General features: G+C 74.9%; 31 protein-coding genes and 3 pseudogenes (2 of these 34 only partly in view). 20 read left to right on the top strand and 14 right to left on the bottom strand.

Features of this window, described 5'->3' with window-relative positions:
* The 5 genes and pseudogenes from GEV43_RS34530 to GEV43_RS34515 form a co-directional block, all read right to left on the bottom strand.
* Positions 1-3,809, bottom strand: the 5' portion of a protein-coding gene (locus tag GEV43_RS34530; RefSeq protein WP_309240086.1) for an amino acid adenylation domain-containing protein. 247 nt of this gene lie to the left of the window's left edge; only the first 3,809 of its 4,056 coding nucleotides appear in the window; it begins with the start codon at positions 3,807-3,809; the stop codon falls past the left edge of the window.
* Positions 3,809-8,680 (bottom strand): annotated as a pseudogene (locus GEV43_RS56560) (condensation domain-containing protein); the annotation flags it as partial. The gene GEV43_RS34530 and the pseudogene GEV43_RS56560, both read right to left, overlap by 1 nt.
* Positions 8,583-11,552 (bottom strand): amino acid adenylation domain-containing protein, encoded by a 2,970-nt coding sequence (locus GEV43_RS51885; RefSeq protein ID WP_309240084.1) that lies wholly within the window; start codon positions 11,550-11,552, stop codon positions 8,583-8,585. The gene GEV43_RS51885 and the pseudogene GEV43_RS56560, both read right to left, overlap by 98 nt.
* Entirely contained in the window at positions 11,549-24,379 is a 12,831-nt protein-coding gene (locus GEV43_RS54230; RefSeq protein WP_160825006.1) for a non-ribosomal peptide synthetase, read from the bottom strand. Before GEV43_RS54230 ends, GEV43_RS51885 begins: the two co-directional genes overlap by 4 nt.
* A gap of 426 nt (positions 24,380-24,805) precedes the next feature.
* A complete protein-coding gene (locus GEV43_RS34515) occupies positions 24,806-26,356 on the bottom strand; it encodes an amino acid adenylation domain-containing protein (protein WP_160825005.1) in 1,551 nt (516 codons plus the stop codon).
* A gap of 143 nt (positions 26,357-26,499) precedes the next feature.
* Here GEV43_RS34515 and GEV43_RS51865 point away from each other — a divergent pair.
* From GEV43_RS51865 to GEV43_RS34495, 5 genes and pseudogenes are all read left to right on the top strand, one after another.
* A pseudogene (locus GEV43_RS51865) lies at positions 26,500-27,234 on the top strand (pyridoxal-phosphate dependent enzyme); the annotation flags it as partial.
* A 68-nt stretch (positions 27,235-27,302) separates the two neighbouring features.
* Positions 27,303-27,641 (top strand): hypothetical protein, encoded by a 339-nt coding sequence (locus GEV43_RS51860; protein WP_241684138.1) that lies wholly within the window; start codon positions 27,303-27,305, stop codon positions 27,639-27,641.
* 20 nt (positions 27,642-27,661) lie between these two features.
* Positions 27,662-28,687 carry a 2,3-diaminopropionate biosynthesis protein SbnB gene (gene sbnB / locus GEV43_RS34505; protein WP_160825004.1) on the top strand — a complete coding sequence of 342 codons (1,026 nt, stop codon included), beginning with the start codon at positions 27,662-27,664 and terminating at the stop codon, positions 28,685-28,687.
* Positions 28,688-28,763: 76 nt separating this feature from the next.
* On the top strand, positions 28,764-28,997 hold the full coding sequence (locus tag GEV43_RS34500; protein ID WP_160825003.1) for a hypothetical protein: 234 nt from the start codon (positions 28,764-28,766) through the stop codon (positions 28,995-28,997).
* A 243-nt stretch (positions 28,998-29,240) separates the two neighbouring features.
* Positions 29,241-30,245: an acyl-CoA dehydrogenase family protein gene (locus GEV43_RS34495; RefSeq protein ID WP_241684137.1), complete on the top strand. Its 1,005-nt coding sequence runs from the start codon at positions 29,241-29,243 to the stop codon at positions 30,243-30,245.
* A 48-nt stretch (positions 30,246-30,293) separates the two neighbouring features.
* Here GEV43_RS34495 and GEV43_RS34490 read toward each other — a convergent pair whose 3' ends face one another.
* A complete protein-coding gene (locus tag GEV43_RS34490) occupies positions 30,294-30,701 on the bottom strand; it encodes a DUF2000 domain-containing protein (RefSeq protein ID WP_160825002.1) in 408 nt (135 codons plus the stop codon).
* Between the two features lie 103 nt (positions 30,702-30,804).
* Here GEV43_RS34490 and GEV43_RS34485 point away from each other — a divergent pair, with 103 nt between their 5' ends.
* Entirely contained in the window at positions 30,805-31,638 is an 834-nt protein-coding gene (locus tag GEV43_RS34485; RefSeq protein WP_160825001.1) for an AraC family transcriptional regulator, read from the top strand.
* A gap of 5 nt (positions 31,639-31,643) precedes the next feature.
* A pseudogene (locus GEV43_RS34480) lies at positions 31,644-32,647 on the top strand (ADP-ribosylglycohydrolase family protein).
* Between the two features lie 39 nt (positions 32,648-32,686).
* Here the strand turns inward: GEV43_RS34480 and GEV43_RS55415 are convergent.
* Together GEV43_RS55415 and GEV43_RS34465 are read right to left on the bottom strand one after the other, a co-directional pair.
* The gene (locus GEV43_RS55415; protein WP_309240083.1) at positions 32,687-34,003 is read right to left on the bottom strand and encodes an enoyl-CoA hydratase; all 1,317 of its coding nucleotides are present in this window, start codon (positions 34,001-34,003) and stop codon (positions 32,687-32,689) included.
* A gap of 36 nt (positions 34,004-34,039) precedes the next feature.
* Entirely contained in the window at positions 34,040-34,684 is a 645-nt protein-coding gene (locus GEV43_RS34465) for a class II aldolase/adducin family protein (RefSeq protein WP_160825000.1), read from the bottom strand.
* Positions 34,685-34,756: 72 nt separating this feature from the next.
* Here GEV43_RS34465 and GEV43_RS34460 point away from each other — a divergent pair, with 72 nt between their 5' ends.
* Entirely contained in the window at positions 34,757-35,674 is a 918-nt protein-coding gene (locus GEV43_RS34460) for a carbohydrate kinase family protein (RefSeq protein WP_160824999.1), read from the top strand.
* Between the two features lie 27 nt (positions 35,675-35,701).
* Here the strand turns inward: GEV43_RS34460 and GEV43_RS34455 are convergent, their stop codons facing one another.
* Together GEV43_RS34455 and GEV43_RS34450 are read right to left on the bottom strand one after the other, a co-directional pair.
* Positions 35,702-37,252, bottom strand: coding sequence for an AMP-binding protein (locus tag GEV43_RS34455; protein ID WP_160824998.1), 1,551 nt, complete (start codon positions 37,250-37,252; stop codon positions 35,702-35,704).
* 72 nt (positions 37,253-37,324) lie between these two features.
* Positions 37,325-37,999: an ACT domain-containing protein gene (locus GEV43_RS34450; protein ID WP_160824997.1), complete on the bottom strand. Its 675-nt coding sequence runs from the start codon at positions 37,997-37,999 to the stop codon at positions 37,325-37,327.
* Positions 38,000-38,728: 729 nt separating this feature from the next.
* Here GEV43_RS34450 and GEV43_RS51845 point away from each other — a divergent pair.
* The 8 genes from GEV43_RS51845 (at position 38,729) to GEV43_RS34410 (ending at position 50,487) form a co-directional block, all read left to right on the top strand.
* Positions 38,729-39,097 carry a nucleotide exchange factor GrpE gene (locus GEV43_RS51845; RefSeq protein ID WP_309240082.1) on the top strand — a complete coding sequence of 123 codons (369 nt, stop codon included), beginning with the start codon at positions 38,729-38,731 and terminating at the stop codon, positions 39,095-39,097.
* A 67-nt stretch (positions 39,098-39,164) separates the two neighbouring features.
* Positions 39,165-40,748 carry an Hsp70 family protein gene (locus tag GEV43_RS34440; protein WP_160824996.1) on the top strand — a complete coding sequence of 528 codons (1,584 nt, stop codon included), beginning with the start codon at positions 39,165-39,167 and terminating at the stop codon, positions 40,746-40,748.
* Between the two features lie 25 nt (positions 40,749-40,773).
* Positions 40,774-43,506 carry a hypothetical protein gene (locus GEV43_RS34435; protein ID WP_160824995.1) on the top strand — a complete coding sequence of 911 codons (2,733 nt, stop codon included), beginning with the start codon at positions 40,774-40,776 and terminating at the stop codon, positions 43,504-43,506.
* 7 nt (positions 43,507-43,513) lie between these two features.
* Entirely contained in the window at positions 43,514-44,764 is a 1,251-nt protein-coding gene (locus GEV43_RS34430) for a GTPase (RefSeq protein WP_160824994.1), read from the top strand.
* 4 nt (positions 44,765-44,768) lie between these two features.
* Positions 44,769-47,300 (top strand): hypothetical protein, encoded by a 2,532-nt coding sequence (locus GEV43_RS34425; RefSeq protein ID WP_175250967.1) that lies wholly within the window; start codon positions 44,769-44,771, stop codon positions 47,298-47,300.
* The gene (locus GEV43_RS55410; protein WP_309240081.1) at positions 47,234-48,913 is read left to right on the top strand and encodes a hypothetical protein; all 1,680 of its coding nucleotides are present in this window, start codon (positions 47,234-47,236) and stop codon (positions 48,911-48,913) included. Before GEV43_RS34425 ends, GEV43_RS55410 begins: the two co-directional genes overlap by 67 nt.
* Before the next feature lie 198 nt (positions 48,914-49,111).
* Positions 49,112-49,750: a PASTA domain-containing protein gene (locus tag GEV43_RS34415; protein ID WP_160824993.1), complete on the top strand. Its 639-nt coding sequence runs from the start codon at positions 49,112-49,114 to the stop codon at positions 49,748-49,750.
* Positions 49,751-49,875: 125 nt separating this feature from the next.
* A complete protein-coding gene (locus GEV43_RS34410; RefSeq protein ID WP_160824992.1) occupies positions 49,876-50,487 on the top strand; it encodes a malonic semialdehyde reductase in 612 nt (203 codons plus the stop codon).
* 143 nt (positions 50,488-50,630) lie between these two features.
* Here GEV43_RS34410 and GEV43_RS34405 read toward each other — a convergent pair whose 3' ends face one another.
* On the bottom strand, positions 50,631-50,804 hold the full coding sequence (locus tag GEV43_RS34405; protein ID WP_160824991.1) for a hypothetical protein: 174 nt from the start codon (positions 50,802-50,804) through the stop codon (positions 50,631-50,633).
* Between GEV43_RS34405 and GEV43_RS34400 the strand changes: the two genes are divergently transcribed.
* The 3 genes from GEV43_RS34400 to GEV43_RS34390 all read left to right on the top strand — a co-directional run bounded on the left by GEV43_RS34400 (position 50,803) and on the right by GEV43_RS34390 (position 53,965).
* A complete protein-coding gene (locus tag GEV43_RS34400) occupies positions 50,803-51,933 on the top strand; it encodes a multidrug effflux MFS transporter (protein WP_241684135.1) in 1,131 nt (376 codons plus the stop codon). The genes GEV43_RS34405 and GEV43_RS34400 overlap by 2 nt on opposite strands.
* Positions 51,934-51,961: 28 nt before the next feature.
* Entirely contained in the window at positions 51,962-52,864 is a 903-nt protein-coding gene (locus GEV43_RS34395; RefSeq protein WP_160824990.1) for an LLM class flavin-dependent oxidoreductase, read from the top strand.
* A 99-nt stretch (positions 52,865-52,963) separates the two neighbouring features.
* Positions 52,964-53,965, top strand: a complete 1,002-nt coding sequence (locus GEV43_RS34390; protein ID WP_309240080.1) for a phosphotriesterase-related protein — start codon at positions 52,964-52,966, stop codon at positions 53,963-53,965.
* Here GEV43_RS34390 and GEV43_RS34385 read toward each other — a convergent pair.
* Both GEV43_RS34385 and GEV43_RS34380 read right to left on the bottom strand, forming a co-directional pair.
* Positions 53,944-55,401 (bottom strand): MDR family MFS transporter, encoded by a 1,458-nt coding sequence (locus GEV43_RS34385; RefSeq protein ID WP_160824989.1) that lies wholly within the window; start codon positions 55,399-55,401, stop codon positions 53,944-53,946. The genes GEV43_RS34390 and GEV43_RS34385 overlap by 22 nt on opposite strands.
* Positions 55,402-55,498: 97 nt before the next feature.
* Positions 55,499-56,089 carry a TetR/AcrR family transcriptional regulator gene (locus GEV43_RS34380; RefSeq protein WP_160824988.1) on the bottom strand — a complete coding sequence of 197 codons (591 nt, stop codon included), beginning with the start codon at positions 56,087-56,089 and terminating at the stop codon, positions 55,499-55,501.
* A gap of 153 nt (positions 56,090-56,242) precedes the next feature.
* On the opposite strand from GEV43_RS34380, the gene GEV43_RS34375 reads away from it, so the two are divergent.
* Entirely contained in the window at positions 56,243-57,337 is a 1,095-nt protein-coding gene (locus GEV43_RS34375) for a S1C family serine protease (RefSeq protein WP_160825993.1), read from the top strand.
* Between the two features lie 27 nt (positions 57,338-57,364).
* Here the strand turns inward: GEV43_RS34375 and GEV43_RS34370 are convergent, their stop codons facing one another.
* Positions 57,365-57,671 carry the 3' end of a cytochrome P450 gene (locus tag GEV43_RS34370; RefSeq protein WP_160824987.1) on the bottom strand. The gene runs 944 nt beyond the window's last position, so 307 of the gene's 1,251 nt are visible here — the last part of the coding sequence; its start codon lies beyond the right edge, outside the window — the gene reads right to left on this strand; it ends in the stop codon at positions 57,365-57,367.

Below are 57,671 nucleotides of genomic sequence, written 5' to 3'. Positions count from 1 at the left end.
AACGGGCCGGGCCGGTACCGCTCGGCGTGGACGAGGCCGTTCTCGTAGTTGCGGTAGACGTTGACGAGGTCGTCCTCGCCGAGGGTCGCGAGGGCGTCGCCGCGCTCGGCGAGCACGGCCATGATCTGCTCCAGGTCGGGGCTGCCGTCGGCGGCGACCATGCGGGCGTCCACGCCGATGGCCTCCAGCAGCTCGGGCAGCACCTCGCGCCGTTCGGTCTCCAGGTCCTGGCCGTGGTAGGCGTCGATGAGGGCGAGCAGCCCGACCTCCTCCCCGGCCGCCTGGAGCCGTACGGCCATCTCGTACGCGACGAGCCCGCCGAGGGACCACCCGGCGAGGTGGTACGGCCCGTGCGGCCGGACGGACCGGACCTGCGCCAGGTAGTCGTCCGCCATCTCCTCGACCGAGCCGGGCAGCTCGCCGCGGGTGAACGCGCGGGCCTGGAGGCCGTAGATCGGCTGGTCGGGGCCGAGGTGCCGCCGGAACTGGAGGTAGCCCCACGCGAGGCCGCCCGCCGGGTGGACGAGGAAGAGCGGCGGCCGGGACCCGGTCGCGCGGATCGGGAGCAGCACCTCGAACCCGAGCCGTTCCCCCTGGCGCCCGGGGTCCCCGGCGCGGGCGAGGGCCTCGGCGGTCTGGTGGGTGAACACGTCGCGGGGGGTCAGCTCGATCCCGGCGGCGCGGGCGCGTCCGGCGAGCCTGAGCGCGGCGATGCTGTCGCCGCCGAGGTCGAAGAAGCTGACGTCGGCGCCGGCCCGTTCGACGCCGAGCACGTCGGCGAACAGCCCGCACAGCAGCTCCTCCTCCGGGGTGCGGGGGTCGCGCCCGGCGGCGGCCCCGCCGTGGTCGGGGACGGGCAGCGCGCGCCGGTCGAGCTTGCCGTTCGGGCCGACGGGGAACGTCGGCAGCGCGACGAACGCGGCCGGGACCATGTACTCGGGGAGCCGCGCGGCGACGTGCGCGCGCAGCCCCTCGACGGAGGCGCCGGCCGCGGGAACGACGTAGGCGACGAGGCGCTTGTCGCCGGGGCGGTCCTCGCGGGCGACGACGGCGACGTTCGCGACGGCGGGGTGGGCGGCGACGGCGGCCTCGACCTCCCCGAGCTCGATGCGGAACCCGCGGACCTTCACCTGGAAGTCGGCGCGGTCCACGTATTCGAGGACGCCGCCGGGCCGCCACCGGACGAGGTCGCCGGTGCGGTACATCCGGTCGCCGGGCGCGCCGTACGGGTCGGCGACGTACCGTCCGGCGGTGAGGCCGGGGCGGCGCAGGTAGCCGCGGCCGAGCCCGGCGCCCGCGATGTACGCCTCGCCGACGACGCCGGGCGGGACGGGCCGCAGCCCCGCGTCGAGCACGTACACGCGCATGTCGTCGATGGGGCGGCCGAGGACGGCGGAGGTCTCGGCGGGGTCGGCGAGCGGGCCGCGCTGGCCGGTGACGGTCGTGTAGGTGGTGGCCTCGGTCGGCCCGTACACGTTGCCGACCTCGGTGTCCGGGCAGGCGGCGAGCACCTTGCGGATCGCGGCGGGCGCGCCGGCCTCGCCGCCGGTCAGCACCTCGCGCAGGCCCGCGAACGCGTGCGGGCGCTCGTCGGCGACGAGGTTGAACAGCGTGGTGGTCAGGAACAGGCCGGTGACGCCGTGCGCGGCGACGAGGCTCTCGAACGCCTCGCCGTCGAGGTGGCCGGGCGGGGCGACGACGGCGGTGCCGCCGTGCAGGATCGGCGTCCACATCTCGTAGATCGACGCGTCGAACGCGTGCGGCGAGTGGACCAGCACGCGGTCGTGGGCGCCGCCGCGCAGCCGCCCGTCGGTGGTGAGGTCGAGCGCGTCGCGGTGCCGGAGCATGACGCCCTTCGGGACGCCCGTGGACCCGGAGGTGAACAGGACGCAGGCGAGCTGCTCGGGGTGGACGGCGACGTCCGGCGCGGTCGCGGGCCGCAGCGCGGTCTCGGGGTCGTCGTCCACTGCGAGGATCTGCGTCGTTCCGGCGAGGGCGGCGGCCCGTTCCCGGGTGGCCGTGTCGACGAGCAGGACGGGCGCGTTGACCTCGGCGACGGCCCAGGCGAGCCGTTCGGGCGGGTAGCCGTGGTGGACGGGCGCGTACACGCCGCCGGCCTTGAGCACGGCGAGGCTCGCGACGATCACGTCGGCGGACCGTTCGAGGAGCATCGCGACGGGCGTCTCGTACCCGACGCCGAGGCCGGCGAGGCGGTGCGCGAGCCGGTTGGCGCGGGCGTCGAGGCCGGCGAAGGTGATGTCGCGGCCGTCGGCGGTGCGGACCGCGGGGGCGTCCGGGGTCTCGGCGAGCCGTTCGGCGAAGCGGGCGGTGATCGTGCCCGGGGGCCGGGACGTGACCGGGCCCTGCCATGCGCGCAGGACGAGGTCGCGTTCGCCGGCGTCGATGACGTCGATGCGGCCGAGCGGCAGGGACGGCCGTCCGGCGATGGCCTCCAGGACGCGGACGAGGCGGGCCGCGAGGCGTTCGGCGTCGGCGGCGCCGTACAGGTCGGCGCGGTGGTCCAGGCGCAGGGACAGGCGGCGGCCGGGGACGGCGGCGAGCGTGAGCGGGTAGTGCGTCGCGTCGTGCCCGTCCACGTCGTGCAGGGTGAGGCCGCCGAGGTCGGTCCCGGCGGCGTCCGGGTCGAACGGGTAGTTCTCCAGCACCGTCATGGTGTCGAACAGCGGCCCGGTCCCGGCGAGCCGCTGGATGTCGGCGAGGCCGAGGTGGTGGTGCGCCATCAGGTCGGCCTGCTCGCGCTGGAGCCGCGCCAGCGCGTCGGCGACGGTGTCGGCGGGGCGGACGCGGACGCGGACCGGGAGCGTGTTGATGAACAGGCCGATCATCTGCTCGACGCCGGGCAGCTCCGGGGGCCGCCCGGACACGGCCGCGCCGAACACCACGTCGGTGGCGCCCGTGAGGCGGCCGAGCAGCACGCCCCACGCGAGCTGGAGCACGGTGTTGAGCGTGACGCCCTGCGCGCGGGCGCGCGCGTTGAGCGCGGCGGTGAGCTCCTCGGTCAGCCGGAGCCGGACGCGGCCGGGGACCGGGTCGGCGGGCTCGCCCGCGCCGGGCGCGACGAGGGTGGGGCCGTCGAGGCCGTCCAGGTTGCGCCGCCAGGCGTCCTCGGCGGCGGCGCGGTCCTGCTTCGCGAGCCAGGCGAGGTAGTTCTTGTACGGGGCGACGCGGGGCATCCCGGTGTCGTCGCCGTTCGCGAGGTAGAGCGCGAACAGCTCCGTCTGGAGGACGGGCGTGGACCAGCCGTCCAGCAGGATGTGGTGGTTGGTGAACACCATCCGGTGCCGGTCCTCCGCCATCCTGATCAGGACGAACCGCAGCAGCGGCGGCCGGGCCATGTCGAACGGGCGGGCGCGCTCGCGGGCGGCGACGGCCTCCGCCTCGGCCTCGCGCGCCGCGCCGTCCGGCAGGCGCGTCAGGTCGACGTCCTCCCAGGGGAGCCTGACCTCGCGGTGCACGACCTGGACCGGGCTGCCCTCCTTGCGCTGCCGGAACCCGGCGCGCAGGTTCGCGTGCCTGCGCAGCAGCGCCGCGGCGGCGGCGCGGAGCGCGGCGGTGTCGAGGGGGCCGCGCAGGTCGAACACGATCTGCGCCGTGTAGACGTCGCGGGCCGTGCCAGGGCCCGCGCCGCGGCCCGCGTCGCCGTCCGTCGCGGTGCCGTACAGCGCGTGGAAGAACAGGCCCTGCTGCAACGGCGACAGCGGCAGGATGTCCTCAAGCTGCGACTTCTTGCGCTGCGGCGCGGGCGCGGGCTCGGGTCCCCGCGCTCCCGGTGGCTGCTGTGCCGTCACTCCAGCTCCCATTCGCCGTCGAGTTCGGCGGCCAGTTCGTCGATCTCGTCCTGGCCGACGTCCACCAGGGACAGGTCGGACGGCGTGAACCCGCCGACGGGCCCGTCCGCGCCGCCGTCCGCGACGTGCGCGACGAGACCGCGCAGCGCGTCCGTCCAGAGCCCGGCGAGGCCCGCGACCTCGCCGTCGCCGAACAGGCCGCCCGCCCACGTCCAGGTCGCGGTCAGCACCGGCCCGTCCGGCAGGTCGCGGGTGTGCGCGTTCACCTCGATCGCGTGGACGAGCGCGAGCCCGCCGTCCTGCCCGCCGCCGAGCGCCTCGTCGTCGGCGCGGCCGGCCGGGGCCCAGTCGGTCGCCTCGGGCGCACCCGAGCGTCCCAGGTAGTTGAACGCCACCTGCGGTCGCGGGCGGTCCGCGAGGCCCGCGGCGGTCGCCGGGTTCAGGTAGCGGAGCAGCCCGTACCCGATGCCGTTGTCGGGGATCTCGCGGAGCTGCTCCTTGACCCGCTTCAGCGCGGTCCCGACGGCCTGCCCGCCGTCGCGGACCTCGTCCCGGTCGACGCCGCCCGCGTCGAGGCGGACGGGGAAGATCGAGGTGAACCAGCCCGCCGTCCGCGCCAGGTCCACGCCCGCGACGATCTCCTCGCGGCCGTGCCCTTCGAGGTCGACGAGCACGCCGGTCTCGTCGCCGCCGCGCCAGTCGGCGACCGCGATCGCGAGCGCGGTGAGCAGCACGTCGTTGGCGCGGCCGTGGAACGCGGCGGGCACGTCGGTCAGCAGCGGCCCGGTCACGTCCGCGGGCAGCTCGACGGTGAGGTGCCGGGCCGTGCCGAACGTGTCGCTCTCCGGGTCGAGCGGCCGGGAGCCGAGCCGGGGGTCGGGCGCGGCGAGGACGTCGTGCCACAGCGCGGCCTCGGCGGCGCGGGCCGGGTCGGACGCCTCGGCGACGAGCCGCTGCGCCCACCGGCGGAACGAGGTCCCGACGGGTTCCAGCTCCCCGCCCGCCCAGGCCGTGACGAGGTCGGGCAGCAGGATCCGCCAGGACACGCCGTCCACGACGAGGTGGTGCAGGGTCAGCAGGAGCCGTCCGGACCGTTCGGGCCCGGCGTCGAACCACACGAGCCGCGCCATCGTCCCGGCGTCCGGGTCGAGCCCGCGCCGCGCCGCCTCCGCCTCGGCGGCGAGAACGGCGCGCAACGCGGCCCCGTCGTCCGCGTCCAGGCCCGCGACGTCCACGCGGCGGACGAGCGGCGCGGCGTCCACGGTGCCGGGCTCGGTGACCTCGAACCGCCACTCCCCCGCCGGACCCGAACGGTCCACGCGCAGGCGGAGCATGTCGTGCCGGTCGATCAGCGCCTGGAGCGCGGCGGCGAGCCGTTCGACGCCGAGCGCGGGCGGGACCTGGAGCAGCATCCGCTGGCTGTAGCCGTCGACCGGCCCGCGCAGCTCCTGGAACCAGTGCATGATCGGCGTCGCCGGGACGGCCCCGATCCCCGCCCCGGGCGGCTCCGCCTCGACCTCCTCGCCGTCGCCGACGGGCCGGGCGATCGCGGCCAGCTCTTGGACGGTCTGGTGCTGGAACACCTCGCGCGGCGAGATCACCAGCCCGGACTGGCGGGCACGGGAGACGAGCTGGATCGCGATGATCGAGTCCCCGCCCAGATCGAAGAACCCGTCATCGACCCCGACCCGCTCCAGCCCCAAAACCTCCGCGAACAACCCCGCCAGGATCTCCTCCTGCTCGGTACGGGGCTCGCGCGAGGAAACGGCGGCGGCGATGACCGGGTCCGGGAGCGCCTTGCGGTCCAGTTTTCCGTTCACCGTCAACGGCAACGCGTCCAGCGGAACGACCACCGCCGGAACCATGTAATCCGGCAGATCCTTACCGACGAACTTCCGCAACGCCTGCCCGTCGAACTCCTGCTCTTCCTTGGGAACGACGTAAGCGATCAGACGCTCGTCGCGGACGACCACCGCGACATCGGCCACGGCGGCGTGCCGAGCCAGCGCGGATTCAACCTCACCGAGCTCAATCCGGAAACCGCGCAACTGGACCTGCTGGTCCGAACGGCCCAGGTATTCCAGGCGGCCGTCCTTCAGCCAGCGCCCCAGATCGCCGGTGCGATACATGCGGGTGCCGGGCTTGCCGAACGGGTCCGCGACGAATCGTTCAGCCGACAGGGCCGGACGATTCAGATAACCGCGCGCCAGACCCGCTCCCGCAACGTACATCTCCCCCGCCACACCGGGCGGAACGGGCTGGAGGCGGTGGTCCAGCACGTACACCTTCAGGTCAGGGAGGCCCGTTCCGATGACGCTGCCCGGCGCGGTCGCCGCATAGTCGCGGTCCAGTGCGAGGTAGGAGACGTGGACGGTGGTCTCGGTGATCCCGTACATGTTGACCAGCACCGGAGCATCGTCGGCGTGCCGCTCGTACCAATCCCCAAGACGCCCCAACTCCAGCGCCTCACCACCGAACACCACCACCCGCAACGCCAGATCCGCGCCGCCACGACCCCGATCAGCCGCCATCAACTGATAAAACGCCGACGGCGTCTGATTCAACACCGTCACCCGCTCACCTTCGAGCAGATCCAGAAAATCCTCCGGCGAACGCGACGTCAAGAACGGCACCACCACCAGCCGCCCACCCGACAACAACGAACCCCACAACTCCCACACCGAAAAATCAAACGCAAACGAATGAAACAACGTCCACACATCACCCGGACCAAACGCGAACCACCGCTCAGTCGACGACAGCAGACGCACCACATTCTGATGCGGAACCACCACACCCTTCGGACGACCCGTCGAACCCGACGTATAAATCACATACGCCGGACTGTCCGGTGAGACCACGATCCCGAGATTCGTGTCCGGCAGGCCCTCGGGAACCTCCACCGAATCGAGCGTCAGCACCGGAGCCGCGTCCTCCACCATGTACGCCAGACGATCCGCCGGATAATCCGGATCCATCGGAACGTACGCCGCGCCCGCCTTCAGCACGCCGAGAATCGCCACGACCAGATCAGCGGAACGCGGCAGCTTCAACGCCACGAACTGCTCGGGCCGACCCCCTGCGCCACCAGGTGACGAGCGAGACGATTCGATCGGGCGTTCAACTCCCCATACGACAACGACACACCCTCGAACGACACCGCCACCGCGTCAGGACGCAACGCCGCCTGCGCCTCGAACAACGCCGGAATCGACGTCCTCTCCACCGGAACGGACGGGACGGACGGGCCGGGGCCGGTCGCCCATTTGCGGAGGATGGTCCGGCGTTCGGCGCGGTCGAGGATCTCGGCGGTGCCGATGGGGGCGTCGGGGGCGTCGGTGAGTTCGGCGACGAGGCGTTGGAAGCGGGCGGCGATGGAGCGGGCCGTGTCGGGGTCGAACAGGTCGAGGGCGTATTCGAGGCCGCCCTCGATCCCGGCGGGGGCGCCGTCGTCGTCGTGGCGTTCCTCCAGGTAGAGGGAGAGGTCGTACTTGGCGGCGCCGGAGCCGAGGGGTTCGGCGGCGCCGGTGAGGCCGTCCATCTCCAGGCGGGCGTCGGGGTTGTTCTGGAACGACAGGACGACCTGGAACAGCGGGTGCCGCGCCATCGAGCGGGGCGGGTTGAGGATCTCCACGAGGCGTTCGAACGGGACGTCCTGGTTGGCGTACGCGCCGAGGTCGGTCTCCTTCACCCGCGCGACCAGCTCCCGGAAGGAGGGGTCGCCGGAGGTGTCGGTCCGCAGTACGAGCATGTTGACGAACATGCCGACCAGGTCGTCCAGCGCCTCGTCCGTACGGCCCGCGATCGGCGACCCGATCGGCACGTCCGTGCCCGCGCCGAGACGCGTCAGCAGCGCCGCGAACGCGGCCTGCATGACCATGAAGAGGCTCGCGCCGCTCTCGCGGGCGAGGCCGAGGAGGGCGGCGTGCCGTTCGGCGTCGATCTCGAAGGCGAGGGTGTCGCCCCGGTAGGACGCCTCGGCGGGGCGCGGCCGGTCCGCGGGGAGCACCAGTTCCTCCGGCAGCCCGGCGAGCGTGTCCTTCCAGTACGCGATCTGCCGCGCGGCCAGACTGTCCGGGTCCTCCTCGGAACCGAGCAGGTCCCGCTGCCAGAGGGTGTAGTCGGCGTACTGGACGGGCAGCGGGGCCCAGTCGGGGGCGCGGCCCTCGGCGCGCGCGGCGTACGCGAGGAGCACGTCGCGGGCGAGCGGCGCCATCGACCAGCCGTCCCCGGCGATGTGGTGCAGGACGAGCAGCAGGACGCGGGTGTCGCCGCCGAGGTCGAACAGGCGGGCCCGCAGCGGCGGCTCGACGGACAGGTTGAAGCGCTGCCCCGCGGCGGCGGCGAGCGCGGCGGGCAGCAGCGCCTCGGTCGTGCCGGTGACGGTGAGGCGGGGGCGGGCGGTCGCGGGGTCCAGGACGAGCTGCCGGGCGGTGCCGGACCCGTCGGGGAAGACCGTGCGGAGCGACTCGTGCCGGGCGACGACGTCGCCGAGCGCGTCCTGGAGGGCGTCGTGGTCGAGCGCGCCGTTCAGCCGGAGGGCGATCGGCATGATGAACGCGGCGGACGCGCCGTCGAGCCGGTTGAGGAACCACAGGCGGCGCTGCGCGTACGACAGCGGGATCACGTCGGGGCGGGTCGCGGCCCGCTCCAGCGGCGGGCGGGCCGTTCCGGTGGAGGCGGCGACGCGCGCGGCGAGGCCCGCGACGGTCGGCGCCTCGAACAGGGCGCGGACGGGCACCTCCGCGCCGAGCGCGGTGCGGATGCGGCTGATCAGGCGGGTCGCGGTGAGGGAGTCGCCGCCGAGGTCGAAGAACCCGTCGTCCACGCCGACCCGGCCGGCGCCGAGGACCTCGGCGAACAGCCCGCACAGGATCTCCTCCTGCGGGGAGCGGGGCGCGCGGCTCGCGGTCGCGGCGGCGCCGGGGCGGGCAGCGCGGCGCGATCGAGCTTGCCGTTGACCGTGAGCGGCAGGGCGTCCAGCGCGGTGAGCGTCGGGACCATGTGGTCGGGGAGGCGCGCGGCGGCGTGCCGGCGCAGCGCCGCGAGGTCCACGGACGCGGGGACGACGTAGGCGGCGAGGCGGCGGTCGCCGGGGCGGTCCTCGCGGACGACGACGGCGGCGCGGGCGACGCCCTCGAACGCGGCGAGCACGTTCTCGATCTCGCCGGGCTCGACCCGGAACCCGCGGATCTTGACCTGGTCGTCCACCCGGCCGAGGTACTCGATCGCGCCGTCCGCGCGCCGCCGCGCGAGGTCGCCGGTGCGGTACATGCGGCCGCCGGGGGCGCCGAACGGGTCGGCGGTGAACCGTTCGGCGGTGAGGCCGGGCCGGCCGAGGTAGCCGCGCGCGAGCTGGACGCCCGCGAGGTACAGCTCGCCGGGGACGCCGGGCGGGACGGGCTGGAGCGCGGCGTCCAGCACGTAGGCCCGGGTGTTGCGGTAGGGGAGGCCGACGGCGGGGGCGGCGCTGTCCGCGACGACCTGGTTCATCGTGTCGATGGTCGACTCGGTCGGGCCGTAGAAGTTGCGGGTGGTGAGGTGCGGGAGGGCGCGCAGCTCGTCCCAGAGCGCGTCGCCGACCGCCTCGCCGCCGAGCAGCAGGTGGGCGGGCAGGTGCCGGCCGTCCGCGTCGAGCAGGCCCGCCTCGCGGAGGGACAGCAGGTGCGACGGCGTGGTGTTGACCAGGTCGATCCGGGCGGCGGCGACGTACCGGGCGTACGCCTCGACGTCGCGGCGGGTGGCGTCGTCGATGAGGTGCAGCTCGTGGCCGTGCGCCATCCAGAGCAGGCCCATCCAGGAGGTGTCGAAGGAGAACGACGCGAGGTGCGCGAACCGCATCCGCCGCCCGCCCGCGGCGTCGGCCGCCGGGTCGATGAACGCCTCGCGGTGCGCCTCGTAGTAGTTGAGGACGGCCTCGTGCGTGACGGTCACGCCCTTGGGCCGCCCGGTGGACCCGGAGGTGTAGATGACGTACGCGGCGTGGCCGGGCAGCAGCGGCCGGACCCGTTCGGCGTCGGACGGGTCGTGCGCAGGCCGCCGCGCCGCGTCAGGCACACCGTCGGCGGTGAGGGTTAGCACCGGGCGGCAGTCGGCCAGCATGTGGGCGACGCGGTCCGCCGGGTACTCGGGGTCGATCGGGACGTACGCGGCGCCCGCCTTGTGCGCCGCGAGGATCGCGACGACGATCTCGGGGGTGCGGGGCAGGACGAGCGCGACGCGGTCCTCGGGCCCGGCGCCGCGCGCGATCAGCTCGTGCGCGAGGCGGTTGGCGCGCTCGTTCAGCTCGGCGTAGGTGAGGGACGCGTCGCCGCAGACGAGCGCGACGTCATCGGGGGTGCGGGCGGCCTGCGCCTCGAACAGACCGTTCAGCGTGCCCGCGCGGAGGGGCGCGGCGGTGTCGTTCCAGGCGGCGAGCGCGGCGCGTTCCGCCTCCCCGGCCAGTTCGACGGCGCCGACGGGGCGTTCGGGGTCGTCGGCGAACGCCTCCAGGAACCGGCGGACGCGCGCGAGCAGCGCCTCCACGACATCGCGTTCGAACACGTCGGGCCGGTAGTGCAGGCGCAGCGACAGCTCGGGTCCGGGCGCGGCGACGAACGACAGCGGGAAGTGGGTGGCGTCGTAGGAGTCGGCGGCGGCGATCCGGACGCCGTTCAGCGAGCCGTCCATCGAGGCGGGGTCGAACGGGTAGTTCTCCAGGACGGTCATCGTGTCGAACAGGGCGCCGCCGTGCCCGGCCGCCCGCTGGATGTCGGTGAGGCCGAGGTGGTGGTGCGGGAGCAGGTCGGTCTGCTCGTCCTGGAGCCGTTCCATCAGCGCGGCGAGGGACTCGCCCTGCCGGTGCCGGACGCGCACCGGCAGCGTGTTGATGAACAGGCCGATCATCTGCTCGACACCGGGCAGCTCGGGCGGCCGTCCGGAGACGGTCGCGCCGAACACCACGTCGCCGGTGCCGAGCAGGCGGCCGAGCGTGAGGCCCCACGCGCCCTGGAGGACGGTGCTCAGCGTGACGCCGTGCCGCCGCGCGGCCCGCCCGAGCCTGCGGGTGAGCCGTTCGTCCAGCGTCGTGGCGGTGCGCTCCGGCGGCGCGGGCGGACGGCTCGCGGCCTCCGGCGCGACGAGGCTCGGCCCGTCCACGCCGGCGAGCGCGGCGCGCCACGCGTCCTCGGCGGCGGCGCGGTCCTGCTTCGCGAGCCAGGCGAGGTAGTTCTTGTACGGGGTGACGCGCGGGAACCCGGTGTCGTGGCCGCCCTGCACGTACAGCATGAACAGCTCGGTCGCGAGGATCGGCGTGGACCAGCCGTCCAGCAGGATGTGGTGGTTGGTGAACACCAGCCGGTGCCGGTCCTCCGCCGTCCGGACCAGGACGAACCGCAGCAGCGGCGGCGCGGTGAGGTCGAACCCGCGGGCCCGCTCGCGCGCCACGACCGCGTCGGCCTCCGCGGCCGGGTCGGCGGCGCCGGTCAGGTCGACGTCCTCCCAGGGCGTCTCGACCGTCCGCGGGACGACCTGCACCGGCCGCGACAGGTCCTCGTGCCAGAACGCGGCGCGCAGGTTGGAGTGCCGGCGCAGGAGCGTGCCCGCCGCCGTCCGCAGCGCGGCGGCGTCGAGCGGCCCGTCGAGGTCGAGGACGAACTGCGCCGTGTAGACGTCGGTGTCGTCCGCGTCGAACAGCGCGTGGAAGAAGAACCCCTGCTGCAAGGGCGACAGCGGCAGGATGTCCTCAAGGTCCCCCCGGTTCACTGGCCGTTCCTCCAGGCGTTCTGCAAGGTGTCGATCTCACCCTGGTCGAGGTCCACGAGCAGGTCGGACGGGGTGAAGCCGCCGTCCCCGGCGCCGGAGGCGACATGGGCGACCAGGCCGCGCAGCGCGGTGAACCACGCCTCGGCCAGCTCGCGCACGTCGTCGTCCCCGAGCGTCCCGTCCGGCCAGGTCCACGCGGCGGACAGCTCCGGGCCGCCGGGCAGGTCCCGGGTGACGGCGTTGATCTCCAGGACGTGCGCCATCGGCATCCGCGGGTCCTCCCCGGACGGCAGTTCCTCAGGCGCGAGGTCCCAGTCGGCGTCGCCGCCGCCGGAGGCGACGCGGCCGAGGTAGTTGAACGCGATCTGCGCGGACGGCAGCGCGGACAGCTCTTCGGCGGCCGCGTCGTCGAAGTACCGCAGCAGGCCGTAGCGGGCGCCGTCCGACGGGACCTGCCGGAGCTGCTCCTTCACCTTCTTGACGGCCGCGCCGGCGGCCGGTCCGCCGTCGCGGACCTGCGCCCAGTCGGCCTGCCCGGCGTCGATCCGTACGGGATGGATGGAGGTGAACCAGCCCGCCGTCCGCGACACGTCCGTGCCCGGCACGGCGTCCCCGCGGCCGTGCCCTTCGAGGTCGACGAGCACGTCCGTGCCGCGCCCGCCCCGGTGCCTGCGCCACTGCGCGACGGCGAGCGCGAGCCCGGCGAGCAGCACGTCGTTCGCGCCGCCGTGGAACGCGGCGGGCACGTCGCTCAGCAGCGGGCCGGTCACGTCGGCGGGCAGGTCGAGGCTGATGGTGCGGGCGCGGGCGGCGATGTCCACGCGCGGGTCGAGCGCGCGGGACGCGAGCCGCCGGTCCGGGCCGTCCACGATGTCGAGCCAGGCTTCGAGCTCCTCCTCGGCCCCGGCGGGCTCGGCGGCGGCCCTGAGCTTCTGCGCCCAGCGCCGGAACGAGGTCGGAACCGGTTGCAGCTCTCCCCCGGCCCACGCCGTGACGAGGTCGGGCAGCACGATCCGCCAGGTCACGCCGTCCACGACGAGGTGGTGCAGCATCACCAGCAGGCGGCCCTGCGCCGGGCCCGCGTCGAACCAGACGAGCTGCGCCGTCGTTCCCGCGACCGGGTCGAGGCGGTCGCGGGCGGCGGCGGCCTGCTCGTGGACGACGGCGGCGAGCTTGTCGGCGTCGAGCCCCTCGGCGTCCACGCGGGTGACCAGGTCGGCGGCGCGCACCGTCCCCGCGGGCCGGACGACGGGCTGCCACGCGTCCCCGTCCACGTCCAGGCGCAGCCGGAGCACGTCGTGGTGGTCGAGCACGGTCTGGAGGGCGTCGGCCAGGCGTTCCGCGCCGAGACCGGCGGGCGTGCGGAGGACCATCCCCTGGTGGAAGCCGCGAACGAGCCCGGCGTCCCCGCCGACGCGCTCGCGCAGCCAGGCGACGATCGGCGTGACCGGGACCGGTCCCACACCGCTCCCCGGCGCCTCGACCTCGATCTCCTCACCCTCGCCGGAGGGTCGGGCGATCGCGGCGAGTTCCTGAACGGTTTGGTGCTGGAACACCTCACGCGGCGAGACCACCAGCCCCGACTGGCGGGCGCGGGAGACGAGCTGGATCGCGATGATCGAGTCCCCGCCCAGATCGAAGAACCCGTCATCGACCCCGACCCGCTCCAGCCCCAAAACCTCCGCGAACAACCCCGCGAGGATTTCCTCCTGCTCGGTGCGGGGCTCGCGAGAGGAGACGCTCACCGACAGATCCGGCTCGGGAAGCGCCTTGCGGTCCAGTTTCCCGTTCACCGTCAACGGAAGCGCGTCCAGCGGAACGACCACCGCCGGGACCATGTAATCCGGCAGACCCCGGCCGACGAACTTCCGCAACGCCTGCCCGTCGATCTCCTGGTTCTCCGCGGGAACGACGTAGGCGATCAGGCGTTCATCGCGGACGACCACAGCGATATCAGCCACGGCCGCGTGCCGCGACAGCGCGGATTCAACCTCACCGAGCTCGATCCGGAAACCGCGCAACTGCACCTGCTGGTCCGAACGGCCCAGATATTCGAGGTTTCCATCCGGGCTCCAGCGGGCGAGGTCTCCGGTGCGATACATGCGCGTGCCCGGCTCACCGAACGGATCGGCGACGAATCGTTCTGCCGACAGGGCCGGACGATTCAGGTAACCGCGTGCCAGACCCGCTCCCGCGACGTACAGCTCCCCCACCACACCGGGCGGGACAGGCTGGAGGTAATCGTCCAGCACGTAGGTGCGCAGGTCGGGAATCGCGGTGCCGATGACGCTCCCGGACGCCATTGCCGCAGCCACCCGATCGAGTGCGAGGTAGGAGACGTGGACGGTGGTCTCGGTGATCCCGTACATGTTGACCAGCACCGGAGCATCGTCGGCGTGCCGCTCGTACCAATCCCCAAGACGCCCCAACTCCAGCGCCTCACCACCGAACACCACCACCCGCAACGCCAGATCCGCGCCGCCACGACCCCGATCAGCCGCCATCAACTGATAAAACGCCGACGGCGTCTGATTCAACACCGTCACACGCTCGACTTCGAGCAGACCCAGAAAATCCTCCGGCGAACGCGACGTCAAGAACGGCACCACCACCAGCCGCCCACCCGACAACAACGAACCCCACAACTCCCACACCGAAAAATCAAACGCAAACGAATGAAACAACGTCCATACATCATCGGGACCGAAAGAGAACCAGCCCTCCGTAGCCGACAGCAGACGCACCACATTCTGATGCGGAACCACCACACCCTTCGGACGACCCGTCGAACCCGAGGTGTAGATCACGTACGCGGGGCTGTCCGGGGACACCGCCACACCGAGGTCGGTGTCCGGGTAATCGTCCGGCGCATCCGCTGACGTGAGCGTCAGCAACCGGGCGGCGTCCTCGACCATGTACGCCAGACGATCCGCCGGATAATCCGGATCCATCGGAACGTACGCCCCACCCGCCTTCAGCACACCGAGAATCGCCACGACCAGATCAGCGGAACGCGGCAGCTTCAACGCCACGAACTGCTCAGGCCCCACACCCTGCGCCACCAGATGACGCGCCAGACGATTCGACCGCGCGTTCAACTCCCCGTACGACAACGACGAACCCTCGAACGACACCGCCACCGCATCAGGACGCAACGCCGCCTGCGCCTCGAACAACGCCGGAATCGACGTCCGCTCCACCGGAACGGCCGAGGCGACCGAGCTGGTGCCGCTCGCCCAGGTGTCCAGGAGCGTGGCTCGTTCGGCCGGGTCGAGGATGTCGACGGTTCCGATGCGGGTGTCGAGGTCGGCGAGCAGGGCGGTCAGGGTGCGTTCGAAGCGGGCGGCGAGGAGCCGGGCGGTGGCGGGGTCGTAGAGGTCGAGGGCGTACTCCAGTTCGCCGTCGAGGCCGTCCTCGCGCTCGGTGAGGATCATCAGGAGGTCGAAGCGGGACGCGCCGGCGTGCAGGGGTTCGAGTTCCGCGGAGAAGCCGGGCATCTCCAGCTTCGCCTCGGGGTTGTTCTGGAAGGTGAGGCCGACCTGGAACAGCGGGTGGCGGCCCAGGTGGCGGGGCGGGTTGAGGACTTCCACGAGGCGTTCGAACGGGACGTCCTGGTTGGCGTACGCGCCGAGGTCGGTCTCCTTCACCCGGGCGACCAGCTCGCGGAACGTCGGGTCGCCTGAGGTGTCGGTGCGGAAGACGAGCATGTTGACGAACATGCCGACCAGGTCGTCCAGCGCCTCGTCCGTACGGCCCGCGATCGGCGACCCGATCGGCACGTCCGTGCCCGCGCCGAGCCGCGTCAGCAGCGCCGCGAACGCGGCCTGGGCGACCATGAACGGGCTCGCGCCGGTCTCGCGGCAGGCGCGCTGCAACGCGGCGCGCACGTCGGACGACAGGGTGAAGCGGGCGGTGCCGCCCCGGTGGGACGCCTCGGCGGGACGCGGACGGTCCGCCGGGAGCGGCAGCTCCTCCGGCAGTCCGGCGAGCGCGTCCTTCCAGTACGCGATCTGCCGCGCGGCCAGGCTGTCCGGGTCGTCCTCGTCGCCGAGGAGGTCCCGCTGCCAGAGGGTGTAGTCGGTGTACTGGACGGGGAGGGGCGTCCAGGCCGGGGCGTCGCCGTTCGCGCGGGCGGCGTAGGCGGTGATGAGGTCGCGGGCGAGCGGGGCCATGGACCAGCCGTCGCCGCCGACGTGGTGCATGAGCAGCAGCGCGACGTGCTCGTCCGGCGCGATCCGGAACAGGTGGGCGCGCAGCGGGGGTTCGGCGGAGATGTCGAACGCGTACCCGGCGGCCGTGCCGAGGCGGCCGGGCAGCTCGGCGGCGGTGGTGTCGGCGATCTCCAGTTCGGGGCGGGCGGCGGCCGGGTCGAGGACGACCTGGCGGGGGACGCCGCCGACGTCCGGCAGGACCGTGCGGAGCGTTTCATGCCGGGCGACGAGGTCGCCGACGGCGGCGCGGAGCGCGTCGTAGTCCAGGGGGCCGCGGATCCGCAGGGCGGTCGGCATGTTGTACGTGGCGGACGGCCCCTCGAACCGGTTGAGGAACCAGAGCCGCTGCTGGGCGTACGACAGCGGGACGGCGGCGGGCCGTTCGCGGGCCTCCAGCGCGGGGCGGGCGGCGTCGCCGCCGGACGCGCCGAGCAGCGCGGCGAGGCGCGCGACGGTCGGCGCCTCGAACAGGGCGCGGACGGGCAGTTCGACGTCCAGGGCGCGGCGGACGCGGCTGACGACCCGCATCGCGATGAGGGAGTTGCCGCCGAGCTCGAAGAAGTCGTCGTCGATGCCGACGCGTTCGGCTCCGGTCAGCTCGGCGAAGACGGCGGCGACGGCCTCCTCGCGGGCGTCGCGGGGCGCGCGGTGGGCGGCGGCCGGCGCGGGCGCGGCGAGGTCGGGCTTCGGGAGGGCCTTGGTGTCGACCTTGCCGTTCGGGGTGAGCGGCATCTCGTCCACGACGACGATGGCCGCCGGGACCATCGACTCGGGGAGGTTGGCGCGGACGTGGGCGCGCAGCGCCTCCGGGTCGACGCTCTCGCCGGGCGCGGCGACGACGTACGCGACGAGCCGCTTCACGCCCGGCTCCTCCCCCGCGTCCGCGGAGACGGCGGGAGCGGTGGGCGCGGCCGGGACGAGCGGGGCGGGGCGGACGGCGTCCGCACCGGGCAGGTCGAGGCCGGAGACGGTGACGGACGCGGCGGACTCGACCACGGCCTCCAGCACCCGCCCGTACCAGGCGGCGAGCCGTTCGGCGGTGCCGCGGTCGAAGAGGTCGAGCGCGTACTCCAGGGTGCCGGCGAGGCCGTCCGCGCCGTCGCGGCGGCGCTCCAGCATGAACTCCAGGTCGAACTTCGCGACCCCGGCGTCCACCGGTTCGACGGCGACCGACAGGCCGGGCAGCTCGACGGCCGCCTCGGGGTTGTTCTGGAGGGTCAGCATCACCTGGAACAGCGGGTGCCGGGCGAGGGACCGCACCGGGTTGAGCACCTCGACGAGCCGTTCGAACGGGACGTCCTGGTGCGCGTACGCGGCGAGGTCGGCCTCGCGGACCCGGGTGAGCAGCTCGGCGAACGCCGGGTCGCCGGACGTGTCGGTGCGCAGGACGAGGGTGTTGACGAACACGCCGACCAGGTCGTCCAGGGCCTCGTCCGTACGGCCCGCGATGGGCGAGCCGATCGGCACGTCCGTTCCGGCGCCGAGGCGGGTGAGCAGGGCGGCGAGCGCGGCCTGGAGCACCATGAACACGCTGACGTGGTGGTCGCGGGCCAGCTCGGCGAGCCCCTCGTGCAGCTCCTCGGGGATCTCGAAGGCGACCTGGCCGCCCCGGTAGGAGGCGCGGTCCGGGCGGGGCCGGTCGGCGGGCAGCGCGATCTGGTCGGGCAGTCCCGCGAGGGCGTCCTTCCAGTACGCGAGCTGCCGCGCGGCGGGGCTGTCCGGGTCGTCCTCGGAGCCGAGCAGGTCGCGCTGCCAGAGCGCGTAGTCGGCGTACTGCACCGGCAGCGGCGCCCAGCCGGGGGCCTCGCCGCCGCGGCGGGCCAGGTAGGCGGTGATCACGTCGCGGGCGAGCGGCGCCATCGACCAGCCGTCCCCGGCGATGTGGTGCAGGACGAGCAGCAGCAGGTGCTCGTCGCGTCCCTCCGCGTCGCGGCCGAGGCGGTACAGGTGGGCGCGGACGGGCGGTTCGCGGGTGAGGTCGAAGCCGCGCGTGGCGGCCGTGAACAGCACGCCGCGCAGGTCGTCGTCCGGCGCGTCCGCCACGCTCAGCGGCACGCCGGCGTCGCCGGGGTCCAGGACGATCTGGTGCGGTTCGCCGTCGGCGTCGCCGAACACGGTCCGCAGCGACTCGTGCCGGGCGACGACGTCGCGCAGGGCCGCGCGCATCGCGTCGTAGTCCAGCGGGCCGGTGAGCCGCAGCGGGATCGGCATGTTGTACGTCGCGGTGCGGCCTTCGAGCTGGTTGAGGAACCAGAGCCGTTCCTGCGCGTACGAGACGGGCAGCGGGTCGGGGCGCGGGACGGGCCGCAGCACGGGCCGGGGGGCGCCGTCCTCGCCGGGCGCGGCGAGCCGGGCGGCGAGGCCGGCGACCGTCGGGGTCTCGAACAGGGCCCGGACGGGCAGTTCGACGCCCAGGGCGGCGCGGGCGCGGGCGACGACGCGGGTGGCCTTGAGGGAGTCGCCGCCGAGGTCGAAGAAGTCGTCGTCGATCCCGGCGCGCGGCAGGCCGAGCACCTCGGCGACGATCCCGCAGAGGATCTCCTCGCGGGCGTCCCGGGCGGCCCGCCCGGTCGCCGCAGTGGCAAGGTCGGGGGCGGGCAGGGCGGCGCGGTCGAGCTTGCCGTTGGGGTTCAGCGGCATCGCGTCCAGCGGCACGATCACCGGCGGCACCATGTACTCCGGCAGCGTCCGCGCGGCGAAGAGCTTCAGCGCGGCCGGGTCGAGCGCCGAGGCGTCCCCGGCCGCGGGGACGGCGTAGGCGACGAGCGCGGTGTCGCCGGCGGCGTCCTCGCGGGCGATCACGACGCTCTGCGCCACGGCGGGGTGCCGGGCGAGGGCGGTCTCGATCTCGCCCAGCTCGATCCGGAACCCGCGGACCTTGACCTGGTGGTCGAGACGGCCGAGGTACTCGATCTGCCCGTCCGCGTTCCACCGGACCAGGTCGCCGGTCCGATACATCCGCTCGCCGGGCGCGCCGTACGGGCACGCGACGAACCGTTCGGCGGTCAGACCGGAACGGTGCAGGTAGCCGCGCGCCAGACCGGAACCCGCGATGTAGAGCTCGCCCGCCACACCCGGCGGAACGGGTCGCAGCCCGGCGTCCAGCACGTACGCGCGGGTGTTGGCGAGGGGACGGCCGATCGGCGCGAACCCGTCCGCGCCGCCGTCGTCGTACCAGGCGGTGACGTAGACGGTCGCCTCGGTCGGGCCGTAGATGTTGGCGATCCGGGCGTCCGGCAGCAGGGCCCGCAGGTCCTGGACCAGGTGGGGCGGCAGCGCCTCGCCCGCGAGGACGACGTCGGCGGCGGAGAGCTTGAGGCCGCCGCGCGCGATGAGCGCGGACATCGCGGACGGCACGCCGCTGACCAGCGTCCCCTCCCAACCCCCCCGCTCGGCGACCTCCAGCAGGTCACGCACCACCTCGACCTGCCCGCCCACCGTCAACGGCGCCAACCACTCGAACACCGACACATCGAAATTCAACGACGTCGAGAACAACACCCGAGCCAACCGATCAGGCCCGAAATCACCCTTCGCCCACGCACAAAAATCCACCACATTCGCATGCGAGACGACGACACCCTTCGGGCGGCCCGTCGAACCGGACGTGTAGATCACATACGCGGCGCTCTCCGAACGCAGCGGACGCACCCGCTCCGCGTCGGTCACATCGGTGCCGGAGACACCGCGCAGATCCAGGACGTCCAGCTCCACGCGCGGCGTACCGCCGGGCAGCACCGCGTCGGTCGTGGTCAGCACGCACGCGGGCGACGCGTCGTCCAGCATGAACGCGATGCGGTCGGCCGGGTAGGCGAGATCGATCGGCTGGTACGCCGCGCCCGCCTTCAGCACCGCCAGCGCCGCCACCACCAGATCCGCCGAACGAGGCAGAGCCAACGCCACGAAATCCTCAGGCCCCACCCCACGCCCGATCAGAAGACGCGCCAACCGGTTGGCGCGGGCGTTCAGCTCCCGGTAGGTGAGCCAGACGTCGCCGGAGACGACGGCGGTCGCGTCGGGCGTCCGCGCCGCCTGCGCCTCCACCAGGCCGGGGACGGCGGCGTCGCGGGGGGCCGGGACGGCGGTGTCGTTCCAGCCGGTCAGGACCAGGTGGCGTTCGGCGGGGCCGAGCAGCTCGATCTCGCCGAGGCGCAGGGACGGGTCGGCGGCGACCTGGGCGAGGAGGCGGTGCAGGCGCTCGGCCACCAGCCGGGCGGTGCCCTCGTCGAACAGGTCGAGCGCGTACTCCAGCCGGCAGTCGATCCCGGCGGGCGCGCCGTCCGCGTCCTCGGTCTCCTCGACCAGCAGGCACAGGTCGAACCGGGAGACGCCCGGGTCGACCGGTTCGACGGCGACGGTCAGGCCGGGCAGCTCCACGCGCGCCGCCGGGTTGCTCTGCACCGAGATCATCGCCTGGAACAGCGGGTGCCGCGCCATCGACCGCTGCGGGTTGAGCACCTCGACGAGCCGTTCGAACGGGACGTCCTGGTGGGCGTACGCGGCGAGGTCGGTCTCGCGGACGCGGGCGAGCAGCTCGGCGAAGGTGGGGTCGCCGGAGGTGTCGGTGCGCAGCACGAGGGTGTTGACGAACACGCCGACCAGGTCGTCGAGGGCCTCGTCCGTACGGCCCGCGATGGGCGAGCCGATCGGGATGTCGGTGCCCGCGCCGAGGCGGGTGAACACGGTGGCGAGCGCGGCCTGGAGCACCATGAACAGGCTCGCCTGGTGGTCGCGGGCGAGCCCGGCGAGCGCGGCGTGCAGGTCGGCGGGCAGCGTGAACGGGGCCTGCGCGCCCCGGTACGACGCGCGCGGCGGGCGGGGCCGGTCGGCGGGCAGCTCCAGCTCCTGCGGCAGCCCGGCGAGCGCGTCCTTCCAGTACGCGACCTGGCGGGCGATCAGGCTGTCCGGGTCGTCCTCGTCGCCGAAGACGGCGCGCTGCCAGAGCGCGTAGTCGGCGTACTGCACCGGGAGCGGCTCCCGCTCCGGCGCCCTGCCCTCGGCGCGCGCCGCGTACGCGGTGATCACGTCGCGGGCGAGCGGCTCCATCGACCAGCCGTCCCCGGCGATGTGGTGCAGGACGAGCAGCAGCAGGTGGTCGTCCGGGCCGAGCCGGAACACGGTCGCGCGGATCGGCGGCTCGGCCGTCAGGTCGAACCCGCGGGTCGCCGCCGCGAGGACCGCCGCCGCGAGCCCGTCCGGCTCCACCGCGACGAGCTCCGGCTCGGCGCCGGCCTCGTCCGGCGGCAGGATCCGCTGGTACGGCTCGCCGCCGATCTCGGTGAACACCGTCCGGAGCGGCTCGTGGCGGGCGAGGACGTCCCGCATCGCCGCGCGGACGGCGGCGAGGTCGAGCCGTCCGGTGAGGCGCAGCGGGATCGGGATGTTGTACGTCGCGGAGGGGCCTTCGAGGTCGTTCAGGAACCACAGCCGCCGCTGCGCGTACGACACCGGAAGCGGGTCGGGCCGCTCGGCGGGGACGAGCGCGGGCCGCGCCGCCCCGGCGTCGCCGCCGTCCCCGGCGACCAGCGCGGCGAGCGCGGCGACGTTCGGGGCCTCGAACAGGGCCCGGACGGGCAGCTCGACGTCCAGCGCCGCGCGGGCGCGTGAGACGACGCGGGTGGCCTTGAGGGAGTCGCCGCCGAGGGCGAAGAAGTCGTCGTCGATGCCGACCCGTTCGACTCCGAGGACGTCGGCGAAGATGCCGCAGAGGGCCTCCTCGCGGGCGTCGCGCGGCGCGCGGTCGGTGACCGCCGCGGAGAAGTCGGGGGCGGGCAGGGCGGCGCGGTCGAGCTTGCCGTTGGGGTTCAGCGGCATCGCGTCCAGCGGCACGACCGCCGTCGGGACCATGTACTCGGGGAGCGCGCGGGCGGCGAACGCCTTGAGCTCGGCTGGGTCGGCCGTACGGCCCGGGGCGGGGACGGCGTAGGCGACGAGCGCGGTGTCGCCGGCGGCGTCCTCGCGGGCGATCACGACGCTCTGCGCCACGGCGGGGTGCCGGGCGAGGGCGGTCTCGATCTCGCCCAGCTCGATCCGGAACCCGCGGACCTTGACCTGGTGGTCGAGGCGGCCGAGATATTCGATCTGCCCGTCCGCGTTCCACCGGACCAGGTCGCCGGTCCGGTACATCCGCTCGCCCGGCGCGCCGTACGGGCACGCGACGAACCGTTCGGCGCTCAAGCCGGAACGGTGCAGATAGCCGCGCGCCAGCCCGGAACCCGCGAGATACAGCTCGCCCGGCACACCGGCCGGGACGGGCTTCAGCGCGGCGTCCAGCACATAGGCGCGGGTGTTGGCGAGCGGCGCGCCGATCGGGGCGTGGCCGCCGGTGTTGCCGTCGTCGTACCAGGCGGTGACGTAGACGGTCGCCTCGGTCGGGCCGTAGATGTTGGCGATCCGCGCGCCGGGCAGCCTGTCGCGCAGGTCGCGGACGAGCTGCGCGGGGAGCGCCTCCCCCGCGAGCACGACGTCGCCCGCGCGCAGGTCGGCGGAGCCGGTGGCGAGCAGCGCGGACATCGCGGACGGCACGCCGCTGACCAGCGTCCCCTCCCAACCCCCGCGCTCGGCGACCTCCAGCAGGTCACGCACCACCTCGACCTGCCCGCCCACCGTCAACGGCGCCAACCACTCGAACACCGACACATCGAAATTCAACGACGTCGAGAACAACACCCGAGCCAACCGATCAGGCCCGAAATCCCCCTTCGCCCACGCACAGAAATCCACCACATTGGCGTGCGAGACGACGACGCCCTTGGGGCGGCCGGTGGAACCGGACGTGTAGATCACGTACGCGGCGTTCTCCGGCCGCAGCGGACGCATCCGCTCCGCGTCGGTCACGTCGGTCACATCGGTGCCGGAGTCGCTGGGGACGCCGCCGCGCAGGTCGAGGGCGTCCAGCTCGACGCGCGGGGTGTCGCCGGGCAGGTCGGCGTCCCCGGTCGTGATGACGCACTTGGGCGCGGCGTCCTCCAGCATGAACGCGATCCGGTCGGCCGGATAGGCCAGGTCGATCGGCTGGTACGCCGCGCCCGCCTTCAGCACCGCCAGCGCCGCCACCACCAGATCCGCCGAACGAGGCAGAGCCAACGCCACGAAATCCTCAGGCCCCACCCCACGCCCGATCAGAAGACGCGCCAACCGGTTGGCGCGGGCGTTCAGCTCGGCGTACGTCAGGGCGGTGCCGTCGTGGACGACCGCCGGGGCGTCGGGCGTCCGGGCGGCCTGGGCCTCCACCAGCTCGGGGGCGACGGCGGGCTCGACCGGCGCGGACGTGTCGTTCCAGCCGTGGAGGACGAGGGCGCGTTCGGCGTCGTCGAGGAGTTCGACGTCGCGGAGCGGGGTGGCGGGGTCCACCTCGCCGAGCGTCCGCAGGAACCGGACGTAGCGTTCCTGGTGGGCGGCGACCTCGTCCTCGGCGTACAGGTCGGGATGCGCCTCGAAGTCGATGCGCATGCCGTTGCCGTCGAAGTTGTCGTAGATGTTGATCGACAGGTCGTCGATCGGGCCGGTCGTGATGGCGTGCATCCGGGCGGGCAGGCCCGCGAAGTCGAGCCGGTAGTCGAACGCCATGATGTTGATGACCGGGCCGTACAGCCGCCGCCGCTCGCCGAGCAGCCGCAGGTCGCGCAGCAGGTCCTCGCGCCGGTAGCGCTGGTGCCGCAGCGCCCGCGCGCTCGCCCGGGTCGCGGTGCGCACCAGTTGCTCGACCGTCATGTCCGGGCGGACGGACACCCGCAGCGGGAGGATCGTGGCGAGCATCGCCGGGGTCTCCAGCGCGAGCTGCGAGGTGCGGCCGCTGACGGCGAGGCCGAGGATCACGTCGTCGGTGCCGGTCATCCGGGCGACGTACGCGGCGGTGGCGGCGATCGCGAGGCCCTGCGTGGCGGTGCGGAGCCGCCGCGCGCCGACCGCGAGGTCCGCGGTCTGGTCCGGCGGGATCACGGTGATGCGGCTGAGGTAGTCGGCGGTCGGGGCGGCCATCTCCTCGGCCAGGCTCACCGCGACCGGGCGGTCGGCGAACCGCTCGGTCCAGTACGCGCGGTCCCGCTCGAACTTCTCCGAGGCCCGGTACTCCTCCTCGGCCGCGAGGACCGCGCGGTAGGAGCCGTGCTGCGCGGGGACGTACTCGCCGCCGTTCGCGAGCGTCGTGTAGATCTCGGCGGCGCGGCGGCTGACGATCGAGCCGCTGTAGGCGTCCTGGATGACGTGGTGGGCGCGGATGAACCACCAGTGCAGGTCGGGGGCGAGCCGCAGCAGCGCCGTGACCCACAGGGGGTCGGCGTCGAGCGGGAGCGGCTCGGCCATCCGGTCGCGCATCCACGCCCGCGCCGCGGCGCGCGGGTCGTCCTCCGCGCTCAGGTCCAGCAGCGGAATGGTCGCGGCCGCCTCGGGGACGAACACCTGGTGCGGAATTCCGTCGACCTCGGTGAGGCGGACGTTCATCGCCTCTCCCTCGTGCGCCGCGATTCGCGCCACCCGGTCGAACAGCGCGTGGTCGACCGGGCCCTCGATCTCGATGTACTGCGCGATGTGGATCGGGGTTCGCGGCGCCAGTTGCTGCGCGTACCAGACACTGCGCTGCGCGGCGGAGAGAGGAACGTACTCGGAGGACGACATCAAGCAGTGCTTTCCCGGTCTGAGAGGGGTTTACTTTATGCCCGAGAACGGGGGCCGCCGGCCGCCCGGGGGCACGAGAAAGAAGAAGTGACCACAGTTCTTTCGGGCTGACCCCGTCCCCTTTCCCCGAGTCCGCCGGGAACGCCTCGCCCGCACCCGGCGCAGCCTTGCGCCGCGTGTTCTCCTCGGTACAGAGCGCCGTCGCTTTCCGCTCCGGGGGTCCCACCCTCGGCCCGCGTCTCTACTCAGGAGTAGCGGAGCCACAGTTAACCAGCCTGTCACATGCCTCGCAATCCCCTCGAAAGTAGAACTTGACCCCAGGAATTGCTCACGGGAGTGACAAACTCTCCGTCCCCGTCCGGGCCGCCGTGCGCATCGGACGCTCGTCATGTGACAACGGTCGGCGACCGATGCGCGGCGGCCCGGTTACGGACGGTTAACGGAGTCCTCACCGCGGCGGCCGGGCGAGGCGGGGTACTCGTGCACCACGACCGCCGCCGCGCCGACGGCCGGGTGCCGCTGGAGCACGGCCTCGATCTCGCCCAGCTCCATCCGCACGCCCGAGATCTTGACCTGCCGGTCCACCCGGCCGAGGTACTGGAGGGTCGGCCGGTCCTCGCCGCCCGCGCCGGCCGGCAGCAGCCGGACCGCGTCGCCCGTCCGGTACAGCCGGCCGGTCGGGGTGGCGGCGAACGGGTCGCGGTAGAACGCGGCCCGCGTCCGTTCGAGATCGCCCAGGTAGCCGCGCCCGACGCACACGCCGCCGACGAACAGCTCGCCCGTCTCGCCCGCGTCGCAGGCCGTCCACGAGCCGTCCTCGTCCTGCCTGAGCACGTAGAGGGCGGTGTTGGCGACGGGCGTGCCGATCGGCAGCCGCAGCAGCTCCAGGTCGGCGGCGGTGACGGTGTGGTGCGTCACGTCGTCGGAGCACTCGGTCGGCCCGTAGGCGTTGAGCAGCCGGGCGTGCGGCATCGCGGCCAGCCAGCGGCGCGACAGCTCGGCGGGCAGCTCCTCCCCCGTCGCGATCATCCACCGCAGCCCGCCGAGGGAGCCCGCGGGCGCGTCCGCCAGATCGTCCAGCAGGTGCCTGACCATGGTCGGGACCAGCTCGACCACCGTGATGCCGCGCTCGTCCACCGCGCGGGCGAACGCGTGCGAGTCGTGCCCGACGTCGTCGCCGACCACGTCCACCCGCCCGCCGACGAGCAGCGGCGCGAGCATCTGCCAGACCGAGATGTCGAAGCCGAGCGGGGCGGTCTGCGCGACGGCGTCGGCGCCGGTCAGCCCCAGATCCAGGATCTTGGCGTACAGGTGGTTGACCATCCCCTGGTGCTCCACCACCGCGCCCTTCGGGCGGCCGGTGGACCCCGAGGTGAACAGCACGTACCGGGGCTGGTCGAGGCTCTCCAGCCTGGGCTCGCCGCGCCACGGCGCGCACCGCGCGGCGGCCTCGGCGCGCACGACGCGGCAGCCCGCGGCGGCGGCGCCCTCCAGCAGGGCGGGCGCGGTCGCGCCGGCGTCCACGGCGAGCAGCACGGGCGCGCCCGCCTGCGCGAGGACGTCGCGGACGCGCGCGGCCGGCCAGGTCTCGTCCGCCGGGACGTACAGCGCCCCGACCAGCTCGATCGCGAGGAACGCGGCGATCACCGCGGCGCAGCGCTCGCCGCCGACGCCGACGACCGTGCCGGGCGTGACGCCCGACTCCTCCAGCAGCGTCGCGAGGCGGCGGGCCTCCCCGGCGAGCTCGGCGTACGACAGGGCGCGGGCGCGGTCGGCGACGGCGGGGCGGTCCCGCTCGGCGGCGGTCCGCTCGACCGTCGCGATGACGGGTTCGCGCAGGTCGACGGGGTGCTCGTGGACCATGCCGTGCCGGACGGCGAGCTCGCGGGCGCGCGCGGCCTCGGCGGCCGTGACCGCGAGCGCGGGGAGCCCGTCCGGGCCGGGCAGCCGGTCGGCGGCGGGACCGCGAGCATTCATGTTTACTCTCCGTGCTGTAGGACTTCTCTACCGTCATCACCAAATGAGCGGGGCCCATAGCTTATGTCCGGGCCCGGCCAGAAGCGCGGCGGATTACACGCATTAGACCCTACTCGTGGGTAAGTCGGGGGTTGCGGGGTGCCATGCCCGAAGGTACGGTGATGCTCCGCCACGGTCGCGTCACACCTGCCCCGCGGCGAACTTCGGGGGAAGGCGGGGAACGGCCATTAATTGCGCGAGGATCACCATCCACTTCCCCCGTCACCGTCAATTGTCATGCATTTAAGGGTGGCAGCGTGCCCCTCATCACCTCGCCGCAGGACTTTAACGTCGACGACCTTTACGTGGATCTGAAGCCGGTACTCGACATTCCGCTCTACCTCAAATGCGAGGGATTCAACTTCGCCGGCTCGGTGAAACTCAAGGCCGCCGCCGCGATGGTGGAGGCGGCCGAGCGGGACGGCGCGCTCGCCCCGGGCTCGACCATCGTCGAGTCCTCCTCCGGCAACCTCGGCATCGCGCTCAGCCTGATCGCGGCGAGCCGCGGCTACCGGTTCGTGTGCGTCACCGACCCGCGCTGCAACCCCGCCTCGGTGCGGGTGATGCGGGCGCTCGGCGCCGAGGTGCGGGTGATCTCCCGGCAGGACGCCAACGGCGGCTACCTCGACAGCCGCATCCGGTACGTCCGGGGCCTGTGCGAGTCGGGCGCCGGGTACGTCTGGCTCAACCAGTACGCCAACGACAACAACTGGATCGCGCACTACCGCGGCACCGCGCCCGCGATCGACCGGCAGTTCCCCGACCTGGAGGTCCTGTTCGTCGGGGCGGGCACGACGGGCACCCTGATGGGCTGCGCGCGCTACTTCCGCGAGCGCGGCCGGCCGGTCACGATCGTGGCGATCGACGCGGTCGGCTCCGTGACGTTCGGCGGCATCCCGAGCGGCGCATGGTGCCGGGCCTCGGCACGAGCAGCCGCCCCGGGCTGGTCGACGAGTCGTACGTCGACGACGTGGTGCACGTCCCGGAGACCGACACGATCCGCACCGTGCACGCGCTCGCGTCGCGCGGGTTCCTGTTCGGCGGGTCCACCGGCACGGTCGTGTCGGGCGCGGCCCGCTGGCTCGCCGAGAAGTACCCCGGCGAACGGCCCGTCGCGGCGGCGATCGCCCCCGATCTCGGCGAGCGCTACCTCGACTCCATCTACGACGAGTCGTGGCTGCGCGAGCACTTCTCCGAGCTCACCGCCGAGCTCGGCCAGCCCGGCGCCGATATCCTCGGCGTCTGATCATCAAGGAGTCGCGGAACATGTCCGAGCCCCCAGCCTTCGCCGTCATCTCCGGCGAGCAGGTCCACGCGGCCATCGGCGGCCGCGAGGAGCAGGTCACCCGGATGGTGGAGGCCGCGTACCGGCTGCACGGCGAGGGGCGCACGGTCAACCCCGACTCCTACTTCCTGCGCTTCCCCGACCGGCCGTCCGACCGGATCATCGCGCTGCCCGCCTCCGTCCAGGGCGACGTGGACGTGCACGGGATCAAGTGGATCTCCAGCTTCCCCGGCAACGTGGCCAACGGCCTCCCGCGCGCCTCGGCCGTGCTCATCCTGAACGACGCCGAGACCGGCTACCCGTTCGCCTGCCTGGAGAGCTCGATCATCAGCGCCGCACGGACCGCCGCGTCCGCCGCGCTCGCCGCCGCGGCGCTCGCCGACCGGCGCGGCGCGCGGCCCCGCCGGGTCGGGTTCGTCGGCGCCGGCCTGATCGCCCGCTACATCCACGCCTACCTCGTCGGGAACGGGTTCGCGTTCGACGCGGTCGGCGTCCACGACCTGTCGCACGAGCACGCCGAGGGCTTCACCGGATACCTGCGGCGGACCGGGCCGGGCGAGTTCACGATCCACGACAAGGCCGAGGACCTGATCCGCTCGTCCGACCTGGTCGTCTTCGCGACCGTCGCGGGCGAGCCGCACGTCACCGACCCCCGGTGGTTCGACCACGCCCCGCTCGTCCTGCACGTCTCGCTGCGCGACCTCTCCCCCGAGATCATCCTGTCGGCGTACAACGTGGTGGACGACGTCGAGCACTGCCTGAAGGCGAACACCTCCCCGCACCTCGCCGAGCAGCTGACCGGCGGCCGCGACTTCGTCGCCGGCACGCTCTACGACGTCCTCACCGGCGCCGCGGCCCCGCCCGCCGACCGGCCGGTGATCTTCTCCCCGTTCGGCCTCGGCGTCCTCGACCTCGCCGTGGCCCGCTACGTGTACGACCAGGTCACCGCGTCCGGCGAGCTGCGCACGGTGCCCGGCTTCTTCCACGAGCTCAAGCGCTACGGCTGACCCCCGCCCCGGGGGCCGCCGCGCGTCCCGTTCCGCCGACGTCATTGAACCGGCGCGGAACGGGAAGGCCCGTCACATGACCGAGGAACGCGGCGACGTCCAGGAACTGTCCGACTTCGAGCTGGCGGTGTACGAGGCGGTCGCCGAGATCGACAAGGCCGGGGGCGCGGCCGACATCGGGACGCTCACGGCGCAGATCGACCGCCCGGAGGAGGAGATCTGGGCGGCGCTCTCCCACCTGGTCTCGGCGAACCACCTGCACTCCACCGCGGACGGCTACACGCTCGGCCCGCACGACTGGGCCCCCTGACCGGCCGCTCCCGCGCCCGGCTCGCGCGGACCCGCCCGCCGTACGGGCCCCGGCCTTGGCGGCCCGGGGCCCGTACGGCACAATCCCTACCAAGCATCCGCTTGGTAGGGTGCGGTGCACGTGACGGTCGGACCCCGGGAGGCCGCGGATGGAGCTCGCCCACACCGAGGAGCAGCGGGAGCTGCGCGCGACGCTGCGCCGGTTCTTCGCCGACCGGTCCCGAGCGCCGAGGTGCGGCGGCTGATGGAGACCCCGGAGGGGTACGACCCGGCCGTCTGGGCGCGGATGGCGGGCGAGCTCGGGCTCCAGGGCCTGGCGGTCCCCGAGGAGCACGGCGGGGCCGGGTTCGGGGTGCGGGAGCTGGCGGTCGTCTTCGAGGAGATGGGCCGCGCCCTGGTGTGCTCCCCCTACCTCGCGACCGTCGCTCTGGCCGCGACCGCCCTGTCCGCGTGCGGCGACGGCGGGGCCCGCCGCGACCTGCTGCCGGGCATCGCGTCCGGCGAGACGATCGCGACGCTCGTGGACGGCGCGTCGCTCACCGCCCGCGAGGAGGGCGGCGCGTGGACGCTCAGCGGCGCCGAGACCTACGTCCTGGACGGCCACGTCGCGGGCCTCGTCCTCGCGGCCGTGCCGTACGGCGGGGAGACGGCGCTGTTCGCGGTGGACGCGGACGCGGCGGCGGAGTCGGGCGCTCTCGCGCGGACCGTACTGCCCACCGTCGACCAGACCCGCAGGCTCGCGCGCCTGGTCCTCACCGACGTCCCCGCGCGGCGGATCGCGGGCGACGCGGCGGACGCCGTGCAGCGGGCCTACGACGTCGCGGCCGTCGCGCTCGCCGCCGAGCAGCTCGGCGGGGCGCAGCGGACCCTCGACATGACCGTGGAGTACGCCAAGGTGCGGCGCCAGTTCGGCCGCCCGATCGGGTCGTTCCAGGCGGTCAAGCACCGCTGCGCCGACATGTTCGTGCAGGTGGAGTCGGCGCGCTCGGCGGTGCTGAACGCGGCGGCGGTCGCCGACGAGGCCCCCGGGGAGCTCCCGGCCGCCGCCGCGCTCGCCAAGGCGTACTGCTCGGACGCCTACGCCGGCGTCGCGGGCGAGGGCATCCAGATCCACGGCGGGATCGGCTTCACGTGGGAGCACGACGCGCACCTGTACTTCAAGCGCGCCCACGGGTCCCGGCAGCTCTTCGGCGCCCCGGACGTCCACCGCGAACGCCTCGCCGCCCTGGCCGGGATCGTCCCCGCCTGAGCCGCGCCGAGCCCCGCGCCCGGGACGGCTCCCGGCCCCGGGTGCGGCTCACGGGTGGAGGCGGAGGCCCTTGAGCATCTTGTCGATCCCGTTCCTCGGGCCGTGGACGGCCAGCCCGACGAGGGGCATGCCCTCGGCGTCCACGGCGCGGACGGCGGCGCGGTTGTCCACGTCGTTGCCGGTCTTGAACATCTCCTCGATGTAGACGGCCATGTCCGCGCCGCGCGCCAGGCCCCGCGCGTGCACGCGGGCGAGCCCCTCGGCGTCCGCCTCGTAGACCAGGACGGGCTGCCCGAACATCGGGAGGTAGCGGTTGCCGGAGCCGTCCTCGTACGGCTCGCCGAGGATGCCGTCCACCCCGGCGACGGCGCTGGCGAGGAACGCGGTCACGTTGAGCCGCTGCCAGGCGGCCAGGTCGGAGCGGACCACGATCCCGATCTTGGTGTCGAAACGCATCCCCGCACCCTGCCGCCGCCCGCCCCCGGCCGTCTTGAACGCTCGTGCGCGCCCCCGAAGCCCGCGGGCCCGGCGCGGCGGCCGTACGCCGTAACCTGGGACGATGCGGGACGGGACGGGCGACTGGGCCCGGTACTGGCGGTCGGACGACGGGGCGCTGGAGGCGATGCACGCCCATTTCGAGCGGCACGTCTACCACCGGCACAGCCACGAGACCTACTCGTTCGGCGTCACCGAGGACGGGCACCAGGCGTTCACCTGCCGGGGCGCCGCGCACACCAGCGCCGCCGGGATGGTGATCGCGTTCAACCCGGACGACCCGCACGACGGGCACGCCGCCGACGCGCTCGGGTTCACCTACCGGATCGTCCACCTCGGCCCGGACCTGGTCTCCGGCGTCCTCGCCGACATCGCGGACCGGCGCGCCGCCCTGCCCCTCTTCGACGCGCCCGTGCTGGACGACCCCGTCCTCGCCCGCAACCTGCGGGCCCTGCACGCCGCGCTGCTCGGCGGCGCCCCCGCGCTGCGGCGCGACGAGCTGCTGACGGCCACGGTCGGGTCGATGGTGCGGCGGGCGGCGACCGCGCCGGTCCGTCCGGCGGCGCCCGCCGCCACGGCGCGGATCGCCGAACGGGCCCGGCGGCGGCTCCACGACGCCCCGCTGGACGACGTCCCGGCCGACGAGCTGGCGCGCGCGGCCGGGTGCAGCCGCTTCGCGCTGTACCGGGCGTTCCAGAAGGCGCACGGCATGTCGCCGAGCGACTACCAGCGCCAGCTCCGGCTGCGCGCCGCGCGCGCCCTGCTCGCCTCGGGCGAGCCGATCGGGGACGTCGCGGCCGGGACGGGCTTCGCGGACCAGAGCCACCTGACCCGCTGGTTCGTGCGGTACTTCGGGGTCACGCCGGGCGCGTTCCGCCGCGCGCATGCGGAACAATAGGGCGGATGGCGACACAGCGGGCGAGCGGGGCGATCTTCGGGCTGGCGTACGGGGACGCGCTCGGAGCGCCGACCGAGTTCCTCACCATGAAGCAGATCGTCCGGCGCAACGGCCTCGACGGCCCCCGCGACCTCACCGGCGACCCGGCCCTCGTCACCGACGACACGCAGATGGCGCTCGCCGTCGCGGACGGCCTGCTGGACGCCCTGGCCAACCCCCGTTCACCCCCGACCTGGTCACGCCGATGTGGCGGCGGCGCTTCGTCGACTGGCTGCACAGCCCCGACAACAACCGCGCGCCGGGCAACACCTGCCTGCGCGCCTGCCGGGGGCTGTCGGGCGGCGTGCCGTGGGTCGAGGCGACGCAGCACGGCTCCAAGGGCTGCGGGGCCAACATGCGCGTGGCCCCCGTCGGCCTCGCTCCCGGCCTCAGCGCGGAGCAGCGCTCGGGCGCCGCGCAGCTCCAGGCGGCCATGACGCACGGCCATCCGACCGGCCTCGCCGCCAGCGAGCTCACCGCGTACGCCGTCTGGTGGCTGCGCGAGGGCATGGCCCCGTCCGACCTGCCGGCCGCGCTGCGCGACCACTGCCACGCCGAACGCACCACCTACCACGAGCGCTGGCTCGGCGCGCTGTGGCAGCGGCCCGCCATCGACTCCCCCGAGGCGTTCATCGCGCGCGGCTGGGACGAGTGCCTGCGGGCGCTCGACCGCCTCGACGCCGCCCTCGCCCGTCCCGACCGCGACTCCGACCCGTGCCTCCAGACGGGCGCGGGCTGGATCGCCGAGGAGGCCCTGATGACCGGGCTCCTCTGCTTCCTGCTCTTCCCGGACGACCCGGTGTCGGCGATCTGGCGCGGCGCGGCCAGCTCCGGCGACTCCGACTCCATCGCGTGCCTGGCGGGCTCGTTCGCGGGCGCCCGCCTCGGCATGGACGCCTGGCCGCCCGCGTGGCGCGAACGGATCGAGTACGCCGACCACCTCGCGCGCGTCGGCGCCGCCTGGGACTGACGTCCGCCCGCGGCGTCCGCCCGCGCCGCCCGCGCGGGTTCAGGCGGACGCCGTCCAGCCCGTCCAGCGGTCGATCGTGACGGCGATGACGGGGCCCTCGGGGACGCGGTCGCGGTACTGCGGGTAGCGGGCGCGCAGCAGCCGGACCGGCTCCGCCATCCCGGCCGCGTCCTCGATCAGGCGCGCGCTGCCGTCCACGCGGACCCACCAGAGCCGGTCCCAGTCGTCCTCGTAGTGGTCGGCGAGCAGGCTCACGTGGGGGTTGGCGCGGACGTTGGCGAGCCGCCGCAGGTCGCGGGTGCTCTTCGGCTTGTGGTCCACGGCCGTGTAGACGCTGCCCCGGTGGACGGTGAACGTGACGGGCACCAGGTGCGGGCGCCCGTGCTCGTCGGCGGTCGCGAGCCGTACGACCGGGACCGTCATGAGCCGCCGCCGCGCGTCGTCCGGGGAGAGCCTGGGCACGGCCGCAGCCTGCCACGGCCCGCCGCCCGCGCCACCACCCCCGGCGCGGGACGGCCGCACGGCGGCGCGGCGGCGCACCGGCGCGGCGCGCTCAGTCGCCGAAGACCGGGGGCGGTTCTGCTTGCGGGCCTCGATGGCCTCCTCGAAGTTGCGGGTGGTGAGGCGGACGTAGAGCTGCCCCAGCCCCTCGTGGTCCATGTGGGCCGCGAGGCTGCCCGCGTCCAGGCCGGACCAGAGCATCCGCTTGGTCAGCTCGACGCCGGGGCGGCTGAACCCGGCGATGCGCTCGGCCAGGTCGCAGCACTCGTCCAGGAGCTTGCCGCCCGGGACGGCGCGCGACACCAGCCCGATCCGCTCGGCCTCGGCGGCGTCCACGTCGCGGCCGGACAGCATGATCTCGAACGCGCGCGAGGAGCCGATCGCCCGCGGCAGCAGGTAGCTGAGGCCGAGCTCGCTCGCGGTGAGGCCGTTGTTGATGCCCGCCGCGCGGAAGTACGCGCCCTCGGCGGCGAGGCGGATGTCGGCGGCGAGGCTGAGGCACAGCCCGCCGCCGATCGCGGGGCCGTTGACGGCGGCGATGACCGGCTGGTGGAGGCGGCGCATCGCCGTGATGACGTCGTCCAGCAGCTCCATGGAGCGCAGCGCGATCGTGGAGACGGTGAGGCCCTCGATGCCGGGGATGCGGCCCGGCGACTCCAGGTCGGCGCCCGAGCAGAAGCCGCGGCCCGCGCCGGTGACGACGACGACGCGGGTGTCGTTGTCGCGGCCGACCTCCTCCAGCGCCTCGCGGAACGGCACCATGACGTCGAAGGCCATCGCGTTCATCCGCTCGGGGCGGTTGAGCGTGATCTGCGTGACGTGCGGCCGTGGCCTGCCGATCAGGACGAAGGACATGCGGGCACCCTCTCGTTCGACCTAACAAGCGCTAGGTTACACGGGCGGCCACTCGGGCGGGGTGAGGCCGCGCTCGATCACCTGGGCGAGCTGCTCCGGGGTGAGCACCGCCGGCTCGCCGATCATCCGGGCGCGGACGTAGACGCCGCAGAGCCATTCGAGGAGGCGGGCGTTCTCGTACGCCTCGTCGAGGTCGCCGCCGAGCGCGACGCCGCCGTGGTTGGCCATCAGCGCGGCGCGCCGGCCGCCCGCGAGCGCCGCGCGCACGTTGGCGGCGAGCTCCTCGGTGCCGTACGTGGCGTACTCCGCGACCTTCACCGACCCGCCGAGCAGCAGGATGTTGTAGTGGATCGGCGGCAGCTCGGCCATGGTGCTCGCGACGACCGTCCCGTAGGTGGAGTGGGTGTGCACGATCGCCGCCGCGTCGCCCGCCCCGTAGACGGCGAGGTGCATCGGGGTCTCGGACGACGGCGCGCGCCCGCCGTCGGCGAGCCGGCCGTCCATGGTGACGACCGGGCAGTCGGCCGGGGACATCCGGTCGAGCATGACGCCGCCCGGCGTGACGGCCACCAGCTCGCCCGAGCGGACGCTGATGTTGCCGGACGCGCCCGTCACCAGGCCGTTCTCCACCAGTTTGCGGCCGGTCCCGCAGAGCGCGGCGCGCTCGTTCTCCAGGAGCATGCGAATACCTCTCACGTTCAACGGGCCTCAGGGCGTACGCTACGGCCCTGCCGATCAAGAGGGGGTACGGCCATGGCCGTGGTCGCGCTCGGAGCCCACATCCTCGACGTGCTCGCCCGCCCCGTCGAGGCGATCCCGGCCGGCCAGGACACCGTCGTCGTCGACCGGATCCGCGTGACGGCGGCCGGCGCGGCGGCGGGCACGGCGGTCGCGCTCGCCCGGCTCGGCAACGAGGTCGTCTCGGTCGGCGCGATCGGCGACGACGACCTCGGCGACCTGCTGGTGGCGATCCTGACGCGCAACGGCGTGGACGCCACCGGGCTCGTCCGCCGCACCGGCGACCAGACCAGCGCGTCGATCCTGCCGATCCGCCCGGACGGCGGCCGGCCCTCCTTCCACGTGCCGGGCGCCAACCTCACGCTCACGCCGGCCGCGGTGGACCCGGGCCTGCTCGCGGCGGCGGACGTCGTGCACCTCGGCGGCCCGGACGTCACGTTCGGGCTGAACGACCCGGCGTTCTTCGAGGCGCTCGCGGCGGCGCGGGCGGGCGGCACCGCGGTCACCATGGACCTGCTGTCCAACCTGCCCGACCTGGTCGCGGCGGCGGGCGCGTTCCTGCCCTACGTCGACCACGTCCTGCCGAACGAGGAGCAGGCCGCGATCATGACCGGCGAGGACGACCCGGAGAAGGCCGCCCTCGCCCTCCTGGAGCGCGGCCCCCGGACCGCGGTCGTCACGGTCGGCGCGGCGGGGTCGGTGATGGCGACGGACGGCGCGGTGCGGCGGATCCCTGCGATCGACGTGAACGTGGTCGACACGACCGGCTGCGGCGACGCGTACTGCGCGGGCTTCATCACCGGCCTCGTGCGCGGCGAGGACGTCCACGAGAGCGCCCGCTGGGGCACGGCCGCCGCCGCGACGGTCGCCCAGGGCCTCGGCTCGGACGCCGGCCTCACCGACCTCCCCGCGATCCTCGCTCTCCTGGACTGACCGGGCCCGCCGGGGGCGGGCCCGGCGTCAGATGCGCTGGGCCCGGTCCTGCCAGTACGGGTCCTTCAGCAGGCGCTTGTAGAGCTTGCCGGTGGGGGTGCGGGGCATCTCGGCGACGAAGTCGATCGAGCGCGGGGCCTTGTAGCCCGCGAGGGACGACCGGACGTGCGCGATCAGCTCGTCCGCCAGCTCCGGCGCCGGCCGCACGCCCTCGGCCGGTTCGACGGCGGCCTTGACCTGCTCGCCGAACTCCTCGTCCGGGACGCCGAAGACGGCCACGTCGCGGACCGCCGGATGGGTGATCAGGACGCCCTCGATCTCGGCCGGGTAGATGTTCACCCCGCCGCTGATGATCATGTCGATGGCGCGGTCGGCGAGGAACAGGTAGCCGTCCTCGTCGAAGTAGCCGATGTCGCCGGTCGTGAACAGCCCGTCCGCGCGGTGCACCGACGCGGTCTTCTCCTCGTCGCCCCAGTACTCCACGTCGTCGCCGCTGGTGTAGCGGAACCAGATCTGCCCGCGCTCGCCCGGCGCGGCGGGCCCGCCGTCCTCGCGCAGGATCCGCACCTCGGTGGTCGGCAGCGGGCGGCCGACGCTGCCCGGCCGCTCCAGCCACTCCGCCGCGGTGATCACGCTGTTGACGGACGCCTCGGTGGAGCCGTAGTACTCGTGCACGACCGGGCCCAGCCAGTCGATCATCCGCCGCTTGATCTCCGGCGAGCACGGCGCGGCGCCGTGCCACACCGCCCGCAGGCTCGACCCGTCGAACGCGGCGCGCGCCGCCTCGTCCAGGCGCAGCAGCCGGACGAACTGGGTGGGGACGAGGTGCACGTTGGTGATGCCGTGCTCGTCGATGAGGCGGAGCGTCTCGGCCGGGTCGAAGCCGCGGCGCATGACGACCGGACGGCCGCCCAGCAGGAAGACGTACGACCACAGCCACTGCGCGGAGTGGTAGACGGGCCCGACCAGCAGTGTCCGGCCGCCCTCGGGGATCAGCAGGATCTCCGCGAAGACGTCGCCGACCAGCTTGGCGGTCTCGATCGGCGCGCCCGCGGCGACGAGCTTGCGGTTGACGCCCTTCGGCCGCCCCGTCGTGCCCGAGGTGTAGAACATCGGGAAGCCCATGACCTGGCCGTCCGGCTCCCCCTCGGGCCCCGACGCGAGGAACTCCTCGTACGGCGCGAAGCCCTCGACGCCGTCGCCGAGCGCGACCCGCGCGCGCAGGTCCAGCCCCTCGGACGCCTCGCGGGCCACGTCGCCGAACGCGTCCTCGGAGAACAGCGCCTTCGCGCCCGCGTCCTCCAGGACGTACCGCAGCTCCTGGGCCGTCCAGTGCCAGTTGACCAGCACGTAGCGCAGGCCGATGTGCCCGGCCGCGCACATCAGCTCGAAGTGCTCGCGGCGGTTGCCGGAGTGGATCGCGATCGCGTCGCCGGTGCCGAGGCCGAGCCCGCGCAGCGCGCCCGCGAGCCGGTCGGTCCTGCCGTTCAGCTCCCGCCAGGAGGTGGCGCCCCGCTCGTCGGTGATCGCGGGCTCGTCGGGCTGGGCGGCGGCGTACGGGCGGAGCAGTTCGGCCATGGACGACCTCCAGGAACCGGCACGGATCTAGAACGCGACTCTAGGACCCGCCGGGCCGGAAGGCCAGGGCCGTCAACCCGTGCGGGCCGCGGAACCCTCCGCCGCGCACGCCGCCGCGCGCACGCCCAGCACCGCCTCGGCCGCGCCGACGAGCTGCGCGAGCCGTTCGACCTCGGTGCGGTGGAACGGCGGCGCGCCGGTCCGGGCCGCCACGAGCACGAGCCCGCGCCCGTCGCCGCCCTCCATCGGGCAGATGGCGTACTGGGTGCCGTCCGGAGCGGTGAACGAGCGGGGGCGCAGCGGCGCGAGCTCGGGCAGCCGCACGCCCGCCAGGCCGTGCACGCTGGCGTGGACGAGTCCGGGGCCGTCCCCGCCCCCGGTCTCGGCGAGCCCGGCCCAGTCGCCGCTGAGCAGGGCGGGCACCGCGTCGGCGAGGATCATCGGGCCGCGCGCCGGGGACGCGGCGACCTGGCCGATCACCGCGGCGTCGGGGAACGCGCCCTGCGGCTCGGCGGTCGGCCAGACGCCGACGATGTCGACGCCCGGCACCGAGGCGAGCCCCTCGCAGAGCCGGTCGATCCCGGCCCCGGCCGGCCAGGCGACGGTGAAGTCGTCGAGCGCCCGCCCGCCGTCGCGTTCCAGCACCGCCATCTGGACGACGTCGGCGCCCGCGGCCCCCAGCGTCCGCGCCACCCGGCCCAGCGATCCGGGACGGTCCGGCAGGCGCACTCGGATCCTCAGCAACATCGCCACCTCCCTCATCCGATCGAGCTCTGACCGATCGGTACCCACAACCGTGCTGGAGGCTCGTTTCCAACGTGTAACCCGAGCGTGTCTTCAGAGAGAAGTCGGGCGAGGACCGTACGTGAGCGGGTCGGGGAAAAGTCTCCCGAACGTCAAGGGCGGCCCTACCTTCGCAAGGTCAGGGCCATTAGGGTTACTGCACGTGTCGAGCGACCGGGAACGCCAAGTCAACGACGGCTTCGCGGCGGAGCCGGAGCGCGAGCCTGCCCGCACGGCCCTGGAGAACGGCGCGGCGGCGCGCACGGAGGGCGACCGCGCACCGGGGAACGGCACCGAGACACCCACCGATCCCGGCGCCGCGAACGGCGCGTCCGGGCTCACCGTCCCCGTCCAGGCGGCGAAGCCCAGCGAGCCCGCACCTGCGCCCGCCCCCGCACCCGTCCCTGCCCCCGTCCCCGCGCCCGGCCCCGAAGCCGCCGATGACGGCGAGGAGGCCGGGGCGCCCCGAGAGTCCGAGGTGTCCGCGCTGCGGGACGACGTGCGGGAGGCGATCGCGGGGCTGGCCGCCAGGCTCGACCGCGAGCACGACCGCGCCGCGCACCGCGAGGCGATCATCGACCGGTTGCACGAGGAGAACCAGCGGCTGCGGCGCGGCGAGTTGCAGGCCCTGCTGGAGCCCGTCCGGACCGCCCTCTACCGCCTGCACGACCAGACCCGCCGCGAGTCCGGCCGGTGGGCCGAGCCCGATCCCCCGAGCCCGCGCACGCGGCGAGCCTGCTGGCCGCCGTCGCCGACGACGTGGCCGACGTGCTGTCCAGGATCGGCGTGGAGCGCTTCACCGCCGAGCCCGGCGAGCCGTACGACGCGGCCCGGCACCGGCCGGTCGCGGTCGCGCCCGTCACCGAGCCCGGCCGCGCCGGCACCGTGGTCTCCGTCCAGGCCGACGGCTTCGAGCAGGGCGGGAGGGTCCTGCGCAAGGCCGAGGTCTGCGTCGGAAAACTCCCGCCGGACGCGGAGCCGCCGGGCGAACCGGACACCCCGGCTCCGTCAAGTCGCCTGCGCGACACGGTGCGGAGCGAGACGATGAACACCGGACCATGAACGCCGGAGCGCGGCTCCCGAACCGGGCGCCGCGCCCTGACCCGGTACCGATAGGTGTGAGAGGGACATGGCTGTCTACGGGATCGACCTGGGAACCACCTACTCCTGCATTGCCTCGATCGACGATGTGGGGCGTCCGGCGGTCCTGCGCAACCTGGAGGGCACCGACACCACGCCGTCGGTCGTCTACTTCGAGAGCGGCGACAACGTCATCGTCGGCGCCACCGCCAAGGACACCGCGGTGCTGGAGCCCGACCACGTCGTCAGCCTCGTCAAGCGCGACATGGGCCGCGACGTCGCCCGCCCGATCCACGGGATCGACTTCACCCCCGAGGAGCTGTCGGCGTTCATCCTGCTGAAGCTCGCGACGGACGCGCGGACCACCACGGGCGAGGAGACCCGCGACGTGGTGATCACCGTCCCGGCGTACTTCGGCGCGGCCGAGCGCGACGCGACCCGCAAGGCGGGCCGGATCGCCGGGCTGAACGTCATCGACATCGTGTCCGAGCCGATCGCCGCCGCGATCACCTACGGCGTGCTCAACCCGGAGGTCGACCGGACGATCCTGGTGTACGACCTCGGCGGCGGCACGTTCGACACCACGGTGATCGCGCTGCGGTCCGGGCACATCGAGGTGGTGTGCACCGACGGCGACCACGAGCTCGGCGGCGCCGACTGGGACGCGCGGCTGGTGGAGTACCTGGCCGAGCGGTTCCGCGCCGAGCACCCCGACGCGGGCGACCCGCTCGACGACAAGCAGACCGAGCAGCAGCTCCGCCGCGACGCCGAGGACGCGAAGAAGGCGCTGACGACCCGTACGGCCCACACGGTGCGGGTGATGCACGGCGGGCGCGTCGCGGCGGTCGAGGTGACGCGCGAGAAGCTGGAGGAGCTGACCAAGGACCTCCTGGACCGGACCGTGGAGATCACCGGCCGGACGCTGTCGACCGCCGCCGAGAAGGGCGTGCACGACTACGACGACCTGGTGCTCGTCGGCGGGTCCACCAAGATGCCGGTCGTCGCGGCGCGGCTGGAGACCGAGCTCGGCCTGCGGCCCCGCGTGCAGGACCCCGACCTCGCGGTCGCGAAGGGCGCGGCGCTGTACGCGTTCGAGGAGACCTACCGGCGGCTCGTGCGGGAGGGCGCCGAGGACCGCGCCGAGGAGATGGCGCTGCGCGCGGGCCTGTCGGCCGACCAGCAGAAGCAGATCGCGGGACGGCAGATCAAGACGGTCGCCTCGCACGCGTTCGGGATCGTGGTGGTGGACCGGGAGACCGGCGCCGAGCACGTCGCGCACCTCGTGCACGCCAACGACGAGCTGCCCGCCGCCAAGACCGAGGACTTCTTCACCGTCTACGACGACCAGACGTCCGCCGACGTGCGGGTGATGGAGCAGGCGGGCAGCGTGGAGTCCGGCGAGCTGATCGACAACTCCGAGATCGCGACCGGGGAGATCCGCATCCCGCGCGGCAAGAAGGCGGGCTGGCCGGTCGAGGTGACGTTCGCGCTCGACGCGTCCGGGCTGCTGAACGTGACGGCGGTGGAGAAGGAGACCGGCGAGCGGCTGGAGCTGAAGGTGGACGTCGGCGGGATGTCCGAGGAGGAGGTCGAGCGTTCCCGCAAGGCCCTGTCCCGCGTCCAGGTGAGCTGACGCCGGGACGGGCGGGGGCGGCCGCGTGGGGTTCGACGAGGAGTACCACCGGGAGGTGCTGGAGCCGGCGCGGGCGGCGGGCGACCAGCCGCCCGAGGACCTGCGCGTCCGCTACGCGCTCCCCGACCCGCCGTCGGCCGCGGCGGTCGCGGCGCGCGTCAAGCAGGTGCGGCAGTGCTGGCGGCGGGCCCGCGGGCAGCTCAAGTACCGCAAGCTGATCGACCGGCTGGAGGCCGAGCACCGCGAGCTCGCCGCGGTGTTCGCGGCGGCCGAGCGCGGCGACCTCGGCCCGCTGGACGAGCGGCTGCGCGGCGGGCGGGAGGCGACCCGCAGGCGGCTGGCCGAGGCGCGGGCGCGGCTCGCCGACGCGGCGGGCACGCTGCGGACGGTCACGCCCGCCGAGGTCGAGGGCATCGCGCGGACGGCCGGGGTCGCCCGCGCCGAGCTGGAGGGCCTGGCGTCCGCCGACCGGATCGAGGTGCGCGAGCCCGACCCGCTGCCGTCCGGGTCGCCGTACCCGGCGTACCGGAAGGTCCGCGAGTCGCTGGACGTGCTCGGCAAGCGGCACCTCGCCGACTTCCTGTTCGGCGACCGGCTGCGGGGGCCGATGCGCGTGATCGGCGGGTTCCGGGCGGGCGGCGGGCCCGCCGGTCCCGGCGGCGCGGGCGCGCTGCGTCCCGGCCCGGAGGCGGTCGCGGAGGCCGGAGCGCAGTGGGCGCGGCGCAGCCGCGACACGAGCACCACGCACGCCGACACGGTGCTGGCGGCGCTGCGTTCGGGCGCCGACCTCGACGAGCTGCTCCTGTACGACGTCGTCGACCGGCTCCGCGAGCGGCTGAGGCAGCGCGCGTCCGAGCGGGCGCTGCAACGCCACGCGATGGAGGACCTCGGCGTCGAGCCGTCCGACGCGCGGCGGCTGGTGTTCGCCGTGCTGCGCGAGACGGGGCCGGGCGGCGGGCTCGCGGGGCGGCTGCGCGCGCTGCTCGACGCGGGCGAGGTGCAGGCCGCCGCCGAGCTGGCCGACGCGTCCGGCGTCCCGGCCGGGCCCGGCGCGCCGCCGTCCGGCGCGGGCGGGGACGGCGAGCGGCCCGAGGAGGAGGTGCTCGCGGCGGAGGCGCGGCACCGGCTCGACACGGCGCTGCGGCTGCGCGAGTCCGCCGTCGCCGAGGACGACCCCGACCGCGCGTGGCGGCTGCTCGCCGACGCGCTCCGCCTCGTCCGCGACCTGCCCGGCGCGGCCGAGCACCAGCGCCGCCTGCCGCCGTACCCGGTGCCCGCGCTGCGCGCCGACGTGGACGGGCCCGCGGACGGGGCGCGGGGGCCGTCGGTGCGGCTGGCGTGGGACGCCTCGCCGTCCACGGCCGGCGAGGTGGTCTACCACGTGGTGCGGCGGCGCGGCCGTCCGCCGCGCGACGCGGCCGACGGGGAGCCGCTGCCCGGCGCGCGCGACGACCGGCCGCCGGTGAACGTGCCGCTGTACTACGGCGTGGTCGCGGTACGGGGCGAGGCCGCCGCCGCGCCCGCCGTCGCCGGGCCCGTGACCGTACGGCCGGAGCCGGGCGAGGTGACGCTGACGCCGGGCGACGGGGTGGTGACCGGGCGGTGGCGGTGCCCCCCGGAGGCGGCGCGGGTGCACGTGGTCCGCGCGGGGCGTCCCGTCCCGGCGGGGCGCGAGGGGTTCCGGGAGCGCGTCCCGAACGGCACGACGCACCACTACCGGATCAGCGCCGTCTACCTGGACACCGAGGGCCGCGAGGTCGCGACGCCGGGCGTGCGGGAGTCGGTGACGCCGTGCGCGCCGCCGGTCCCGGTGTACGAGCTGGCCGCCGAGCCCGACCCGTCCGACCCGGGGCTGCTGCGGGTCAGGTTCGATCCGCCGCCGAACGGCACGGTCGAACTGGTCCTGACCGACGGCCCGCCGCCGTGGCCGCGCAGCGCGGTCGTCCCGGTCGAGGAGGTGCGGCGGGCGAGCCGGAGGCTGGCCGCCGCGCCGTCCGGGGGCGGCCTGGAGGTGCGGCCCGGCGCGGGCGGCTGGCTGCTCGCGGTGACCGTCGCCGAGGGGACGGCCGCGATCGGCGCGTACCACCGGCACGTCAACCTGCCGCCGCCCCGGCGGCTCGTCGCCGAGCGGCGCGGGGCGTACGTGCACGTCGGGTTCGACTGGCCGCCGGACGTCGCGGAGGCCGAGCTGACCTGGCGGGTCGGCGCCGACCGGATCGCGACCGGGCGGATCGAGGCGGGGCTGGTCGAGGCCGGGCGGATCGAGCCGGGACGGCTCGGGTCCGGCGCGCCGCGCCGCGAGATCGTCACCCGCGCCGCGTACGACACGCAGGGCGGCGTCCGCCTGCCGGTGCCCGAGGACGAGCCGGTCGAGGTCGCGGTCGCCTCGTCCGGGACGGTCGGCGGCGCCCGCGTCACCGGCCCGGCGGTCGCGGCGGAGGTGCCCGCGCCGACCGTCGTGCACTACGACCTGGTGCGGAGCGGCCCGCCGTGGCGGCGCACGCTGACGGTCCGGCTGTCGTCGGCGCGGCCGCTGCGGGTCGCGCGGCTGACGCTCGTGCTGCGGGCCGGGCGGGTGATGCCGCACCGCGCGGCCGACGGCGAGACGCTCGGCACGTGGGAGCAGGTGCCGGTCCCCGGCGAGGTGTCGCTCCCGCCTCCGGGCGTTTCCGGCCCATACTGGCTACGTTGTTTCGCGGACGACGACGTCGTCGAGCTGAGCGACCCCCCGGTCCGCAGCCTCCAGGTCCAGCGATGAGGAACCCGTGTCACTAGCCTCCCGGGTGGGCCTGCCGGGTGTCCCCTCCCGGCAGGCCGTCACCTGCCCCTACTGCTTCGAGGCCGTCGCGCCGCAGCGGATCCTGTTCCGCTGCCGGGGCCGGGCGGGCCGCACCCGCGGCTGCGAGCCCGTCCTCGACGAGGAGCTCGCCGCCTACACGGGCTCGACGGCGGGCGCGTCGCTGCCGCCGGTGTTCGCGGCGGCCGGGCGCGGGGGGCGGGCGTCCTGCCCCGCCTGCGGGCAGCCGACCGGCAACCGGGCGTGCCCCGAGTGCCACAACCCGCTCCCGTCGGCGTACTGCGACTCCCCCGGGCGGATCGTCGCGCTCGTCGGCGCGAAGAACGCCGGGAAGAGCACCTACATCGCGGTGCTGCTGCACGAGCTGATGAACCGGGTCGGCACCGAGCTCGACGCGTCGCTCGTCGCGTGCGACGACCGCACGATCGAGCGCTACAAGCGCGACTTCGCCCGGCCGCTGCTGGAGGAGCGGCGGCTGCTGCCGACGACCGCGAGCGCCGCGACCGGTCCGCGCGAGCCGCTGGTCTACCTGCTGACCCGTACCCGCCGCACCCGGTTCGCCCGGCCGCGCAACGACTCGCTCGCGCTGGTGCTGTTCGACACCGCGGGCGAGGACCTGCGCAGCCGCGAGGTGCGCGACCTGCACCTGCGCTACCTGGAGGCGGCCGACGCGATCATCTTCCTGGTGGACCCGCTGGAGCTGCCCGGCGCCCGCGCGGGGCTGCTCGACGCCGTTCCCGGCGCGCCGGCCGTCCCCGGGGACGATCCGGACAGCGAGCCGATCAACGTCATCGCGCGGGTCACCGAGGCGCTGCGGCAGCGGCACGGCGCGGCGGGGCGGACGGGTCCGGGCGACCGGCTGCGGGTACCGGTCGCGGTCGCGCTCACCAAGATCGACGTGCTGCGCCCGGCGCTGCTGCGGCAGTCGGCGCTGCACCGGTCGCGGTCCGGTGCCGGCGTGCTGGACCTGGACGACAGGGAGGCGGTGGACGCGCAGGTCCGCGCGCTGCTGCACGACTGGCAGGCCGGGCAGCTCGACACCTACCTGTCGCAGCAGTACGCCGAGCACGCGCTGTTCGGGCTGTCGGCGCTCGGCGGGCTCCCCGAGGAGGACCGGGTCGGCGCGGGCGGGGTGCGCCCGTACCGGGCCGAGGACCCGCTGCTGTGGCTGCTGTACCGCTTCGGGATGCTCGACGGCGTCCGCACCGGAAGGTCGTGAGCCCGTGGCCTGGCAGCTGCACTACACCTCCGCGCGGAACGGGCCGACGGGCCGGGCCGGGTTCCAGTTCGTCGCGGAGACGCCCGGCCTGCCGGACGGGGTGCGGGCGGGCGTGACGCCGCACCTGTCGTACCGGCCGCCGCCCGGCGCGCCGCTGTCGCCGGACGGCGGCGAGCTGGACCTGTTCCCCGTCGCGCTGCTGTACGACCGGGTCGGCGGGCGCCCGCTGCTGCTGCGCTGCCGCTACCTCGGGCGCGACTACTCGGGCCGGTACGGCAACTTCTTCGGGCACGCGGTGGTCGCCGACCCGGGCGAGCTGGAGGGCGTGCGGCCCGCCGAGCTGTGGCACTCCCCGGTGTGGGCCGACGCGCCCGCCGAGGGCGGCGACCTGCCCGAGGTGGACGAGCTGGCGCCCGGCGAGGCGTTCGCCCCCGAGGCGCTCGCGGAGTGGCTCGCCGACACGGCGTCGTTCGGGACGGACGGGACGGGCGGGGCGGAGGGGGCGGACGGGCCGGGCGGGGCGGGCTCGCAGGCGGGCGGCGCGTACGGGATGCTCGCGCGGCTCGTCGACGCGGTCGCGGGGGTCCTCGCCCGGGGCCACGGGCGGGTGGTGCTCGTCGGGCCGGACGACGAGCTGATCGCCCGGTGGATCGCCGTCGTGTCGTACTCCCTGCCGGTCGCCGCCGCCGCGCGGCTGTCGTTCGTCACCTACAGCGCCGACCCGGGCGGCGCGGCGCAGCGGCTCGTCGGGACGACACCGGACGTGTGGGCGTCGGCCGGGCAGCACGCCGCGTCCGACGCGTTCTTCACCGACTCGTGGACGAGCACCCGCGAGGCCCCGCCCGGACGGTTCGCGCGGACGGTCGCCGCGTGCTGGCGCGACCTCGACTTCGCCGGGCTCGACGCGCTCGGCGAGCTGGCGATGCTGGACGCGCGGGCGGGCGCGGGAACGGGCGGCGGCGCGGAGGCGGGCCCGGGACGGGACGCGGGGCTGGACGGCGCGGCGGCGCTGCTCGCGCTGTGCCGGGACGGCGCGTCCGTCGCCGGGGCCGAGGAGGACGCGGCGGCCGGGCTGCTGACCAGGCACGGAACGGCGATCCCCGAGTGGGTGTGGCGCGACCTCGCGCCGGGCGTTCCGTCGATGGGCTTCGACCTCGCCGTCGCGGTGCGCGACCGGGCGCGGGCCGCGGGCGCGGCGGACGTCGCCGGGGTGTGCGCGCTGCGCGCGACCGCCCTCGCGCTGACCGACCAGAGCGCGCGCGAACGCCTGGAGCGCGCCGGGCCGTGGTCCGTCCCGCCGGGCGAGCTGGCGCCGGAGACCTCGGCGGCGCTCGCGGCGGCGCCCGACCTGGCGGAGGTCGCGGCGATCGCGGCCGTCGCCGAACGGGCCGGGGCCCCGGCCTCTCCGGCCGATGTGACGGCCGCCGCGGCGGACTGCGCGCGGCGCGGCGCGGCCGACGTGCCCGCGGCGTTCCGCGCCTGCCCCGAGGGCGCGCGGGACGCGCTGCTCGACGGGGTCCTGGACGGGCTCGCGCGGGCGGCGGGCGAGGACCGTTCCGCCGCGCTGACCGCCGCGGCGTGCGAGGTGCTGTACGAGCACGCGGCGCGGCTGCGCGAGGCGCCCGCCGTCGCGCTGGAGGTGCTCGCCGCCGTCGGGCGCCGCCGCCGGGACCGCCGCGTCGCGGTCACCGGGGAGCTGCTGGCGCTGGACGCGACGCCCTCCGAGCTGGACCCGGCGTTCGGCCGCGTGTGGGAGGACCCGCCGACGGCCGCGGAGTGCCTGGACCTCCTCGACGCGCACGCCGCGTCCCTGGCCGGGCATCCGGCGCTCGCCGCCCTGCCGTCCCGGACGTTCACCCGGCTCGCGGCGCGGATCGCGCCGCCCGAGGAGACCTCCGGCGGCGACGCGCTGTCGGAGGCCGCGACGCTGCGGCTGGCGGCGCGGGTCGGCGCGGTGCTGCCCGGCGGGCGCGCAGGACGCGACGCGACGGCCGTGCGGGCGTACACCGACGCGATCACGGCCGAACGGCCCGAGGGCGCGGCGCGGGCCCTCGGCACGCTGATCGGTACCGCGGGCACCAGCCCCCGGCTCGTGGACGCGGCGTTCACCGCCGCCGCGCGCCGGCTGTGCCGCCGCCCGCCGCGCTTCCGCGCCGACCTGCTCGGCGCCGCGACCCCGACCGTCCGCACCCGGCTCGGCGCCCGCTGGACGGGCGAGCTGCCCGGACGCGCCCGCGCGGGGCGCTCTCCATTGCGCGGCGCCGAGATCGAGCAGCGCAACGACCTGGTCGAGGTGGTGCTGCGGCTGCGCGCGCGGGGCGTCACCGAGCCCGCGCTCGCGGCGTGGGCGCGGTCGGCCGTCACCCGCTGGCTGTCGGCGCGGCAGCTCGACGCCCACTTCTCCGGCGACCCCGACCTGCGCGCCGCGCTGAAGGACCTCCTCGCCGAGACGCGCGGGGGAGGTGAGCCGTGCACCCGCTCGTGCTGCTCGTGCTGTTCGCCGTGTGGATCGGCGCGATGTGGCTCGGCTTCATGATCGTGTTCCCCGTGCTGTTCCCGGCGGCGCTGGTCGCCGCCGGGCTCGGCGCGCTCGGGCTGTACTACGTGCACGCGTGCCGCACCCTCGCGCCGTCCACCCTTGAGGGGCCCTCGCCCGTCGCCGCGCCGGCCGTCGCGTACCGGCACTACCTGCTCGGGCAGGTGTGGCGCGACTGGTGGACGATCACACGCACGGTGGTGCCCGAGGTCTGGGCCACCGCGTACGGCATCGGGCGCGGCCTCACCCGCACGCTGCTCGGCGGGCTGTGGGGGTTCTTCGCGTTCCCGGTGTGGCTCGCGCTCGTGGCGGGCATCGCCGCCGCCGCGGTCCCGGCCGCCGTGCTCGGGCTCGCGCTGACCGTCCTGTACGGGCTGGTCGCGGCGGTCGGGCTCGCGGGCTGGCTCGGGTGCGCGCTGGTGCTCGCGGCCGTCGAGCGGGTGTTCATGACGTACGGCCGGATCCTCCAGACCTGCCCGCACCCGTTCTGCTACGAGCGGATCGGGCTGCCCGAGTACGAGTGCCCCGGCTGCGGGGCCCGGCACGCGCGCCTGTCGCCGGGCCCGGCGGGCGCGTTCCGGCACGTGTGCCGGTGCGGGGCGCGGCTCCCGACGACCGTGCCGCTCGGCCGGTTCCGGCTCGCCGCGTACTGCCCGCACTGCGGCGGGCGGCTGCCGGAGCGGATCGGGCGGGTCCGGGTGGAGCCGCTGCCGTTCGTGGGCGGCCCGGCGGCGGGGAAGACGACGTTCATGGTGCTCGGCATCCGCGCGCTGCACGCCCGCGCACGCGCGGTGTCGGGGCGGCTGACGTTCGTGGAGCAGCGGCACGCGCAGGCGTACGCGGGCGCGATCCGCGAGTTCCAGCGCGGCGGCCGTCCCGCCAAGACCGGTCCCGAGCTGCCGCTCGCGACGATGGTGGACGTCGAGCTGCCCGGCCGGACGCGCCGGATCCTGTACCTGTTCGACCCGGCGGGCGAGCACTACACGGGCGCGACCGAGGTCGAGTCGCTGCGCTACCTCGACCACGGCGAGGCGCTGCTGTTCGTCGTCGACCCGTTCGCGCTGCCGGGGGTGCGCCGCGCCCTGACGGCGGGCGAGCGGGAGCGGATCGACCGGGCGGCGTTCTCGTCGGAGGAGGACCCCGCCGACACGTTGCAGCGCGTCCTCAACGAGCTCCGGTCGCGGCCCGACCGGGGGCGGCAGAAGCGCGTCGCGGTCGTCGTCACCAAGACCGACCTGCTGGCCGGGACGGAGGTCGGCCGGGGCCTCGCGGAGGACGGCGACCTGCGCCGCTGGCTCGGCGGCGTCGGGCTCGGCAACACCGTGCGGACCCTCGACCAGGTCGCGGGCCAGGTCCGCTACTTCGGGTCGGGCCTCGCGACCGAGCCCGCCGACGTCGCCGAACTGCTCGGGTGGGTGTCGGGCCTGTCGGCGGCGGGCCGGGCCAGTCCGCCAACGGCGACCGCCCGGCGACCGCCGAGGACGCGGCGCAGGAGGTCCCGGGGACCGCGCCGCTGCGCGCGCCGTGGCCGGTGCGGGGCCGCGACGCGTCCCGCGTGCCCGTCGGCTACCAGGTCGGCCGGTGGGCGGTGCTCGCCGGGCTGTCGGTCGTGACGGTCGCGACGCTGACCGGCGCGATCGTCGCCGCCGCGCAGCGCCTCCCGTACTGACCGCGCGCCGTCCCGCCGGACGCTGCCGGTCACGCGGCGCGCCCACCGATGCTGGGACGTTCCGGACACGAACTCGCTCATGGAACGGCGCGTCCCATCGCACAGGCGGGGGACGGATCCCCGCAGGACGTTGGGGGCGCGGATGCCCGGACACGACCCGTACCGCCAGGACGCCGCCGGCGCCGGAGCCCGCCCGGAGCCGCCGGAGATGTCGGGCCGCGCGATGCTCCTGCTCGGCGGCGGGACGAGCCTCGGCGTCGTCGCCGTCCTCGGCCTCACGCTGCTGGTCGGCGGCGCGGGCGGTGCGGGCGGCGCGCGCGAGGACGCCGCCGCCTCGCCGGTGTCGCGGAGCCGGGCGGAGCCGCCGCCGAACGCCGCCCCCGCCGCGCGGGTCGTGGTGCCGCAGGTCGCGGGACTGCCCTCGATGACCGCCGTGAGCCGCCTGACCGAACGGCGCGTGCCGCTCGGATCGGTGATCCGGGTGCCGTCGTCCCGTCCGGCCGGGCTCGTGCTGCGCAGCTACCCCGAGGCGGGCGCGGCGCTCGGCGCGGGCGGCCAGGTCAGCCTGTACGTCTCGGCGGGGCTCGGCGGGACGGTGACCGGCGGCCGCGTCGTCGTGCCGTACTTCATCGGCCTGACCGTTCCGCAGGCGCGCGGCGCGGCGGCCGGGCTCGGGCTGCGGGTCGCGGTGCTCTCCGGCACGGCCACCGTCGCCGCGCAGGACCCCGCGCCCGGTACGGTGGCGCGGCGCGGCGCCACGGTCACGGTCCGCCTGCGCTGACGGCCGGCCCGCGCGGCCTCCTGACCTGTGACGCATCCCACTTCCTGACGTGGCAGATAACTCTTCGTCATCTGGTTAGAACTCCGAGGGGGCGCCCGCCCCGCCGGCCGAGGAAAGGTGACGAGATGACGACGACCGCGCCCGAGAGCGTGCTGGCGCTGGACCCCGCCACGCAGGACCTGCTGTTCCGCGAGGCGCGCACGGCCAACGCCTTCACCGGCGAGCCGGTCACCGACGACCAGGTCCGCGCGATCTACGACCTGGTCAAGTGGGGGCCGACCGCGATGAACACCCAGCCGCTGCGGCTGGTCGCGGTGCGCACGCCGCAGGCCCGCGAACGCCTCGTCGCCCACATGGCCGAGGGCAACAAGGCCAAGACGGGCTCCGCGCCGCTCGCCCTGATCGTCGCCGCCGACGCCGACTTCCACGAGCACCTGCCGGTCACGTTCCCGCACAAGCCGGGCGCGCGGGAGAGCATGGCCGACAACCCGGGGCGCCCGGGCATCGCGCACTTCAACGCGACCATCCAGCTCGGCTACCTGATCGTCGGCATCCGCGCGGCCGGGCTCGCCGCGGGGCCGATGGTCGGGTTCGACGCCGAGGGGCTGCGGCGGGAGTTCCTGAGCGGGACGAACCAGCAGCCCATCGCGGTGGTCAACGTCGGCAGGCCCGGCCCGGACGCCTGGTTCGAGCGCAACCCTCGCCTGTCCTTCGAGCAGGTCGTCACCACCGTCTGATTCGCTGTCAGCGCTCCGGTCCGCTCCCCGCAGTCGGGATTCCCACGATCGGCGCACCGCCGCGACGTCCCCCGCGCGCGGCGGTGCGCTCCGCCACAGACGGAGATTCCATGCCCCAGGCCGCCCCGCCGCCCGGTCCCGCGTCACCCGACCCCGCCGAGCCCCGAGGCGCCGAGCACGCAGGCCCGCGCCCCGGGCCGGCCGGCCCCGGAACCGGCCGCCGCGCCGTCCGGCTCCGCGACGCGGCGGGACCGCCGGCTCGCGCTGATCGTCATCCTCGGCGCGCTGACGGCGGTCGCGCCGCTGTCGATCGACATGTACCTCCCGGCGCTGCCGTCCCTGGCGTCCGACCTGTCGACCGGCGCCGTGCGGACCCAGCTCACGCTGACCGCGTGCGTCGCGGGCCTCGCCATCGGGCAGGCCGTCGCGGGGCCGCTGAGCGACGCGTTCGGGCGGCGCCGCCCGCTGCTGGTCGGGCTCGCGGCGTACGCGGTCGCGTCGCTGCTGTGCGTGTTCGCGCCCACCGTCGAGACGCTGATCGGGCTGCGGTTCGTCCAGGGCGCCGCCGGGGCGGCCGGGATCGTCATCGCCCGCGCCGTCGTCCGCGACCTGCACGACGGGGTCGCGGCGGCGAAGTTCTTCTCCATGCTGATGCTGGTCAACGGGCTGGCGCCGATCCTCGCGCCCGTGATCGGCGGCCAGCTGCTGCGGCTGATGCCGTGGCCCGGCGTGTTCGCGGTGCTGGCCGGGACGGGCGTCGCGCTGCTGCTCGGCTCGCTGGCCGGGCTGAAGGAGACCCTCCCGCCCGAACGGCGCGAGACCGGCGGCGCCCGCGCGACCCTCGCGACGTTCCGGGCGCTGCTGGCCGACCGGAGCTTCGTCGGGTACGGGCTCGCGGTGGCGCTGGCGTTCGCGGCGATGTTCACCTACATCTCCGGGAGCCCGTTCGTCCTCCAGGACATCCACCACATGTCGCCGCAGGCGTTCAGCCTCGTGTTCGGGGTCAACTCGCTCGGGATCGTCCTCGCGGGCCAGATCAGCGGACGGCTCGCGGGCCGGGTCGCGCTGCGGCGGCTGCTCGGCGCGGGCCTCGCCGTCGTCGCCGCCGGGGGCGTGCTGCTGCTGGCCGCCGTCCTCGCCGGCGCGGGGCTGTGGGGCATCCTGCCCGCGCTGTTCCTCGTGGTGTCCGGGCAGGGGCTGATCCTGCCGAACGCGACGGCGCTCGCCCTGTCGGGACGTCCCCCGAACGTGGCGGGCAGCGCGTCCGCCCTGCTCGGCCTCGGCCAGTTCGCGCTCGGCGGCGCGGCGGCCCCGCTCGCCGGGATCGGCGGCAGCCGCACCGCCCTGCCGATGGCGCTCGCCATCGCGGTCCTCGCGGTGCTGGCCGCCGCCATCACCGCCGTCGCCACCCGCCCCGCCGAGGGCCGCCCGGAGAGGGTTGCGTGACGGAACTCCGCCGCCGTACGGTCGAAGGATGATCGTCAGAATCGGCCTCGCCCCCGCCGCCTCCGCGCCCGACCCCGACGCCCTGGGCGCGCTGGCGGCGGGGCTGGAGCGCGAGGGGTTCGACTCGCTGTGGGTCTCCGAGCGCGCCACCGGGCGTTCCGGCGACCCCGTCTCCACCCTGGCGTACGCCGCCGCGCTCACCTCCAGGATCAAGCTCGGCACGGCCGTGATGACGCTGCCGGGCCGCTCCCCCGCGCTGGTGGCCAAGGAGATGGCCTCGCTCGACCTGCTCTCGCGCGGCAGGCTGCTGCCCGCGTTCGGCCTCGGCGTCCGCGACCCGGGCGAGCAGCAGGCGTTCGGCGTCCGCCGCGAGGACCGCGCCGCGATCTTCGAGGAGGCCATGCCGCTGCTGCGCCGCTTCTGGGCCGAGGACTCGGTCACCCACCGCGGCCCCCGCTTCGACTACACCGACGTGCGGGTGCTGCCGAAGCCGGCGAAGGGCGGCTTCGACGTGTGGATGGGCGGCGCGTCGGATGCCGAGCTGCGCCGCACCGGCCGCCTCTCGGACGGCTGGCTCGCCGCGTTCACCACGCCCGCCGAGGCCGAACGGGGCCGCGGGCTCGTCCAGCGGGCGGCGGCGGAGGCCGGGCGCGAGATCGAGGAGGAGCACTTCGGCGCGGTCGTCCCGTACCGGCGGGGCCCGCTCTCCCCCGAGGCGGAGGAGCGCTTCGCCCGCGCCCGCCGGGTCCGCGGGCAGGCCGCGCCCGGCGAGGTCGTGCCGGCGCTGGAGGACGCCGAGGCCCATCTCAAGCGGCTGATCGGGGCGGGCCTGTCCAAGTTCGTCCTCGCGCCGGTCGTCCCGCCGGACGACTGGGACGCCGAGCTGGCCGACGTCCGCGACGCCGTGCTCGCCCTCCAGACGCGCCGCTGACGCCGCCCTCCCGGCGGCCCCGCCCGTTGACTCCCGGCCGCCCCGCCCGTTGACTCCCGGCCGCCCCGGACCTAGCTTGCCAAGAACCGACCGACCGGTATGCGCCGAGGAGCACCCCATGCCCGCAGTCGAGACCGCCCGCGGCCCGGTGGACGTCGCCGCCCTCGGCCGCACGTACATGCACGAGCACGTCTTCGTGCTGTCCCCCGAGCACGTCCAGAACTACGGGGAGGGGCGTGGTGGGACGAGGAGGAGCGGGTCGCCGACGCGGTCGCCAAGCTCGGCCGCCTCGCCGAGCACGGCGTCACCACGATCGCCGACCCGACCGTGTGGGGGCTCGGGCGCTACATCCCGCGGATCGAGCGGATCGCCGCCGAGGTCCCCGGCCTCAACATCATCGTCGCGACCGGGATCTACACCTACAACGACCTGCCGTTCCCCTACCACCACCGCGGGCCCGGCACGCTGCTCGGCGGCCCCGACCCGATGGTCGCCGACTTCGTCCGCGACCTGACCGAGGGCATCGCGGGAACGGGCGTGAAGGCCGCGTTCCTCAAGTGCGCCGTGGACGCGCCGGGCCTCACCCCGGGCGTCGAGCGGATCCTGCGCGGCGTCGCCGCCGCCCACCGCGAGACCGGCGCGCCGATCACCGTGCACACCGAGAGCTCGGTGCACGCGGGCCGCGCGGTGGTGGACGTCCTCCGCGCGGAGGGCGCCGACCTCGCCAAGGTGGTGATCGGGCACGCCGGCGACAGCAACGACCTGGACTACCTGATGGAGCTGGCCGACACGGGGGCGATCCTCGGCATGGACCGGTTCGGGCTCGACGTGCTCAACCCCACGGCCGACCGCGTCCGCACGATCGCCGCCCTCTGCGAGCGCGGCTACGCCGACCGGATGGTGCTGAGCCACGACGCGAGCTGCTACATCGACTGGTTCGGGCCCGATCCCGAGCTGCTGCGCGCGATGGCGCCCAACTGGAACTACCGGCACATCGGCGACGACGTCCTGCCCGCCCTGCGCGCCCTCGGCGTGACGGACGCGCAGGTCGGGCAGATGCTCGTGGACAATCCGAGGCGCTACTTCACCCGTTCCGTCTGAGACTCGTCCCGCGGCGCGGAGGCCGGGCCGCCGCGCCCCGGCAGGAGCAGCACCGGGACGGCGGCGAGCACGGTGATGGCGAACGCCCACCAGAACGTCGCGCCGTACGCCGAGGCGATCCCGGCCGGGTCGAGCTGCCCGTGCGCCTCGCGGGCCCGGTCGGCGAGCTGCCGCTGGATGACGATGAGCAGCACGGCCCCGCCGAACGACGCCCCGATCTGCTGGAAGATCCGCACCGCGACGCTCGCCCGCGGGATCTCGCGGTGCCCGAGGCCGCGCATCGAGGCGGTCATCACGGGGACGAGCACGGCCCCGACGCCGAGGCCGCTGCAGAACTGGGCGGCGCCGAGCAGCGTGTACGAGGTGGAGGCGCCGACGCCCACGTACACCAAGTCGCCCGCCGCCGCGAGGGCGAGCCCGGCGAGGGCGGGCCAGCGCGGCGGCAGGCGGTCGGAGAGCCGGCCCGCGACGCCCAGCGCCACCGCCATCCCGACGCCGAACGGGATCATCAGCAGCCCGGTGTGGAGCGCGTCCTCGCCGCGCGCCTGCTGGTAGTACAGCGGCAGCGCGCCCATCGCGCCGAACATCACGCCCGACGCCAGGAACAGCGCCGCCGCCGACGCCGCGAACTCGCGCCGCCGGAACAGCCGCAGGTCGATCAGCGCCGCGTCCGGCGCGCGCAGCCCGTGCGCCGCGAAGCCCGCGACGAGCGCGGCGCCCGCGAGCAGCGGGACGAGGACGCCCGTGCCGGTGAACCCGCCGCTGCGGCCCGCCTCCGCGAGCCCGTACACCAGCGCCACGCACGCGCCCGACAGCAGCGCGAGGCCGGGCAGGTCCAGCCGCGCCTGCGCGCCGCCGGCGGCCCGGTCGTCCGGCATGACGCGGGCGAAGGCCAGGGCGACCGCGCAGACCGGCACGTTCACCAGGAAGATCCACCGCCAGTCCAGGTCCTCGACGATCAGGCCGCCGAGCACGGGGCCGAGGACGGGACCGAGCAGGGACGGGACGCCGATCAGCGCCATCACCCGGCCGAGCCGCTCGGGGCCGGCGGCCCGCGCCATCACGGCCTGCGCCAGCGGCATGATCAGCCCGCCGCCGAGTCCCTGGACCACGCGGAACGCGATGAGGCTGCCCGCCGACCAGGCGAACGCGCACAGCAGCGAGCCGACGAGGAACGCCGCGATGGAGGCCGTCCAGACCGCGCGGGCGCCGAAGCGCTCCAGCGCCCACCCGGCCATCGGGATCACGACGGCCATCGCCAGCAGGTAGCCGGTGCCGACCCACTGCACGGTCGACAGCGGCGCGTCGAACTCGTCCAGGAGCGTGTTGGTGGCGATGTTGGTCATCGTCATGTCGAGCTGCATCATCAGCGCGCCGAGCATGATCACTCCGGCGAGCCTGAGCAGCGCCGGGGGCAGCGCCGCGGACCTGGTCATCGGTTCCTCCATCGGTGTGCAGTAAATATTTACTGCGGAAGGGACGGTAAGGCTCCCCCGCCCGCGGGGACGGGGCGGGGGACGGGGGGAAGCGGGATCAGCGCGGGCCGGTCATGCCGTCCAGGAGCTGCCCGATCACCTGGTCGCGCAGCAGCTCCCGGTCGTCGGCGAGGCCGCCCATGCTCCGGGCGAACCTCGGCGCGAAGATCGTCAGGGACACCAGCGCGCCGATGACCGTGCCGTAGGCCACCTCGAACGGGACGTCCCGCGCGAACACCCCGTCCTCGCGCCCCGCCTCGTACAGCTCCCGCAGCGGCAGGGGCAGCTCGGCGGGGTCGGGCAGGGACGAGGTCTCGTCCCCACTCAGCCACTCGTGCATGAGCAGCGACACCAGCCTCGGCCGGTCGCGCAGCGCGTCGAACAGCCCGCCGAGCGCCGTGCGCATGCCGTCGTACGGCTCCATCCGCATGGCCCGCTCCAGCGCGGGGATCCAGGACTCCCCGATCCCGAGCCGCAGCGCGTCCACGACGGCCTTGTAGAGGCCCTCCTTGCTGCCGAAGTGGTGGTAGATCATGCGCTCGTTCACCCCGGCGCGCTTGACGATCGCCTGCACCCGGGTGCCCTTCAGCCCGTTGCGGGCGAACTCCTCGGAGGCGGCTTCCAGGAGCAGCGCCCTGCTGTCGCTCATGAAGTAAATGTTTACTGCACAACGGGCCCCGCGCAACCTCGCGGTGCTCACGCGGATCATATGGCGCGGGGCGGATCGTTCATGGTGTAGTACGTCGCATTCCGGGCACCCGCCCAGTAGGGCGGCGGAGGAGGGACGACGACCGTGAACCAGATGCCCGACGGGCGGCGCAACTCGGGGGCCGCCGCCGGCCTGGTGGTCCTGACCGCGCTCGCCGCGCTGCTGGGTTTCCTGCTCGTCCGCCCGATGCTGGACGACGGCGGCACGAGCACCTCGGGCGCGCCGCCCGCGACGGTGCGGCCCGCCCGCACGGAGAAGCCGAGCGGACGGCGGCCCGGCGTCGTCAACCTGGAGGCCGAGCAGGCGTTCCGCAACACCCTGTCCGCCGGCACCGGCATCGTGATCGACCCGTCCGGGCTGGTGCTCACCAACAACCACGTGATCCAGGGCGCCACGACCCTCCGCGGCACCGACACCGACAACGGCCGCACCTACACCGCGCAGGTCCTCGGGTACGACAGGTCCGCCGACATCGCGCTCGTCCGCCTCGACGGCGCCGCCCGCCTGAAGACCGCCGCGTTCGGGGCCCGCGAGCCGGAGGTCGGCGACGTGGTGACCGGCGTCGGCAACGCGGGCGGCAAGGGCGGGACGCCCGCCGTCGTGCACGGCAAGGTGACCTCGCTCGGCCAGTCGATCGTCGCCACCGACGAGAGCGACGGCAGCTCCGAGCGGCTGACCGGCCTGATCGAGACCGACGCGGCGATCAAGCCCGGCGACTCCGGCGGCCCGCTCCTGGACTCGTCCGGCCGGGTCGTCGGCATGAACACCGCCGCCTCCGCGGGCTACCGGATGAAGACGGAGTCCGGGCACCGCGCGTACGCGATCCCGATCGCGCGCGTCCTGGAGGTCGCCCGGCAGATCCAGCAGGGCCGGCCGTCCGCGACCGTGCACATCGGCCGCACCGCGCTGCTCGGCGTGCAGGTCCGCGGCGCGACCACCTCGACCGGCGCCCGCGCGCCGGGCGCGTTCATCGCGAGCCTGCTGCCCGGCACCCCGGCCCAGTCGGCGGGGCTGCGTCCGGGGACGACGATCGTCAGCCTGAACGAGCAGGTCGTGGACTCCCCCGGCGCCCTCACCGACCTGCTGCTGAGGCACCGGCCCGGCGAGACCGTCCAGATCGGCTGGACGGGCCCGGACGGCCTCAAGCGGGTCACGCCCGTCCAGCTCGGGGACGGCCCGCCGCAGTAGCGGACCGCCGCCGGGGGCGGCCCGCGGTCAGCCGTCGCGCCAGGTCACCGGCAGCGCGGTGAGGCCGCGGCCGACCATGCTCCTGCGGTACTCGGGGCGCGCGCCGTCCGCGAGCCGCAGGCCGGGCAGGCGGGCGACCAGCCTCTCGAACGCGATCTGCATCTTGAGCCGGCTGAGCGCGGCGCCGACGCAGTGGTGGACGCCGTAGCCGAAGACCATGTGCTCGCGGGCGTTCGGGCGGCGGATGTCGAACCGCTCGGGGTCGGGGAACACGGTCTCGTCGTGGCCGGCCGAGTCGGCGTGCAGCAGCACCTGGACGCCGGCGGGGATCGTG

The organism is Actinomadura sp. J1-007, assembly GCF_009793335.1.
In the GTDB taxonomy this organism is placed as follows: domain Bacteria; phylum Actinomycetota; class Actinomycetes; order Streptosporangiales; family Streptosporangiaceae; genus Spirillospora; species Spirillospora yumaensis.
Note: the sequence above shows the minus strand (reverse complement) of the source record. Positions and strands in the feature narration are given on the sequence as shown.

What these genes read in the sequence shown, in the direction of transcription:
- GEV43_RS54230 (WP_160825006.1), bottom strand. Translation starts at nt 24,379, where the DNA reads ATGTCGTCCTCCGAGTACGTTCCTCTCTCCGCCGCGCAGCGCAGTGTC.
- GEV43_RS34515 (WP_160825005.1), bottom strand. Translation starts at nt 26,356, where the DNA reads ATGAATGCTCGCGGTCCCGCCGCCGACCGGCTGCCCGGCCCGGACGGG.
- GEV43_RS51860 (WP_241684138.1), top strand. Translation starts at nt 27,303, where the DNA reads ATGGTGCCGGGCCTCGGCACGAGCAGCCGCCCCGGGCTGGTCGACGAG.
- sbnB (WP_160825004.1), top strand. Translation starts at nt 27,662, where the DNA reads ATGTCCGAGCCCCCAGCCTTCGCCGTCATCTCCGGCGAGCAGGTCCAC.
- GEV43_RS34500 (WP_160825003.1), top strand. Translation starts at nt 28,764, where the DNA reads ATGACCGAGGAACGCGGCGACGTCCAGGAACTGTCCGACTTCGAGCTG.
- GEV43_RS34495 (WP_241684137.1), top strand. Translation starts at nt 29,241, where the DNA reads ATGGAGACCCCGGAGGGGTACGACCCGGCCGTCTGGGCGCGGATGGCG.
- GEV43_RS34490 (WP_160825002.1), bottom strand. Translation starts at nt 30,701, where the DNA reads ATGCGTTTCGACACCAAGATCGGGATCGTGGTCCGCTCCGACCTGGCC.
- GEV43_RS34485 (WP_160825001.1), top strand. Translation starts at nt 30,805, where the DNA reads ATGCGGGACGGGACGGGCGACTGGGCCCGGTACTGGCGGTCGGACGAC.
- GEV43_RS55415 (WP_309240083.1), bottom strand. Translation starts at nt 34,003, where the DNA reads ATGTCCTTCGTCCTGATCGGCAGGCCACGGCCGCACGTCACGCAGATC.
- GEV43_RS34465 (WP_160825000.1), bottom strand. Translation starts at nt 34,684, where the DNA reads ATGCTCCTGGAGAACGAGCGCGCCGCGCTCTGCGGGACCGGCCGCAAA.
- GEV43_RS34460 (WP_160824999.1), top strand. Translation starts at nt 34,757, where the DNA reads ATGGCCGTGGTCGCGCTCGGAGCCCACATCCTCGACGTGCTCGCCCGC.
- GEV43_RS34455 (WP_160824998.1), bottom strand. Translation starts at nt 37,252, where the DNA reads ATGGCCGAACTGCTCCGCCCGTACGCCGCCGCCCAGCCCGACGAGCCC.
- GEV43_RS34450 (WP_160824997.1), bottom strand. Translation starts at nt 37,999, where the DNA reads ATGTTGCTGAGGATCCGAGTGCGCCTGCCGGACCGTCCCGGATCGCTG.
- GEV43_RS34440 (WP_160824996.1), top strand. Translation starts at nt 39,165, where the DNA reads ATGGCTGTCTACGGGATCGACCTGGGAACCACCTACTCCTGCATTGCC.
- GEV43_RS34415 (WP_160824993.1), top strand. Translation starts at nt 49,112, where the DNA reads ATGCCCGGACACGACCCGTACCGCCAGGACGCCGCCGGCGCCGGAGCC.
- GEV43_RS34410 (WP_160824992.1), top strand. Translation starts at nt 49,876, where the DNA reads ATGACGACGACCGCGCCCGAGAGCGTGCTGGCGCTGGACCCCGCCACG.
- GEV43_RS34400 (WP_241684135.1), top strand. Translation starts at nt 50,803, where the DNA reads ATGTACCTCCCGGCGCTGCCGTCCCTGGCGTCCGACCTGTCGACCGGC.
- GEV43_RS34405 (WP_160824991.1), bottom strand. Translation starts at nt 50,804, where the DNA reads ATGTCGATCGACAGCGGCGCGACCGCCGTCAGCGCGCCGAGGATGACG.
- GEV43_RS34395 (WP_160824990.1), top strand. Translation starts at nt 51,962, where the DNA reads ATGATCGTCAGAATCGGCCTCGCCCCCGCCGCCTCCGCGCCCGACCCC.
- GEV43_RS34390 (WP_309240080.1), top strand. Translation starts at nt 52,964, where the DNA reads ATGCGCCGAGGAGCACCCCATGCCCGCAGTCGAGACCGCCCGCGGCCC.
- GEV43_RS34385 (WP_160824989.1), bottom strand. Translation starts at nt 55,401, where the DNA reads ATGACCAGGTCCGCGGCGCTGCCCCCGGCGCTGCTCAGGCTCGCCGGA.
- GEV43_RS34380 (WP_160824988.1), bottom strand. Translation starts at nt 56,089, where the DNA reads ATGAGCGACAGCAGGGCGCTGCTCCTGGAAGCCGCCTCCGAGGAGTTC.
- GEV43_RS34375 (WP_160825993.1), top strand. Translation starts at nt 56,243, where the DNA reads ATGCCCGACGGGCGGCGCAACTCGGGGGCCGCCGCCGGCCTGGTGGTC.